This window comes from Actinomadura sp. DC4 (genome assembly GCF_030406325.1).
GTDB lineage: Bacteria > Actinomycetota > Actinomycetes > Streptosporangiales > Streptosporangiaceae > Actinoallomurus.
Map to the genome: position 1 here is coordinate 1 of NZ_JAUEQY010000017.1, position 55,322 is coordinate 55,322.

The window sequence follows — 55,322 nt, forward strand, 5'->3', positions numbered from 1 at the left end:
CCTCACCCAGCCCGACCCCCGCCTCCTCCAACCCCAGCCCGATCGCCTCACCCAACCCCGCCGTCGTACGGTCCGCCACACCCTCCGTACCGGCCATGAACGCCCGCCGCCGCGCCCGGATGTCCACCCCCCCCCCCCCCCCCCCCCCCGCACCCCCCAAAACCCCCGGACAACCCCCCAACCCCCCGGGGCCCCCCCACCCCCCCCCCCCCCCCCCCCCCCCCCCCCCCCCCCCCCCCCACCACCCCCCCCCCCCCCCCCGCCCGACTCATCCCCCCCCTGCCGCCAACCCACACCTAGGGGGGTGTCTGGTGTTCGGACGTGTGCTCTGCCGTGCCCCGGCCGCCGGCCGCGCCGCGCCGCGCGGCGCGGCGCCGCGACCAGCCGGCGCATCCTCGACGCGGCCGCCGAGGAGTTCACCGAGCGCGTCATCGCCGCGGCGCGCACCGACAAGGCCCGGTTCCACGCCTACTTCGGCAGCAAGGAGGGCCTGTTCGACGTGGCGATCGCCGACCGTGTGGGCCTCACCACCGAGGCCGTCCCGTCCGACGTCGAGGGCCTGCCCGGCTGGGCCGTCGGGGTCTACGACCAGAACCTTTGCCGGCCCGACCTGGTCCGGCTGGAGCGGCACCCGACCGGCCTGTGGTCCGACAGCACCGCCCAGCACGAGCCGAAGCTCACGGCCGAGACCCAGGCCGCGGGTCGCCTGCGGGGCGGCGACCCGTTCGACCTGATGGTCCTACTCATCGGCATGGCGTGCGCCTGGTCGCCGGCCGGCGGCCTCTGCACCGCCACCGCCGACGAGCCCCCCGCCGAGCACGACCGCCGCCGGGCCCTGCTGCGCGGCTGCGTCGCGCGCGCCGTGGCCCCATGAGTCACCAGGGGAGGGGGCCCTCGGCGGCGAAGTAGCCTCCGGTCGGGCCGTCCGGTCCCGCCTGCGCCATCCGCGCGATGATCTCAGCGCCCTGCCCGGCGCTCTGGCGGCCGGTGTGCCCGTTCAGGTCGGTTCTGGAGAAACCGGGCTCCACGGCGTTGATCCGCATGCCGGGGAACGCCTTTGCGTACTGCACTGTGATCATGTTGACGGCCGTCTTCGACGCCGGGTACGCGACGCCCCGGTAGGCGTGGGAGGGGGTGCCCGGGGCGGTGACGCGGGTGAGCGAGGCCAGGCCGCTGCTGACGTTGACCACGACCGGGGCGACGGAGCGCCGCAGCAGCGGGAGGAACGCGTGCAGGACCCGTACCGTGCCGAAGACGTTCGTCTCGAACGTCTCCCGCATCACCTCGGCGGTCAGCTCCGCGGCGCCGATCACGGTGCCGCCGCTCAGCTCCGCCTGGACGCCGGCGTTGTTGACGAGGACGTCCAGCCCTCCGCCGGCCTCGACGGCGCGCGCCGCGGCCGCCACGGACGCGTCGTCGGTGACGTCGATCCGCACCGCCCGCGCGCCCAGCTCCGCGGCGGCGCGGCGCCCGCGTCCGGCGTCCCGGCTCCCCACGTAGACGGTGTGTCCCGCGGCGACGAGCCGGCGGGCGGTCTCGAAACCGAGACCCTTGTTCGCTCCGGTGATCAGTGTTGTCGTCATGGCCCCACGGTCGGGCCGGGGACGTCCGGGCCACCAGTCGTCTCCGCTTCCTGGGACCGTCAGTGCCAGGACGATCCGGCCGGGACGGTGCACAGTGGTGTCATGGCGAGGACGGAGTTCGGGCACACGGTACGGCGCTGGCGGGACCGGGTGTCCCCGGAGGCGGCCGGACTGCCCGCCGGCGGGCACCGGCGCGCGGCGGGGCTGCGCCGTGAGGAGCTCGCGCTGCTGGCCGGGATCTCGGTCGACTACGTCACCCGCCTCGAACAAGGCCGGGCCGCCAACCCCTCGGAGCAGGTCGTCGAGGCGCTCGGCCGGGCCCTGCGCGTGTCCGCCGCCGAGCGCGAGCACCTGTTCAAGGTCGCGGGGCTGGTCCCTCCGGGGCGGGGCACGGTCCCCGCCCACATCACGCCGGGCGTCCAGCGGATGCTGGACCGTCTGGCCGGCACGCCCGTCGCGGTCAGCGACGCGACATGGACGCTGCTGGTGGCCAACCCGCTGTACACGGCGCTGATGGGGGAATATCACGGCGACGACCGCAACGCGGTCTGGCGCACCTTCCTGGGCACCGGCGGCCGTGTGCGCCACACGCCGCAGGCCCGGCGGGAGATCGAGGTCGCGCAGGTCTGCGCGCTGCGTACGACGGCGAGCCGCTATCCGGCGGACCGGCGGCTGCGGCGCCTGGTCGCGGAACTGCGGGCCGGCAGCGACCGGTTCGCCGGGCTGTGGGACTCCGGCGCCGTCGGGCGGCACGAGGCGGCGCGCAAGACCGTCGACCACCCGCAGGTGGGCGTCCTGACGCTGGACTGCGACGTGCTCAGCGTCGAGGGCAGCGACCTACGGATCATGGTCTACACGGCCGAGCCCGGCACCCGGGACGCCGAACGCCTCGAGCTCCTGGGCGTCGTCGGCACCCAGACCCTCGCCGGCTAGCCGCGGGTCAGGGCGCGCAGGAGGTCCGGCCGGTCCAGCGTCGCGACCTGCCAGGTGCGGGTCCGGAGCGTGCCCCGGTTCCGGTAGTCGCGCATGATCTCGACGTGCGCGCGCAGCCGGAGGTGCTCCACGCCCTGCGCGGCCAGGATCTGGCCGAGGTCGTTGCCGGCGAAGGCGCTGACGCGGTTCTTGTGGACGACGATCTCCCCGTCCGCCGGGAACACGTCGGGGTGGATGGCGGCGTCGGGATCGCCGGCCGTGTAGCGGTGGTGCGGGAGGGCGCCGAATATCTTGTTGCGGGGGTGGGCGCCGGCGTGGCCGGGGCGCAGCCGGAGCGCCACGTGGATGACCGGGACGCCCGCGGCGCGAGCCGTCTCGATCGCGCCCACGGCGTACGGCAGGTAGTCCGCGGGCGTGCGCGCGAGGTGGCCGGCCTTGAGGTCCATGGCGAGCAGGGCGGTACGGGGCATCGCGTGCCTTTCGTTCAGGTCAGGTGGGGGTCTCCGCCGTACGGCCGAGCGTTCGGTCGAAGACGGTCAGGAGCAGGTAGAGCACGCCCGCGCCGAGCATGATCCAGGCGAGTTCGTGCATGCCGCCGGTGTCCGCGCGCCGCCCGAAGGAGACGGCCGTCGTGGAGGAGGCGACCATCGAGCCGACATAGGCGAAGGTGCGCAGCAGGCCGGCCGAGGAGGCGGTGCGCTCGGGGTCGGACTGGAAGTAGACGGAGTTCTGCAGGGCCAGACTGTTCAGGCCCTGCGGGAGGCCGAAGACCAGGGCGACGAGGACCAGCGCCCACACGGGGCTGTCCTCGGTGAGCGTCAGCATCACCCCGCAGGCGGCGATCTGCCCGAGCGCGCCGGCGAGCAGCTTGCCGCGTACGCCCCTGCGCCGCCCGGAGACGATCGCGACGCCGATGGCAACCAGGAACATCGGGATCTGCGCCAGCCCGGCGTGGAAGGGCGAGAGACCGAAGCCCTCCTCCGTCCACTGGGTGAACCCGTACAGGAAGGAGTAGGAGACGACGTAGGCGACCAGCGCGCGCAGGTAGGTGACCAGCAGCGGCGTGTTGCCGCCGCCCAGCACCCGCAGGTCGATGAACGGGGTGGCGGCCCGCAGCTCCCTCGCCGCGAACGCGGCGCTCGCGGCGACGGCGATCACCAGCAGGTACCAGTCGCGCAGGTGCAGGTTCATCAGGAACAGCAGCAGCGAGAGCAGCATCGCGGCGAACAGTGCCATGCCGGGCAGATCGATCCGGTCGGCGAGGCCTCCGCGCCGCGGGGGCTCGGGCTCCCGGGGCAGCCGCAGCAGCCCCAGCAGCACGGCCGCGGCGGCCAGCGGCACGTTCAGCGCGAAGGTGGCGCGCCAGCCGCCCAGGCCGATCAGCAGGCCGCCCAGCAGCGGGCCGATCACGGCGATGGTCTGGTTGGTGACGGCCAGGGCGGTCAGCACCCCGCCGGGGCTGTCCCGGCCGGTGCGCGCGGCCTCGCTGCGCAGCAGCGCCATCGCGGCCGGGTACCCGGCGCAGGTGCCGAACCCCAGCAGGACCCGCGAGGCGATCAGCACCCCCAGGTCCGGCGCCAGGGTGCCGATGACCCCGGCGACCCCGACCAGGCTCGTGCTGACCAGGAAGAGCCGGCGCGGCCCGAAGACGTCGATGAGCCGGCCCACGACCGGCTGCCCGAGGGCCGTGGCCAGGTAGAGGGCCGAGACCAGCCACGCCGTCCGCGAGGGCGGCGCGCCCAGCGCGTCGCCGATGGGGACGAGCGTGACGGCGATGATCGTCGAGTTGACCGGGTTCAGGACCGAGCCGAGCATCATCGGCGGCAGCAGCCGCCGGTCGAAGCCCCCCGCCGCCGTCGTAGCGCCGGTCGAGGGCCGGGTCGCGGGTTCAGTCACGGGTGAGGCGCTCCAGCACCGCCATCGCGGCGATCACGGCCCGCCGTTCCTCCTCGGTGCACCGGTTCTGCAACCGGCCGGCGAGCCACTCCTGCCGGGCCTGCCGTCCCTCCTCCACCCGCCGGTGCCCCGCCGCGGTCAGCGCGATCAGCAGCCGGCGCCCGTCATCGGGGTCGGGCCGCCGTTCCACCAGCCCCAGGGCGGTCAGTGACGCGACCGTGGCCGTCATCGACTGGTGGCGCACCCCCTCGGCCGAGGCGAGCTCACTGGCCGTGACGCCCTGCTCCCCGGACAGGCGCGTCAGCACCGACTCCTGGCCGAAGGTGATGTCCCCGGCCCCGGCGGCGTTCAGGATGCGACGCCGCAGACGGCCGATGATCATGCGGACCTCGCGTGAGGCCTGGACCGCCGAGGGGGACGGGCGCGGGCTGTCGTTCATGCGCCCCACCCTAGAACCCGCAGCTTGAGTTGTACAGTTTCAGCTGTACAGTTCGGGCTGCGCTGAGTATCGGCGCAGCCTTCCCGGACCGCCGTGTCAGGCGCGCTGACGCTCCTCCCGCCGCCGGGCCAGCTCCTCCACCGCGCTCGGCAGCGTCGTCTCGAAGTCGATCAGCTTCGCCCAGGTCGGGGTCACCACGATCCGGACCATGCCGTCGTGGTAGAGCGAACGCACCTCCGCCTCCCACCCGGTCCGTTGCTCAGGCGTCATCTCATAGGTGCCGGTCGCCTGGAGATACTCGTCCGGGATGCCATCGACGGGGTCCAGCTCGGCCCGGCCCCGGATGAGCAGAATCTTGGGCGGGTGCACCTCGGTGTCGATCGTCAGGGCGACCATCGGGTCGTTGCGCAGGGCCGGGAGCTTCGGGGCGTTCTTCGCGGTGCACATGACGATCTCCGAGCCGTTCCAGGCGAACGCGATCGGAACGTTGCGCGGTGTGCCGTCCCTGGCGACGTAGGCCAGGCGGGCCAGGTCGCGGGCCAGCAGTTCCCGGCTGATCGGCCGGTTCAGAATCTCGGTGATCTCGTTCGGTCGCACGGTGCCTCCCGTTGTCGTTCCCTGGTCCGGCGGATCGTTCCGGTCGGCCCTCAGCCGAGCTGCTCGGCCAGCGCGACGATGATCCCCTCGGGTCCGCGGACGTAGCAGAGCCGGTGGCTGTCCTGGTACTGCGCCACCTCTCCGACGAGTTCCGCGCCGTGGGCCCGCAGTCCGGCGACCGTGGCGTCGATGTCGTCGACGGCGAACATGACGCGATGCATGCCCAGCGTGTTGTGCGGCGGGTTGTGCGGGCCGGCGCCGATCGCCGCGGGGGAGTGGTATTTCGCCAGCTCGAGTCGCCCGTGGCCGTCCGGGGTCCGCATCATCGCGATGTCGCAGCGGACGCCGTCGAGCCCGACGGTGCGGTCCGCCCAGGGGCCCTCGATCCGCGCCGTGCCCTCCAGCTCCATGCCGAGTTCTCCGAAGAACGCGATGGCGGCCTCGAGGTCGTCGACGACGATGCCGACGTTGTCCATCCGCTGAATCGTCACGGTGGTTCTCCTTTCTTCGTCGCGGCCTGCCGTGGCCGCTGGTGTACCTAGGACGGAGCCGGCACCGCGTTCTCGACAACCGGCGACGGCGAGATCGGAGAACCCGCCGGCGTACACAATGGGACGCACCCTGAAGAGGAGAACACGATGGCCAGATATCTGCTGCTCAAGCACTACCGGGGCGCGCCCGCGTCGGCCAACGACGTGCCGATGGACCAGTGGACGCCGGAGGAGGTCTCGGCGCACGTGCAGTACATGCAGGACTTCGCGGACCGGCTGGAGGGCACCGGCGAGTTCGTCGAGAGTCAGGGGCTCTCGCCGGAGGGCACGTTCGTCCGCTCCGGCGGTGAGGGGCGGCCGCCGGTCACCGACGGGCCGTTCGCCGAGACCAAGGACCTGATCGCCGGCTGGATGGTGATCGACGTCGAGACCTACGAGCGGGCACTCGAGCTGGCCGGCGAGCTGTCCGCGGCTCCGGGTGCCGGCGGGAAGCCGATCGACGAGTGGCTCGAAATCCGCCCGTTCCTGGGCGCGCATGCGACATGCATCACGGAGTGACGCATGGTGGATGAGGCCCTGCTGCGAACCCTCACCCCCGAGGTGATCGGGATCCTCGTCCGTCGCGGAGCCGACTTCGCGGCGGCCGAGGACGCCGTGCAGGACGCCCTGGTCGAGGCCGTGCGCCTGTGGCCGGGCGACCCGCCGCGCGACCCCAAGGGGTGGCTGGTCACCGTGGCCTGGCGGAAGTTCCTCGACGCCGCCCGCGCCGACACCTCCCGGCGGCACCGCGAGGTACGCGTCGAGGACGAGCCCGCGCCCGGCCCGGGCGAGGCGGTGGACGACACGCTCCAGCTGTACTTCCTGTGCGCGCACCCGTCGCTCACCCCGGCCTCGGCCGTCGCGCTCACGCTGCGCGCGGTCGGCGGCCTGACCACACGCCAGATCGCACGGGCCTACCTCGTGCCGGAGGCGACCATGGCCCAGCGGATCAGCCGGGCCAAGCGGACCGTCGCCGACGTCCGCTTCGACCGGCCCGGGGACGTCGCCACGGTGCTGCGCGTGCTCTACCTGGTCTTCAACGAGGGCTACTCCGGCGACGTCGACCTCGCCGGCGAGGCGATCCGGCTCACCCGCGAGCTCGCGGCCAGGATCGACCACGAGGAGGTCGCGGGCCTGCTCGCGCTCATGCTGCTCCACCACGCGCGGCGCCCGGCGCGGACCGGCCCCGGCGGCCGGCTCGTGCCTCTCGCCGAGCAGGACCGCGGCCTGTGGGACACCCGGCTGATCGCCGAGGGCGTCGAGGTGCTCCAGGCGGCCCTCGCCCGCGACCGCCTGGGGGAGTTCCAGGCCCAGGCGGCCGTCGCCGCGCTGCACGCCGACGCCCCCACGGTCGAGGAGACCGACTGGGTGCAGATCGTCGAGTGGTACGACGAGCTGGTGGGCCTCACCGGCAGCCCCGTGGCCCGCCTCAACCGGGCCGTCGCGGTCGGCGAGGCGGACGGGCCGCGGGCCGGGCTGGCCGCCCTGGCGGAGCTCGACCCCGCCCTGCCGCGCCACACCGCCGTCGCGGCGTACCTGCACGAGCGTGACGGCGACCCGGTGACCGCGGCGCGGCTGTACGCCGAGGCCGCCCGGTCGGCGGCCAGCATCCCCGAACGCGACCACCTCACGCGGCAGGCCGCACGGCTGAACGCGCGGCCGCGCCGTTGAGGCGAGAGACGCGGTAGGCCGGCCGGCCTACCGCGTCTCTCATCTCACGCCGTGGGCTTGAAGGTGAACGACACTCCGGCGTGATTTCCGCTGCCGCCGACGATATGGGACTGGAATGCCCCGTCGGTCCCCGCGGTGTCGTAACTGTTCGACCCGATGAACGGGTTGTCCCAGTGCAGATGGATTCGTTTGTTGTTGGCGGCCGGATTCCGGCAGGCCTGGGTGAAGTAGTCCGCTTCGCCCTCGGTCCCGGTGCCGACGCCGTTGGACTCGGACTCCCACTTGCCCTCGTCGCCCAGCTGGATGAGCCGGGGCGGCCGGGTCGTCCACTCGCCATGGTCGAGCCGTGCGGTGACCAGCAGCAGGTCGCACCGGGTGAGGTTGGCCAGGAACACCTCCACGCTGCGGGCCGCCCGCTTGGCGTCGGCGTGGGCCGCGGGAGCCGGGACGGACAGGCCGGCGGACAGCAGGGCCGCGCCGGCGGCGGCACCCGCGAGTCCGATGGAATTGCGCATGATTTCCCCCTTGCTACTCAGTGTGAACAGCAGAACACATGGTGCTATGACGCAAGGGGCTTGATCATCAGTGAAAACACTGACATTCAATTCGCGGGACCGGCCTTTATGGGACCAATAGCCACCGGCCCCGCTGCCCGCCGCCGGCGACCTTCTCGTACGCGGCCGCGGCCTCGGTCAGCGGCACCCGGCCGGCCACCCGCGGCTCCAGGACGCCGGAGGCGGCGAGGGCGAGGAGCTCGGCGAGCCTCCCGCCGTCGGGCTCGACGCTCAGGATGGCGACCTCGATGTCCCGCTCGGGCACCGCCACGGACTCCGCGGGCACGCCGGCGAACGTCCCGCCGTCGCGGATCGCGGGAAGGGCGGCCGAGTGCAGGACGGCGCCGTCGACGACCGCGTCGAACGAGGCCCCCGGCACCTCCGTGACGAGCTCACGCGCGCCGGCTCTCAGCACGAAGTCGCGGTCGGAGGCGCGCGCCAGCCCGGTGACGGCCCAGCCGGCGTGGGCGGCCAGCGCGACGGCGTACCCGCCCACCGCCCCGGCGGCGCCGGTGACCAGCAGGGTCCGCCCGCCGGCCGGGCCGAGCCGGTCCACCAGCCGTGCCGCGGTCAGGGCGTTGACCGGGACGGAGGCCGCGTCGACCGGGTCGAGGCCCTCCGGCAGCAGCGCGGCGCTCGCCGCCGGCACGACCGTCTCCTCGGCATGCGCGCGGGCCGGGGCCGAGACGTCGCCGTGCACCGCGGCGACCGGGTCACCGGCCGCGAAGCCGGTGACCTCCGCGCCGGTCGCGGTGACGACGCCGGTGAGGGAGAAGCCGATGCCGGCCGTGCCGGTGATCCCGAAGATCGCCCGCGCCGGCCCGCCGGCGTAGAGGGTGTCCACCGGGTCGACCGACGCCGCCGTGACCCGGACCCGCAGGTCGCCCGGGCCCAGCGGGGGCAGCGTGACCTCCTCGCGGGTGATCGCGGAGGTGTCGGGCTTGGAAACGAGTGCGAATGTCATCGCCCCACCATCGGTGCTCTACTCTCTTTTAGGAAGTAGGCACTTTGAGGTGGTGTAGGAACCCAGAGGTGAGCCATGGACATGACCACGACGGATGAGCCGGTCGTGCGGTTCGACGCGTTCGCCGCCTCCTGCCCCAGCCGGCGGCTGCTCGACACGATCAGCAACAAGTGGGCGAGCCTGACGATCGTGGCGCTCGGCCTGGGCGGCCGGATGCGCTACTCCGAGCTGTCCGCGCGGATCGAGGGGGTGAGCCAGAAGATGCTGACCCAGACCCTGCGCAACCTCGAACGCGACGGCCTGCTGACCCGTACGGTGACGCCGTCGGTGCCCGTACGCGTCGACTACGAGCTCACGCCGCTGGGCATGTCCCTGCTCGAGCCGATGCACCACCTCAAGGAGTGGGCCGAGGCTCACATGCCCGAGGTCGACGCGGCACGCACCGCCTACGACGACGGCCGGGCCTGACCGGTCAGGCGAGCAGGGCGGCCCGGAGCGCGGTGGCGTCTTCGGCGGTCCAGCCGTGGCGTTCGAGCCAGCCGTCCGGGCCGTCGTGGCGTTCGTCGAGGATGGTGAGGAACTTCTCCATCGTGTAGGCGTGCGGGCGGTGAGTGTCGGCGGGCCGCGAGTCCAGGTCCTGGGCGTAGGCGGGGCTGGAGCGCAGGCGCGCGAGGATGGCCTCGAGGCGGTCGCCGGTGGCGGTGTAGTCGGCGACGATCTCCTCGCGGGGGACGCCGAGCACGTGCAGGACGAAGGCGATGACGACGCCCGTGCGGTCCTTGCCCGCGGCGCAGTGCACGATCGAGGTGCCCTCGCTCATGACCCGCAGCGCCGAGACGACGGAGTCGGGCCGGTCGGCGAGGTACCCGAGATAGTGGCCGACGCTGCGCTCGCTCTCGTGGCCGCCCTCCTCCTGCCGGTCCTGCCAGGGAAGGATCTTGTCGGTGTCGACCCTCGGGGTGTCGGCGTCCACGTCGGTGAGGCCACCGCCCTCGGCGAACAGCGACAGGTGGTGGATCGTGACGGCGGGCTCGCGGGTGAGCGGGCCGGGGCCCTCGATCTCGACCTCGATGTCGCTGCGCAGGTCGATGACGTGCCGCAGTCCGATGACGGTGACGAGACGATCGACGTCGCCGGGCGTGAGCCCCTGCAGGTTGTCCGAGCGGAGCAACAGGCCGGTACGGACGGTACGGCCGCCGGCCGTGACGAGGCCGCCCATGTCACGGACGTTGACGGCGCCGTCGAGTTCGATCCATCGAGTCATGCTGATGACCCTATCCGGGCGAGATGTCGCCTCTCAGGCCGGTTCAGGCCGTCTGCGTGACCACCGGGAGGTGCCCCGGTGTCCGAATCCGCCGCTGGTCAGCCGTCGATGGCGTAGCGCATGACGCGCAGCTTCGTCTGGGTCTCGGCCAGCTCGGCGGCCGGGTCGGAGCCGGCGACGATGCCGCCGCCCGCGTAGAGGCGGGCGCGGGCGCCCTCGACCTGGGCGCAGCGCAGCGCGATGCCCCATTCGCCGTCGCCGCGGGCGTCGATCCAGCCCACCGGGCCCGCGTAGCGGCCGCGCTCCATCGTCTCCAGTTCGCGGATCACGTCGACCGCGGTCTCGGTGGGGGTGCCGCCGACCGCCGGCGTCGGGTGCAGGGCCGCGACGACGTCCAGCACGGAACGCTCCTCGCCGAGCCGGCCGCGTACGGGGGTGGCCAGGTGGATGAGGTTGGACAGGCGCAGCAGCTCGGGGACCTCGGGCATGGTCAGCTCGCTGCACAGCGGGGCGAGGGCGCCGCGGACCATGTCGGCGGCGTAGGCGTGCTCCTCGCGGTCCTTGGCCGAGGCGAACAGCGTCTCGGCGGCGCCGTCGTCGGCGTCGCGGGCGATCGTGCCGGCCAGGACCAGGGACTCCACGTCGCCGCCCATGCGGCTGACGAGGAGCTCGGGGGTGGCGCCGACCAGCCCGGCGCAGGCGAAGGTGTAGCAGGAGGGGAAGCGGTCGGCGAGGCGGCGCAGCAGCACGCGGGTGTCGATAGGGGAGTCGGCGACCGCGAGCAGGTCACGGGCCAGGACGACCTTGGACAGGTGCCCGGCGCGGATGCGCTCGACCGCGGCGGCGACGGCGCGCATGTGGCGCGGCGCGTTGACCTCGCCGTCGGACCAGCGGACGCCGGAGGGCGCGGCCGGCGGGCGCATCAGGGCGAGCGGCTCGGGGTGGTCGCCGATCGTGGTGTACCAGGCGTGGCCGCCGCGGCGGCCCAGGACGACGCGCGGAACGATGAGGACCGAGTCGCCGGACTTGTCGTCGAAGGAGAAGCTGCCGAAGGCGACCGGGCCCGAGCCGGGGACGCCGAGCGGGTCCTCCACGGCGGCGGTGCCGAACACCGAGGCGAGCCATTCGCGGGCGCGGGTGAAGCGGTCCTCCCCGCCGGGCAGGACGAGCCGCGCGGCCTCGCCCCAGCCGACGAGGCCCTCGCCGTGCCGTACCCAGGCGAGCGCGTGGGTGTGCGGCAGGCGCGCCACGAGGTCGTCGGGCGCCGAGACGGCGGCGGTCCGTACGACGAGGCGCTCGGGGACTCCCACTGCGACGTTCACAACGCACCACTGTACGGGAGATTTGAACCTGTTCAAACAGTGGGGACCGCCGCAGCGGGTGTGATGCGTGAGACATCCCCGGCCTGTGTCCATCTCACTCTTTCCGCAGCTTAGCCGGGCTTATGTACGAACGAGCCGTACGAGTCGAGACATATCACCTTGTTCAAAGACTGAGTCCGATATATCGTTAAGGTATCTAGATGGTCGGGAAAGGAACAGGCGATGGAACACTGGCCGCACGGACCCCATGACCCCGCCGCGCACGCCGCCATGGGCGGTCCCGGAGCACCGCCCGGACCCCCGGGCCCGCCGCCGGGACCGCCCGGCTTCCCGCCCCCGTTGCCGGGCGCGCCCCCGATCCCCGGGCTCTTCGGCCCGGGCCCGATGCCCCACGGCGCGGCGCCGAAGGTGCGCAAGGGCGACGTGCGCGCGGCGGCGCTCGCGCTGCTCGCCGAGGGCCCGCGCAACGGTTACCAGATCATTCAGGAGATCACCGAGCGCAGCCACGGCATCTGGCGGCCCAGCCCCGGCTCGGTCTACCCGGCGCTGCAGCAGCTGGAGGACGAAGGGCTCGTACGGGCCGAGGAGGAGGGCGGGCGCCGCACGTACCGGCTCACCGGCGAGGGCCGGACCCACGTCGCCGACAACCGCGAGGAGCTCACCGAGCCGTGGGCGGCGGTGGCGGAGTCGGTCAGCGAGGAGATGGTCGACCTGCGGGCGCTGTTCATGCAGCTCGGCATGGCCATGCGGCAGGTCATGGAGGCCGGCACCCCGGCGCAGCACGCCCGCACCCGCCAGATCCTCACCGAGACGCGGCGCTCGCTGTACCGGCTGCTGGCCGAGGAGGAGGACGAATGAACACGGTCACCGCGGGCCCGGCCGTCGCGGTCGAGGGCCTGGCGAAACGGTACGGCGACATCGAGGCGGTCAAGGGCATCGGCTTCGAGGTGGCGCCGGGGGAGGTCTTCGGCTTCCTCGGGCCCAACGGCGCCGGCAAGACCACCACGATCGGCATGCTGTGCACCCTGGTCGGCCCGAGCGGCGGCGCCGCGCGGGTGGCCGGCCACGACATCGTCGCCGAGCGCGACGAGGTGCGGCGCAACATCGGCCTGGTGTTCCAGGACCCGACGCTGGACGCCTACCTGACCGCCGAGCAGAACCTCCGCTTCCACGGCGAGCTGTACGGCCTGGCGCGGGAGGCGATGAACGAGCGCATCGCCCAGGTCCTGGAGCTGGTCGACCTGAGCGACCGCAAGGACAGCAAGGTCGAGACGTTCTCCGGCGGGATGAAACGGCGGCTGGAGATCGCCCGGGGCCTGCTGCACTCCCCGCGGGTGCTGTTCCTGGACGAGCCGACCGTCGGGCTGGACCCGCAGACGCGCGCCGCGATCTGGGGCTACATCAAGCAGCTCAAGGACACCGAGGACATCACGATCTTCCTCACCACCCACTACATGGAGGAGGCCGAGTACTGCGACCGCATCGCGATCATCGATCACGGTGAGATCGTCGTCCTCGACACCCCCGAGAACCTCAAGGCGAGCATCGGCAAGGACCGCGTCCAGATCACCACCGGCGACGACGAGGCGGCGATCGCGGCGCTGAAGGGCCGCTTCGGCATCGACGCCGGCGTACGCGACGGGACGGTCACCTTCGCGGTCGCCTCCGGCGAGGCGTTCGTGCCGCGCCTGTTCGCCGAGCTCGGCGTGGCGATCCGGTCGGTGCACGTCGCCCGGCCCTCCCTCGACGACGTGTTCATGAACTACACCGGCACCACGATCCGCGACGCCGAGGCGAGCGCGACGGACTGGGCGCGCCGGATGATGAGGAGATGAGCGATGGCAACCGACCTGCAGCCCGCCGTCGAGGTCGCCAAGGTCCACGTGGCGCGGCGCAGCGTGGCCCACGACCTTCGGGCCGTCAAGATCGTCCTGCATCGTGAGCTGCTGCGTTTCTTCTACGACCGCACCCGGATGGTCTCCCAGCTGATCCAGCCGGTGCTGTACCTGCTGGTCCTGGGCACCGGCCTGGGGGCGCTGGTGTCCGGCGGCGGGAACGTGGACCTGAAGACGTTCATCTTCCCGGGCGTCATCGCGATGTCGGTGATGTTCACCGGGATGTTCTCGGCGGCCTCGATCGTGTGGGACCGGGAGTTCGGGTTCCTGCGCGAGATGCTCGTCGCCCCGGTCGGCCGTGCCGCGATCGTCATCGGCAAGGTCCTGGGCGGCGCGGTCGTGGCCACCTCCCAGGGCGTGGTGATCCTCGCCCTGGCGGGGCTGGCCGGCGTGCCGTACGACCCGGTCATGATCGCCGCGCTCGTGGTGCTGATGTTCGCCGGAGCGTTCACGATCACGGCGTTCGGGGTGGTGCTGGCCGCGCGGATCAAGAAGATGCAGTCCTTCTTTGGAATCATGCAGATGGCGATGATGCCGATGATGTTCCTGTCCGGGGCGCTGTTCCCGCTGTCGGGCCTGCCGGGCTGGCTGAGCTTCCTGACCCGCGTCAACCCGCTGACGTACGCGGTGGACCCGCTGCGCCACGAGGTGTTCGCGCACCTCAAGGCGAACGCGCAGCTGAAGGCCCGGTTCGACCCGGGCGTCACCTGGTTCGGCTGGCACGTGCCGCCGCTGGTGGAGATCGGCATGGTCCTGGTGCTGGGCGCGGCGCTGCTCGGCATCGCGATCGCCCAGTTCCGCCGTACCGACTGAGTCAGGGTTCGATGATCGTCACGCCGGCGGGCGGCGCGGTTCCCATGGCCGTCAGCGCCGCCGGCGTCTCGGCGAGGCCGATCGTGGCGGTGACCAGGCGGTCGGGACGCAGGGTGCCGGCGGCGACCAGGTCCAGCATCGGCCCGTACGCGCGGGCGGGCATCCCGTGGCTGCCCAGCACCGCCAGCTCGTAGGCGATGACGCGGTCCATCGCCACCTCGGGGGCCTCCGGCAGCAGGCCGACCTGGATGTGACGTCCGCGCCTGCGCAGGCACGCGATCGAGTCCGCGCAGGTCGCCGCGTTGCCGAGCGCGTCGAGGGACACGTGCGCGCCGCCCGAGGTCAGTTCCCGTATCGCCTCGGGGACGCCGCCGGGGCCCTGGACACAGGCCGCGGCGCCGAACGTGGTCGCCAGGTCCAGCGCGGCGGGGGAGACGTCGACGGCGACGACGCGCGCCCCGGCCGCCGCGGCGATCATCACCGCGGACAGGCCGACGCCGCCGCAGCCGTGCACCGCCACCCACGCGCCCGGCGCGACGCGCCCGTGGACCGTCAGGGCGCGGAAGGCGGTGGCGAACCGGCAGCCGAGCGCGGCCGCCGCGCGTACGTCCATGGACCCGGGCAGCGGCACCAGGTTGACGTCGGCGTGGTCGATGGCGACGTACTCGGCGAACGAGCCCCAGTGCGTGAACCCGGGCTGGGTCTGGTGCTCACAGACCTGCTGCTCGCCGGCGGAGCAGGCGGCGCAACGCCCGCACGCGCAGACGAACGGGACCGTGACGCGCTCCCCGGCGCGGTGGCCGGTCACCTCCGGGCCGGCGGCCTCGACGACGCCGGCCAGCTCGTGCCCGGGGACGTGCGGCAGCGCGATGCCGGGCTCGTGGCCCATCCAGCCGTGCCAATCGCTACGGCACAGGCCGGTCGCCTCGACCCGGATCACCACGCCGTGCGGCGGCGGCACCGGGTCGGGCAGGCCGGCCACCCGCGGCACGCCGCCGAACTCCTCGTACATCACCGCGCGCATCGCGATCACCGTACCGGCACGGCGGTCAGTAGTAGCCCTCGACCGCGGCGCGGGCCTCCTCGTGCAGGGCCGGGCCCTCCTGCGGGACGACCGGCCAGCCGCCGCCCGGCTTGAGGGCGGAGAGCTGGTCGTTGGACAGCGCGAACACGACCCGGCCCAGGCCGGAGCGTTCGATGGCGCCCGCGCACATGCCGCACGGCTGGCAGCTCGTGTACATCGTGGTGGCCGCCGCGGTGACGGGGTCGAGCTCGCGCGCCGCCCAGACGGCGAGCTTCAGCTCGGGGTGGGCGCTGATGTCGGCGCCGGTGACGGTTGTGTTGCGCTCTTCGGCGAGCACGGCGCCGTCCGGGGCGGCCAGCAGCGACCCGAACGGCGGATCGCCGTTCGCGCGCGCCTCGGCGGCCAGCGCGACGGCGCGGCGGAGCAGTTCCTCTTCTGCGGCGTTCATGATGATCCTTTGAGGTCGAGGGCGGCGGCCACGGTCGCTAGGTCGCGCCAGGCCCGCCGCGGGTGACGGGTCTCTTCGGGGTCGCCGTCGAACGGGTCGAGGACGACGGTGCCGGCGCCGAGCCCGCGGAGCCGTTCCAGGTCGTCGGTGACCTGCTCCAGCGTTCCTTCGCCGGCGAGGCGGTCCGGGCCGGTGAGCGGCGCGGCGGTCAGGCGCAGCACGACGCGCGGCACGACGGGGGGTACGGGGCGCCCTTCCTCCTCGGCGATGGCGGCGAGACGGCCGAGCGCCGCGCGGGTCCACGGGAGGCTGCGGCGCAGCGGGTGCCAGGCGTCGCCGAGGCGTACGGCGCGGCGCATGCCGGCGTCGCTGTTGCCGCCGACCCAGATCGGGATCGGCGAGCCGAGGTCGTAGTCCGCCTCGTCCGCCCACGCGGCGCGCATCGTCTGGAGGTGTTCGTCGGTGAGCCGGCCGCGCCGCTCGAACGGGACGCCGAGCGCCGCGAACTCCTGGCGGGCCCAGCCGACGCCCACGCCGAGGACCAGCCGCCCGCCGCTGAGCCGGTGGAGGTTGGCGGCCATGCGGGCGACGAGCAGCGGATGCCGGTACGGGACGATGAGGACCGTGGTCCCGAGGCGTACCCGTTCGGTGACGCCGGCCAGCCACGACAGCGTCGTGAACGGCTCGTAGAACGGCGCGGGGTACTGCTCGGCGACGTCGGGGGTCACCGCGACGTGGTCGGAGACCATCAGCAGGTCAAAGCCCAGGCCCTCCACGGTGCGCGCCCAGTCGCGCAGCACGCCGGGGTCGGTGCCGGGGCCGAAGTTGGGGACGTTCACGCCGATCTTCACGCCACCAGGCTATCCAGGAGCTCGACGCCGCCGGAAGAGGCTTCTCCCGGCTTGCGGGCTGTTCGGCCGTGGATCTGCCGGTATATTCGAGGAATGGCCGAGATTCTTGATGCGACGGACTGGGCGATCCTCGTCGAGGTCCAGCGGGACGGCCGGATCCCGCTGACCGAGCTGGGCCGGCGGGTCAGCCTCAGCGCGTCGGCGACCACCGAACGCGTCAAGCGCCTGGAGGCGACGGGCGTCATCACCGGCTACCGCGCCGACGTCGACCTTGAGAAGGTCGGCTTCGCGGTGCTGGCCGTCGTACGCCTGAAGTACCCCGGCAACCGGCACGGGCCGCTGCACGAGCTGCTGGAGGAGCGCCTGGAGATCCTGGAGTGCCTGCGCACGACGGGCGATGACTGTTACACGCTCAAGGTCGCGGCGGCGTCGATGGGGCACCTCGAGGCGCTCATGGGGGAGCTGGCGGAGTTCGGCAGCACGACGACCAACATCGTCTACAGCCAGACCCTGCCCTACCGCGGGCCCCGGCGCCCCGCCGCCGGCTTTGAGGGTTCTGAGTAGCAGACCTGCCGTTCTTGCGGGAAAGTGCCAACCGAGGGTTCAACGATACGGTCGAATCCATGGCATTTCACATCGATGAGTCCGCCCATGCCCTCACGGCCACCGCCGTCATGGGACTGCTCCCGGCCCGGCCGCGGCTGCTCGCGCTGGGCGAGCCCACACACGGCGAGGACACGCTCCTGGACCTGCGCAACGCGCTCTTCCGGCAGCTCGTCGAGCAGGAGGGCTACCAGACGATCGCGATCGAGAGCGACTGCCTCATGGGCCTGGCCGTGGACGACCACGTCACCTCGGGCATGGGCACCCTCGACGAGGCGATGGAGCACGGCTTCAGCCACGGGTTCGGCGCGTCCGCCGCCAACCGCGAGCTGGTCCGCTGGATGCGCGCGTGCAACGACGGACGGGCCCCGTCCGAACGGCTCCGCTTCGCCGGCTTCGACGGCCCGCTGGAGATCACCGGCGCCGCCGGCCCCCGGCAGGCCCTCACCGCGCTCCACGCCTACCTCGCGACCTGGGTGGACGCGGACCTGCTCCCGTGCGGCGAGCAGACGCTCGACCGCCTGCTCGGCGCCGACGCCCGGTGGACCGAGCCCGCCGCGATGATGGACCCCTCCCGGTCCGCGGGCCGGTCGGCCGAGGCCGCGGAGCTGCGGCCGCTCGCCGACGATCTGGTGGCCCTGCTCGACGCGCAGACGCCGCACCTGATCGCGGCGTCCTCGCGGGAGGCCTGGGACCGGGCACGCCTGTACGGGCGCACCGCGGTCGGCCTGCTGCGCTACCACTACTGGATGGCCGACACCTCGCCGGGCCGCATGGCACGGCTGGTCGGCCAGCGGGACGCGATGATGGCCGGCAACCTCCTCGCCCTCGCCGAACGGGGCCCGGCGCTGGTGTTCGCCCACAACGCCCATCTGCAACGGGAGAAGAGCGCGATGCGGCTCGGCGACCTGCCGGTGGAATGGTGGAGCGCCGGCGCGCTCGTGAGCGCCCACCTGGGCGAGAAGTACGCCTTCCTCGCCACCGCCCTCGGCACGATCCGCCACCGGGGAGTCGACGCTCCACCCGCCGACACCCTCGAAGGCCTCTTGTACGCGCTCCCGGAGGACCGCTACGTCGTCGACGCCCCCAGGCTGGCCATCGCCTTCGGCGCCGCGCCGCCCGCCCCCCGCGTCTCGCCCTGGTTCGGCTACGCCCCGCTCGACCCGGCCCACCTGGCCGGAACCGACGGAGTCGTCTTCGTCAAGGACGCCCTGCCCCCTGCATCCGGGTCGGCGGCTCCATCGGCTGACGGCCCTCGGCCGCGCTGATACGTGGCGGCGTGTCAGGACGGTCTCGCTTCGGGGGCGAAGGCGGGCAGCTTCTCGAGACTGCCGCGCACGGCCTCGGCGCCGTACTCGAACATCTGCCGCTCGTAGTCGCCGACCGCGCTGAGCAGATCCTGGCGGCCTTCGCCGGCCCCGATCAGGCGGCGGCGCAGCAGGTCGGCGTCGCGCAGCGCGGTGTTCGCGCCGTTGCCGCCGGTCGGGGAGGTGGCGTGGATCGCGTCGCCGAGCAGCGTGACCGGGCCGGACGCCCAGCGCTCGCCGGGCTCGACCACCCGGATGGACAGCAGCGTGCTGTTGTCCGGGTCGGCCTGATCGATCAGCGCGCGCAGCTCCGGGTGCCAGCCCTCCATCCTGGACAGCACGGCGTCCTGCGCGCTCAGGCCCCCCAGCGAGCCGTCCGGCGGCAGGATCATGGCCCAGCGCACGTAGTCGCCGATGTCGGGCAGCGTGACTTCGGGGGCCAGCCGCTCGGCGGCCTGCTTCGGCGGGGTGCGGAAGCGCATCGCGCCGAGCAGCAGGCTGACGCCGCCGCCCGTGATCTTCGAGCCGTAGGCCGTGGACAGGCCGGCGAACTCCTCGGTCAGCGGGGTGCGGCCGATGACGAACCGGACGCCGGTGTCGGTCGGCGTGGTCCGCGGCGACAACACCCCGCGGACCGCGGAGGTGACCCCGTCCGCGCCGACGAGCAGGTCGGCGGTGGCCGGGCCGCGGCGGGCGAACCGGGCTTCGACGTTCCCGCCGGCCCGCACGTCGTAGCCGGTCAGCATGGCATCGGTGTGCACGGTGAGGCCGGTCAGCAACAGGTGCCGCAGCACCTGCCGGTCGACCACGATGCCGGTCCGGCCCGCGCCGAGCCTGCCGATCTCGTTCAGCCGCGGGTCCAGGATCAGCTGCTCGGCGGAGGCGTCCATGACGATCTCGTCCAGCAGCGGGTGCCAGCGCGCCGGCAGGCAGTCGCGTACCGCCTGGAAACCGATCAGGTTCAGCACGAGCCGGTACCCCTGGAACCGCGCGCCGATCCCCGGGTCGCGCTCGAACACCTCGGCCTCGATCCCGGCACCACGCAGACCCTGCGCGAGAGCCAGGCCTCCCAGACCGGCTCCGACAACGGAAACTCGCACCACGCACCCCCGGAAATGATACGAACTTAGTTCGTTCGGACGATCTAAGTCCTACTCAACGAACTTAGATCGTGTCAAGTTATAGTGGCCGGCATGTCCGCCGATCCCCGCCGACGCCGCGCGGCTCGCCACGCCCAGCCCACGGCGAAGACCGCCGCGCCGGTACCACGCAAGAAGCCGATCACCGTCGAACGGATCACCGACGCCGCCCTGGAGGTCGTCGCCACCGAGGGGTATGACGCGCTGACCATCCGCCGGGTCGCCGCCGTTCTCGGCACCGGCCCGTCGTCGCTGTACGCCCACATCGTCAACAAGGACGACATCGACGACCTGCTGATCGGGCGGCTGTGCTCGGAGCTGGCACTGCCCGAGCCCGATCCGGCGCGCTGGCGTGAGCAGATCCGAGACGTGTGCGCCCGGATCCGCGACCAGTACCTGAGGTATCCGGGCATCTCCCGGGCCGCGCTCGCGATGGCCCCGACCAACCTGGAGACCCTGCGGGTGAACGAGGGGATGCTCGCGATCCTGCTCGCCGGGGGCATCCAGCCGCGGACCGCGGCCTGGGCCATCGACGCCCTCTCGCTCTACGTCGCCGGCTACGCGCTGGAGACCTCCATGGTCCGGCAGCGGCGGAAGGACCCGGACGCGACCTGGGTCCTGACCCAGGACCAGCTGGTCGACCGCTTCAACGCCCTGCCCCAGGCCGCCTTCCCCAACACCAGGCGGTACGCGACCGAACTCACCTCCGGCACCGGACACCAGCGCTTCGACTTCGCCCTCGCGCTGCTCATCGACAACCTCGGCAAGGTCCCCTGAGCGGGGCGTACGGTCGGAGGGTGCGATTCGCGATCTCCATTCCCCAGTTCGTCGCCGACGGCGCGTTCGACCCGGCCGCGTTCCGCGCGTACCTCACGCGCGCCGAGGCGCTCGGCTTCGACGGCGCCTGGACGCAGGAGCAGATCCTCGGCGCGGCCCCGGTGCTGGGCCCGGTCGAGACGCTCACGTACGCGGCCGCGTGCACCGAACGGCTGCGCCTGGGCTGCGCGGTCTTCGTCACCCCGCTGCACGGCCCGCTGCACCTCGCCAAGAGCCTCGCCACCCTCGACCAGCTCAGCCGCGGGCGCCTGGAGGTCGGTGTGGGGACCGGCGGGCGCGGCCGGATGTTCCCGGCGTTCGGCGTCGACCCCGACCATCTGGTCGGGCGGTTCACCGAGGGGCTGCGGCTGATGAAGGCCTGCTGGACCGAGCCCCGCATCACCTTCGAGGGCCGATTCTGGCAGCTGCGGGACGCGGCGATGGAGCCCAAGCCGTTCCAGAAGCCGCACCCGCCGGTCTGGTTCGGCGCCAACCATCCCGACGCGCTGCGCCGCGCGGTCCGCCACGGCGACGGATTCATCGGCGCCGGGTCCACGACCACCGGCCGGTTCGCCGAGCAGGTCCAGGTCGTACGCGAGGCGCTCGGCGAGCAGGGGCGGGACCCGGCCGGGTTCGGCATCGCCAAACGCGTCTACGTCGCGGTCGACGACGACACGGCGCGCGGCGCCCGCGAGATCGGCGCGGCGCTCGACCGGCTCTACGGCCGGAGCGGACTGGCGCCGGTCGCGGTCTCCGGCCCGCCGGAGGCGTGCGCCGAAGGACTGCGGGAGGTCGCCGCGGCCGGGGCGGAGACGATCCTGCTCACCCCGCTGTTCGCCGAGGCCGCGCAGATGGAGCGCCTGGCCGCCGAGGTGGTCCCGGCACTGTCCTGACGAGCCAATATGCCTTGACAGGTATATTCCCGCGTGGCTATGTTCGCTGCGTGGCAACCTTTGACGTGCTCGCCGAGCCGACGCGGCGGCGGATCCTCGATCTGCTGCTGGAGCGGCCCCGCCCCGTCGCCGAGCTGACCGAGGCCCTCGGGCTCACCCAGCCCGGCACCTCCAAGCACCTGCGCGTGCTGCGCGAGGCCGGGCTGGTCCGGGTCCGCGCCGAGGCGCAGCGCCGCTGGTACGAGCTGCGGCCCGAGCCGCTGGCCGAGATCGACGCGTGGCTGCGGCCGTACCGGCGCCTGTGGGCCGGCTCCCTCGACGCCCTCGAACGGCACCTGGACACGATGCCCGACACCCCCACGGAGGACCACGCGTGAACGGATCCCTGCACACCGCCGGCGGGCGCAACGTCCTGCGGTTCGAGCGGCGGCTCGCCCACCCGGTCGAGAAGGTCTGGCGGGCGGTCACCGAACCGGCCGAGCTCGCGCACTGGTTCCCGGCCATGGTCGCGATGGAGCCGCGGGTCGGCGGGGCGATGCGGTTCACCTTCCCGGGCGGGGAGATGGACCCCACCGACGGGACCGTCACCGAGCTGGACCCGCCGCGCGTGTTCGCCTTCGTCTGGGCCGGCGACCCGCTGCGCATCGAGCTGGCCCCCGACGGCGAGGGCACCCTGCTGACCTTCACCTACACCTTCCAGGATCGCCCGATGGCCGGCAGCTACGCCACCGGCTGGCACACCTGCCTCGACGCCCTCGCGCACGCCCTAGCCGGGACCGCCCCGCAGGAGCCCGCGCCCTACCCCGAACGGCACGACGCCTTCGTCGAGGAGTTCGGGCTGGGGGAGGGCACCGCGGGCGAGGACGGCACGGTCCGGTTCGAACGCCTGCTGCCCCATCCGGCCGAGAAGGTCTGGGCCGCCCTCACCGGCCCGGACGCTCCCGCCACCGGCGGGGAGCCGCCCCTGCCCGTCACCAACGGCTACGTCCCGGCCGGCCCGCTCACCGAGGTCGAGACCGGCACGGTGCTGGAGTACGCCTGGCTGTCGGACGGCGTGCCCGCCGGGCGGGTCCGCTGGGAGCTGACCGGCGGCCACCCCGCGGGCACCCGCGTCGTACTGACCCAGACGCGGCCCGGCGACCGCACCACCGCACTCGCCGCCTGGCACACCCAACTGGAGATCCTCGCCGACCACCTGCGCGGCGTCACCCGCTGCCCGTGGCCGAAGGAACGCACCGAGGAGCTGCGGCGACACTACGAGCGGGTGGCCAGGTAGACGACGTCGGGCTCGCCGCGCGCGACCGGTACGGCGAGCGCGGACACGTCGGTGAACCGCTCCCGCAGCCGTTCCTCGAACGCGGGCGCGGCACCGGCGCTCCATACCGCCAGCACCCCGCCCGGGCGCAGCCGCCCCGCCAGCAGGGCCGGGTCGTACAGCGCGGCGTTGCCCTCGGTGACGGTCCAGTCCGGGCCGTTGTCGATGTCCAGGCACAGCACGTCGTAGCCGCCCTCGCCCGTGCGCAGCCAGCCGACCAGGTCGGCGCGCTCGACCCGTACGCGCGGGTCCTCCAGCGCTCCGCCGGAGTAGGGGCGCAGGTGCGTGGCGTGCCAGCCGATGACCGCCGGCTCACGCTCGACGACGGTGACGGTGCGGGTGCGGGGAGAGCGCAGGGCCTCGGCGAGGGAGAACCCAACGCCGAGCCCGCCGATGAGGACGTCGGCCGGGCGCGCGAGGCGGTCGAGGGCGGCGCGGACCAGCAGCCGCTCGGACTCACCGGCACGGGTGTCCATCAGGAACATCCCGTTGCTGATGATCTCCAAGTGCCGCCCGTCGCCGCGCAGGACCAGCTCACCGTTCTCGCCGGCCCGCCGCTCATAGACCTCCACGTGGCCTCAGCCTAGACCGCGCCGAAGCCCCCGCGCCGCCGGAACCGATCAGACCTCGTCGATCAGTCGAGGGGCGTGAGCAGCACGACCGGGATCTCGCGGGAGGTCTTCCGCGCGTACTCGTCATAGAGCGGGAAGATGTCCACCATCTGGGCCCAGAGGGCCGTGCGCTCGGCCGGGGACGCGACGCGGGCACGCGCGGTGAACCGGCGCGTGCCGGCCTGCACCCCGACGCTGGGGTCCGCCACGAGGTTCATGAACCACGCCGGGTCCTCCTCGGCACCGCCCTTGGAGGCGACGACGACGTACTCGCCGCCGGCGGTGCCGTAGATCAGGCAGGTGCGGCGAGGCGTGCCGGTCCGGCGTCCGGTCGTGACGAGCACGAGGGTGTGCACGCCGTTGTTCTCATGGCCCTCGGTACCGCCCGAGGCCAGATACGTGCGGGTGTGCTCGGCGACCCAGTCCCACTGTGAGTCGGTGGCGCGGTCCAGATCCTCGGCGATGGCCATGGCGGCTGTCCTTCCGGTACGGGGGATGGCGGCCACACGGGCCGCGTGCGAACAGAGCTTTCCGCTTATCTCTTGATCTCATAGCGCAGGAGTGCCACGCCGTTTCCGAACCCGGTGGCCTCGGCCAGCCTCAGGTCCCGCCCGTCCTCGAAAACGCGCGTCCCCCTGCCGCGTGACGCCGGGCAGACCAGCATCCGGACCTCGTCGACGACGCCGGCGTCCAGCAGGGAGTGCATGAGCCTCAGGCTTCCCCACAGCCAGATGTCCTTGCCGCTCCGCTCCTTGAGCTCCCCGATGGTGGCGACCGGGTCGCGCGTCACGGTCGCGGCGGGAAAGCCGCCCCAGGGGGCGTCGTCCAGCTTCGAGGAGACGACGAACTTGGTGAGGCCGTTGAGCTTCTCGCCGTACTCGCCCTGCTCGTCGGCGTACGGCCAGTAGTCCTTGGACTGGGCGTAGGTGTTCGCGCCGAGGATCATCGTGTCGACCGAGTCGATGAACCCCATCACGCTCGCCTTGAACGCCGGGTCGGTCCGGTCGGAGAAGGGCTCCCCGGACACGAAGCCGAGCCCGCCGTCCTCCTCCGCGGCGATGTTGTCGACGGTGACCCACTGCTGGACTATGAGCTTTCGCATGACTGTCCCTTCCGGTACGCGCGGCCACGCGGGCCGCATCCGCACCGGGGACGGAGCCGTCACGCCGATCTCGACATCCCGGCCCCGTCCTTTCGGCGGGCCGGCCGGATCACAGCAGCGGCAGCTGCTCGGCCACCGGCGCCGGGGGAACCTTCGGCGCCGGGGCGGGCGCGCGGAGCGGCCGCCCGCCCCGGCCGACGCCGTACTCGGCGGCCAGCTCCGCGACCTTGGCGGAGATGCGCCGCTGGTAGTCCTTCGGCGCGTACGCCCCGCGCCCGTACAGCCGCTCGTACGGGGCGACGAGCTCGGGGTGGCACTCGCGCAGCCAGCTCATGAACCACTCGCGGGCGCCCGGCCGCAGGTGCAGCACGATCGCCGACACCGACGTCGCGCCGGCCTCGGCGATGCCGCGGACCGCGGCCTCCAGCTGACGCGGCGTGTCGGACAGGTAGGGCACGATCGGGCCCATGAGCACGCCGCAGGCGATGCCGTGCTCGCCGAGGGTCGCGCACACCTCCAGCCGCTTGTGCGGGCTCGGCGTGCCCGGCTCGACCAGCCGCCACAGCTCCTTGTCGACCGAGCCGACCGACACGGCCGTGCCGACCTCGGTGCGCTCGGCCGCCTCCTCCAGCAGCGGCAGGTCCCGCAGGATCAACGAGCCCTTGGTGAGGATGGAGAAGGGGTTCGCCGCGTCGCGCAGCGCCTCGATGATGCCGGGCATCAGGCGGTAGCGGCCCTCGGCGCGCTGGTAGCAGTCGACGTTGGTGCCCATCGCGATGTGCTCGCCCGCCCACTTGGGCGCGGCGAGCTCGCGGCGGACCAGCTCGGGCGCGTTGACCTTCACCACGATCTGGGAGTCGAAGTCGTGTCCCGCGTCGAAGTCGAGATAGGTGTGGGTGTTGCGGGCGAAGCAGTAGCGGCAGGCATGGCTGCAGCCGCGGTACGGATTGATCGTCCAGGCGAACGGCACACGTGAGGCGCCCGGCACCTTGTTGATGATCGACTTGGCCCGGATCTCGTGGAAGGTGATCCCGCGGAACTCCGGGGTGTCGACCGTGACCGGGGTCCCGAACAGGCCCGGCTCCTGGCCATCGAGTGACAACGCGTCCCAACGCATCCCCTCATGCTAGAACATGTGTTCGAGGTGAACCGTTCGCGGGGGCGTCCCCGTGTGCCTGATAAGGACCGCACGCCGACCGAAGGGCCGACCGATGACCACACCGCAGACCGCGCTGCCCAAGACGCAGAACACCCCGGTGCTGCGCACCGACTACTCCGACCAGCCGCGCTGGGAGGCCGTGCGCGAGGCGATCGAGACGCCCAACGAGGACGAGTTCAAGGCGTACGTGGACTACCTCGACGACCCGATCTACCGCGACCTGACGCCGGAGCAGATCCTCACGCTGGTCCCCGACGAGGCCTTCGGGCACCGCATCGTGATCGTGGCCGACGCCGTCGCGCTGGCCTCGGAGGAGATGCCGATGCTGGTCATCGACGTGTCCGACGAGCGCGGGCGGGCGATCCGCGTCGTCGTCGAGGAGCTGTGGGGCATCGAGAACAACCTGTCGATCGCCAACATGGACTACGTCGAGTTCGCCGACTCGGTCGACGAGGACGGGGTCTTCCGCGGCTTCTGAGCGGCGGTCAGGGCAGGTGTTCGAGGGTACGGGCCAGGTCGCGCGGGGTGACGATGCCGACCAGGCGCTCGCCCTCGAAGACCAGCATCCGCCCGCGGGCCAGCCGGGGCAGCAGGTCGGCCAGGGACGCCTGCGCGCTGGTGCGCTCGGCGTCCTCGACGACGGCCGAGACCGGCTCGCCGGCCTCCTGCGCGCGGATCCTGGCCGCCGTCACGACGCCGCGTACGACGCCGTCGTCGACCAGCGGATAGGCGGTGTGGCGGTGGCGGGGGAGCATCTCGCGCAGAAACTCCGCCGCCGTCATCGAGGCGGGCACCGTGAACGGGTCGGGCGTCATGATCCGGCCGATCGTGATGCCGTCCAGGCGGGCCGCCGCCCGCGCCTGGCCCGCCTCCAGGCCGGCCGCCGCGATCAGGAACCAGCCGATGAGGATCAGCCACAGCCCGCTGAAGTTCCACAGCGACACGTAGAAGCCGGCGACCATGGCGATCCAGCCGAAGCCCCGCCCGGCCGCCGAGGCGCGCAGCGTCGCCTTCGTACGGTCGCCGGACAGCCGCCACAGCAGCGCGTGCACGAGCCGCCCGCCGTCCAGCGGCGCCGCCGGGATCACGTTGAAAAGCGCGAGCACGACGTTGATCGCCGCCAGCCAGGCCAGGCAGCCGGCGACCATTCCGTTCATGCCGGCGATCAGCAGGACCGCCGAGGCGCCCGCGAGCACCACGCCCAGCAGTAGACTCACGAGCGGCCCGGACCCGGCGATCCGCAGCTCGGCACCCGGGCTCTCCGGCTCGCCCTCGAACCGCGCGACCCCGCCCAGCAGCCACAGCGTGATGCCTTCGACGGTCAGGCCGTTGCGGCGCGCGACGATGGCGTGCGCCAGCTCGTGCGCGAGCAGCGACGCGAGAAACGCCGCGGCGGTGACCAGCCCGCCGAGGACGTACACCACCGGGTGCAGGCCTTTGTAGGACTGCGGCAGGCGCTCGGCGGCCAGCCCGTACGCGAGGAGGGTGAAGACCACGAGGACGGTCCAGTTGACGCCGACGCGGACGCCGACGATCCGGCCGAGCCGGAAGGTGTCGTTCATGCGCCGCCGCCTTCAGAGAGTGCCACTTCTGAACCGATACCCGGTTGCGCGCCGGGACTCTCCGGCAGAATGCCATCTCATGAGCCGGTCTCGGGGGCGAAGCAAAGCAGCGGCTCTGGTCCTCATCGCGGCCATCGCCGGGGTGAGCGCGGGATGTGCGGACCGGCACGACCCGCCGGCGGCGTCCGCGGCCGGGGTCCCGGCGGCCGAATGCGGCCAGACCGCCGCACGCGCGGACCCGGCGCGGCGCACCCGCGCGATGTGGATCACGACGGTCAACAACGGCGACTGGCCGAACAAGCGGGGGCTGTCGGCCGCCAAGCAGCAGGCGCAGTACCGCCATCTGCTCGACGTGGCCAAGAAGCTCAACCTCAACACCGTCTACGTGCAGATCCGCCCGGCCGCCGACGCGTTCTACGCCTCCAAGTACGAGCCGTGGTCGCAGTACCTCACCGGCCACCAGGGCGGCGACCCGGGCTATGACCCGCTGAAGTTCCTGGTCGCCGAGGCGCACGCGCGGGGCCTGGAGTTCCACGCCTGGTTCAACCCCTACCGCGCGAGCGCGCAGGCCGACCGGAACAAGCTCGCGCCGAACAGCCAGGCGCGGCTGCACCCGGACTGGGTGCACCGCTACGGCGGCGCGCTGTGGTTCGACCCGGGCCTGCCGCAGGTGCGCGACCTGGTCGGCAAGGTCGTCATGGACGTGGTGAACCGCTACGACGTCGACGGCGTGCACCTGGACGACTACTTCTACCCCTATCCGCTGCCCGGCCAGTCCTTCCCCGACAGCGCCACGTTCAAGAAGTACGGCTCCGGCTACAAGAACCTCGGCGACTGGCGGCGGCACAACGTCGACGCCCTCATCCAGAGCCTGCACACCCAGATCCACAAGGCCAAGCCGTCGGTGCGCTTCGGCATCAGCCCGTTCGGGGTCTGGCGCAACAAGTCCCGCGACCCCGCCGGGTCGGCCACCACCGCGCTGCAGAGCTATGACGACATCTTCGCCGACAGCCGCAAGTGGGTGCGCAGCGGCTGGGTCGACTACATCGCGCCGCAGCTCTACTGGCCGATCGGCTTCAAGGCCGCCGACTACCGCACGCTCGTCGCCTGGTGGGCCAAGCAGGTCGCCGGCACCCACGTGCAGCTCGTCATCGGGCAGGCCGCCTACCAGGTCGGGCAGGCCGGGCCCTGGAAGGACCCGGCCGAGCTGTCGCGGCACGTCGCCCTCGACGCCCGCTACCCCCAGGTCGGCGGCGAGGCCTACTTCAGCGCCCGCGACCTCGACCAGGACCGCCACGGCTTCGCCTCACGCCTGCTGCGCGACCACTACTCCCGCCCGGCCCTGCCGCCGGCCGCCGGCACCGGCGCCGCGCCCTCGGCGCCGGGCGGCCTGAAGGTCAAGGACGGGAAGCTGACCTGGAAGGGCTCGGGCGCCGCGGAGTACGCCGTCTACCGCGGCCCGGCCAAGGGCCCGGCCTGCATCGCGCCGGACGGCCGGCTCCTGGTGAAGGTCGTCGACGGCGGCACGCACTCGGCCACCGACACCACCGCCAAGCCCGGCCACGCCTACACCTACTACGTCACCGCGCTCGACCGCCGGCACCGCGAGAGCCCGACCACCCACGGCGCGGCCGTGACCGCCGCCCGCAAATAGCGGCCTTCGGCCCGCGCAGGAACCGCGATGATGAGCGGGAGCGCGGGGGAGACCTGGCCGGCGTCGCGAAGCGACCCGAACGCCGTCGCGATCCCGCCGCCGGCAAGGTCGGCGGCCGGATCGCGACGGGAGAGAACACGACGAGGAGGAGCACGCGTCCGGCGCGGCGGCCCGGCCGGGCGCCTCACCCCCGCCGCAGGCCTCGCCCTCCGCACAACCGGGCACGACGGCCTGGCCGGAGACCTCTCCCCGCCCGGGACGACGTCATGGCCGGACACCCGGCCCGTACCGCGCCGGGGTGGGACCCCTCAGCCCCGGGGCTTGGCCACCAGCTCGAGGATCTCGGCGGTGGTGCCGGTCTCCCCGAGGCGCGGGAAGATCCGCTCGACGCTGTTGTGGTGCGCGTCCGCGTCCAGGTCGGTCATCGCGTCCGTCGCGAGCGTGACGTGGTAGCCGTGCTCGTGCGCGGCGCGCGCGGTGGACTCCACACCGATGCTCGTCGCGACGCCGGCCAGCACGATCTGGGTGACGCCCCGGCGGCGCAGCTGCAGGTCCAGGTCGGTGCCGTGGAAGGCGCCCCAGTTGCGCTTGGTCACCACGATGTCCTCCGGGTGGCCGGCGAGGGCGTCGACGATGGCGTCCCAGCCCTCCGGCGGGGTGCCGGTCCGCCGCGGAGCCTGCGTACGGCCCGGCACGGCGTCCGCCCCGTCCGGGCTGAAGGTGACGCGTACGAGCACGACCGGCGCGCCGTCCGCGCGGAACGCCTCGGCCAGCTCGACGGTGCGCGCGACCACCTCGCCGACGGGATGCGGCGTACCCGGCGCGGTGACGACGCCGTTCTGCAGGTCGATGACGACCAGCGCGGTATGCGGGTCGAGCGTGGTGACGGACATGGGGGACCCTTCTTCCGGTCGCCGCCGGCCTGGGCCGGCCGGCGGCGAGGGCCCACGCTAAAGCCTTCAGTCTGGACTGTCCAGTTGGAGCTTGTCAGCCTGAGCTGAAGAACTCAGGCTACGGTCCAGCCGGGCGACTCTCCCCAGTTCCAGGGCCGTCCAGAGCGCGCCGTCCGGGCCCACGGCGATGCCGTGCGGTTCCGAGGACGGCGTGGGCAGGTCGTACTCGGTGATCACGCCGGCGGGCGTGATGCTCCCGAGGCGGCCCGCGCCCCACTCGGTGAACCAGCACTCACCGGAGGGCGCGGCGACGATCGCATGGGGTCTCGCGGCCCGGTCGGGCAGCGGGAACTCACCGATCGCGCCGTCCGCGCCGAGCCTGCCGATCTGCCCCGCGCCGATCTCCACGAACCACACCGCGCCGTCCACCCCGCACGCGATGCCCACCGGCGCCGCGCCGGGAGTGGGCAGCCGGTGCAGCGTCACCTCGCCGTCGAGGCCGATACGGCCGACGGCGTCGGCCTGGTTGAGGGTGAACCACAGCGCCCCGTCGGGGCCGGAAGCGATCGCGGAGGGGAACGCCCCCGGCGCGGGGACGGAGAAGTGGGAGATCAGGCCGTCGGTGGTGACGCGGCCGATCCGGTCGGTCCGCATCTCGGTGAACCACAGCGCCCCGTCCGCGCCCGGGCAGATCCCGAACGGCCCGCCTGGCTCGGGCAGCTCGAACGCCGTGAGGGTCCCGTCGGTGGTGATCCGGCCGATGTGGTGGTCGGCGGAGCGGGTGTACCACAGCGCGCCGTCCGGGCCCGGGGTGATGACGGCCGGCCCGCACCCCGCGGGGCCGGCGGGATACCGGGTGAGGCCGCCGTCGACGGTCAGGCGGGCGATCTCTCCGCTGTGGATCAGGGTGAGCCACAGCGCGCCGTCGGGACCGGCCGTGATGCCGTACGGGCCCGCCTCCGCGCCTGAGACCGGGAACTCCCGGATCGAGGTGTGCTCGGTGTGCTGCATGAACGTCCTTTCCCATGCCGTGCCCAGCCTCGCCACCCTGCCCACCGTCACTCCGGTGCCGCAAACGCATTAACGACCTGGACGGCCCTACCGCCATCCGCACTCCGGGGTCATCGGAATGTGGGTCTCGGGCCGGAGCCGGAGGCGGGCGTCTGGATCCGGGTCGGGCATTTGCTGCACACTGATGGCAAACAATCGCCCCGCCGATGAGGACAGACATGGAGCCCGCGCCACCCCTTCCGGCGTACTACCGGCTCAAGCGGCGCCTGCTCGGCGACATCGAGGCCGGTCACTACGGCCCGGCCGGGAGGCTGCCCACCGAGCACGAGCTGTGCGCCGCCTACGGCCTCAGCCGTACGCCGGTGGCGCGGGCGCTGTCGGAGCTGGCCGCCGAGGGCGTCGTGGTCCGGCACCGTCGCCGCGGCACCTTCGTCAACCCCGGCTGGGTCGCCGCGCTCCAGGCCGCGCCGAAGGTGTCGGTGATGGCCAGCGAGGGCGGCTGGGCCGGGCAGTTGAGAGAGGCGGCGGGCAACGACCTGCGGCTGGAGATCACCACGGCGCCCTTCGGCGACCTGCGGGTCATGTTCCGCCGGGCCATCGCCGAAGGCCGCGGGCCCGACCTCGCCATCGTCGACTCGGTGTGGGTGGCGGAGTTCGCCGAGTCGCACATGCTCACCCCGATCGCCGAGCTGGACCCGGACTGGACCGCCGAGCACGACGCCGACTTCCTGCCGCCGTTCGTCGGCGCCTACCGCCTCGACGGCGACGGCGGACGCAGCGTCGCCGTGCAGGCCCCGGCCGACGTCGCCGGCCTGTGGTACGACCGCGAGGCACTGGCCGCGGCCGGCGCCGAGCCGCCGCGGACCTGGCGTGACCTGCGCGCCCTCGGCCGCCGGCTCGCCGAGGGCGCCCCGCGCGGCCGGCACGCCCTGGTCCTGCCCGGCGGGCCGGCGGCGGGGGAGACCGCCACGTACGCGCTGGTGGCGCTGCTGGTCGCCAACGGCGCGACCGTCCTCACGCCCGAGACGGTGACGCTGGACGGCCCGGCCGCGGTCGAGACGCTGCGGTTCCTGCGCCGGCTCGTCGACGACGGGGTGCTGCCGTCGGAGGTGGTGACCTACGACCGGGACCGCGCCGCGCGGCTGCTCGCCGCGGGCCGCGCCGGCATGTTCCTCGGCGGCAGCTACCAGGCCGAGACGCTCGCCGAGGAGACCGGGACGCCGCTGGCCGAGGTCGCTGGCCGGTTCGGGTTCGTGCCCGTCCCGGCCGGGCCGTACGGGCCGCCGCGGATCCTGTGCGGCGGCATGGTCTACTGCGTGCCGCGCCAGGCGCGCCACCCGGAGCTGGCGATGCGGCTGCTGCGCGCGGCGACCGCGCCCAAGTGGCTGGAGGAGGTGTGCCGCGAGACGGGGCAGCTCCCGCCCCGGCGCAGCGTCCTGGACGCGCTGGCCCCGGTCTCGGCCTTCCACGCCGGGACCGCGGCCCTGCTCGAGCACGCCGTCATGCGCCCGCCGGTGCCCGCGTACGCGCTGGTGTCCGCGCAGCTTCAGGCGATGGTCGAAGGCGTGCTGACCCGCCGCTGGAGCCCCGCGGCCGCCGTGGCGCTCGCCGCCGACCGGATCAGTGCGATCACCGGCCGTCCCGTCGTCCGTCCCTGATGACCCGCAACAGCGACGTAACTCCGGAGTAAGGGATTCGTCACCACTCTTGACGTCACGCGCCCGTCCTTCCACATTTGCCACAACGTTATGCCAATTCGCGGAGGTGCTGCGCATGAGGCGGCAATGGGCTCTGGTGATGACAGCGGTGACGGTCGCGGCGGGGTTGAGCGCCTGCGGTGACAGCGGATCCTCGGACAGCAAGACGATCAAGGTGGCGTACCAGAAGTTCGGGAACTTCATCGGCGCCGACGAGCTGTTCAAGAAGGTCAAGCCGGTCTTCGAGCAGCAGAACCCCGGCGTGAAGCTCAAGCTGATCCCCGTCGAGGCCGACGAGAACTCCTACTACACCAAGCTCGGCCTGATGCGCCGGTCCAAGGCCACCGCGCCCGACGTCGCCTACGAGGACACGTTCTTCGTCAACTCCGACGCCGAGGCCAAGTTCCTCATGCCGCTGGACTCCAAGCTCGGCGCGTGGCCGGACTGGGGCCAGTTCATCGGCGCGGCCAAGGCGGCCGGCAGGGCCGGCGACGGCCGCACGTACGGCATCCCGATGGGCACCGACACCCGCGGCCTCTGGTACAACCGGAAGATCTTCGCCAAGGCGGGCCTGCCCGACAAGTGGGAGCCCAAGAGCTGGAACGACGTGCTCACCGCCGCCCGCCAGATCAAGGCCAAGGTCCCCGGCGTCATCCCGCTCAACGTCTACGCCGGCAAGGGCGTCGGCGAGGCCGCCTCCATGCAGGGCTTCGAGATGCTGCTGTACGGCACGGGCAACAAGCTCTACGACGACCAGACCAAGAAGTGGATCGCCCCGAGCCGCGGCATGACCGACTCGATGAACCTCCTCAAGACGATCTCCTCGGAAAAGCTCGGCCCGACGCCGCAGCAGGCGCTCGACCCGCACTGGAGCGACAACGTCGGCGGCCAGGAGCTCCCGCAGGGCAAGCTCGCCATCGACCTGGACGGCTCGTGGCTGCCCCAGGCGTGGATCCCCGGCGGCGCCTCGGCCTGGCCCGAATGGTCCTCGACGCTCGGCACCGCGCCGATGCCCACCCAGAACGGCCAGGCGCCCGGCAAGGTGTCGCTGTCCGGAGGCTGGCTGCTGTCCGTCGGCGCCAACACCAACAACCCCGACGCCGCGTGGAAGCTCGTCCAGCTCGCCATGAACAAGGAGAACTCCCTGTTCTTCTACGTCAAGGCCACCCAGGTCTCGGTGCGCGGTGACGTCACCAGCGACCCGGCGTACGTGAAGGGCAACCCCACCCAGAAGTTCTGGACCGACCTGGTCTCGGTCACCCAGTACCGGCCCGCGTACAGCGTCTATCCGCAGATCTCCAACCAGCTCCAGGCCGCGACCGAGTCCGTCGTGACCGGCCAGGCGAGCCCGGACAAGGCGACGAACGACCTGGCCGGCCAGATCAAGCAGCTCGCCGGACCGGACAAGGTCGAAGGAGCCCCCTGATGGTGGCGGTGGGACTCCCCGAGCCCACCCGGACCGCCTCCCGCCGTCCGCGCAACGTGCGCGGGCGGCGGGCCGCCGGCCGGATCCTGCCGATGATCCCCGCCTTCGCCCTGCTGGCCCTGTTCTTCCTCGGCCCGATCCTGTGGTGCGTCTACGCCTCCTTCACCGACGTCGCCCTCACCGGCGCGACCGCGAGCACCCCGCACCTGATCGGGCTGCGCAACTACCGGCGGATGTTCGACGATCCGGCGTTCCGCCAGTCGCTGTGGCTCACCGTGGTGTTCGTCCTCGGCTCGGCCGTGATCGGGCAGAACGTCGGCGGCATGGTCCTGGCGCTGCTGATGAAGTCGCGCAGCCGCCTCGCCCGCGCCGTGGTCGGCGCCATCGTCGTCGGCGCGTGGGTGATGCCCGAGCTGGTCGCCGGGTTCGTCTGGTACGCGTTTCTGTCCGACGACGGCACCCTCAACGCGATCCTGCGCGGCGTCGGGCTGGGCGGCAAGAGCTGGCTGTACGCGACGCCGCTGCTGGCCGTCACCCTGGCCAACATCTGGCGGGGCACCGCGTTCTCCATGCTCGTCTACTCCGCGGCGCTGTCGAACGTGCCCGATGACCTGCTGGAGGCCGCGGCGGTCGACGGCGCCTCGGCGTACCGGCGGCTGCGGCACATCACGCTGCCGCTGATGCGCCGCGCGGTGATGACCAACCTGATGACGATCACGCTGCAGACCCTGGCGGTGTTCACCCTGATCTTCGTGATGACCGGCGGCGGGCCCGGCACCAAGACCCAGACCCTGCCGATCTACATGTACCAGTCGGCGTTCAAGTTCTACCAGCTCGGCTACGGCGCGGCGCTGGCCATCGTGCTGCTCGCCGTCGGCGCCGTCTTCTCCGTCGTCTACCTGCGGATGATGCGGGAGGAGGTGTGACGACGGCCGCCCGTACGCTCCCGCGCCCGGCCACGACGTCCCCGCGCCGGCGCAACGCCGCGGCCGCCGCCTACCTCGTGCTCGCACTGATCGCGCTCGCCTACCTCGTCCCGTTCGGCTGGCTGTTCCTGTCCTCGGTCTCGGACGACGCGACGCTCGGCACCTCGGTCCCGGAGCATTTCACGCTGAGGAACTTCGCCGACGTGCTGACCGGCGACAACCTGCACGCGCTGGTCAACAGCCTCGTGCTGTCGCTGGGATCGGCACTGCTGACCCTCGTGCTCGCCGCGCCGGCCGCCTACCCGCTCTCGCGCTACACCCACAGGTTCGGCCGGCCGATCCTGCTCATCCTGCTGTTCGCCACCGGCCTGCCCATCACCGCGATCCTCGTCCCGGTGTACGGGTTGTTCGTCCAGCTCGACCTGCTCGACTCCATCCCGGCGACCGTGCTGTTCCTCACCGCGACCGGCCTGCCGATGGCGATCTGGCTGATGAAGAACTTCATGGACGAGGTGCCGATCTCGCTGGAGGAGGCGGCGTGGGTGGACGGCGCGTCGGGGTTCCGCGCCCTGCTGCGGATCGTCCTGCCGCTGATGCTGCCGGGCACCGCGGTGGTGTTCACCTTCACGTTCGCGCTGACGTGGGGCAACTTCTTCGTGCCGTTCATCCTGCTGGTCGACCCGGCCAAGCAGCCCGCCTCGGTCGTGATCTTCCAGTACTTCGGGCTGCACGGGACCGCCTCGTACGGCCTGCTCGCCGCCTTCTCGGTCCTGTACTCGACACCCGTCGTCGTGCTGTACACCGTGGTCCAGCGCGTCCTGGGCAACGCCTTCGCCCTGTCCGGCGCCGTCAAGGGCTGAGCGCCCTACGGCCGCTTGTTCTGTCAGCTCCGCCGCGCACCGCCGTGACGCGCGGCGGGCACCGTCCGGAGGCGAATACGAGAACGATCGGTATCGGAGTCGTTCCTGAAGGTTTCCCTCAGGAGTCAAAGGGGGGATGATTCGAGGAAATGTGTGACCCCCTGGAGGTGCGGTATGGCGCTCTCGATGGAAGAGGAGCGAATCCTCACAGAGATCGCATCTCAACTCGGCCAGGAGGACCCGGCCCTGGCCGGCCGCCTGGCGAACTTCGGCCGCCTGCGCAGGCGCCGGCGCATCCGCGCCATCGCGGCGGTCGTCGTCGCGATCCTCGTGATCGCCTCACTGGTGGGAGCGGCGTTCGTCACGATCCCCACCTGACAGACGTGAACGTCCCCGCCGGACGAGTCCGGCGGGGACGGCACGCCTGTGCCGGTGTGGTGGTCGCCTCGCGGCGAAGGCACAACGCGGCTCCTGCTCCGGCCGATGGCCGGCGGTATTCCACGAAGGCGATAGGTGCGGCCCGGGGACACATGCCACACCGGCACCCCCAGCGTAACTTGTTCCCCACCGTGGATATTCCAACGCCGCCCGTGTCGGCCTCTCACGTGCGCACCGGCCCCGCAACCGTACGGGGCCCCGCGGGGTTCTCATCTCCGTGACCGACACCGACATCCGTACCTCCGTCACCGCCAGGCTCGCCGAGGACCTCGACGCCGGGTTCGCCGAGCTGTTCGACGGCTACCGCAACGTGGTGTTCTCCACCGCGCTGCGGCTGTGCGGGCGGTGGGCCGACGCGGAGGACCTCACCGCCGAGGCGTTCCTGCGCGCCTACCGGGCGCTGGCCGGCTACGACGCCGAACGGATCGCCGCGCTCAGTGTCCGGGCCTGGCTGCTGACGATCCTGACGAACCTGTGGCGCAACAGCGCGCGCTCGGCCGCCCGGCACCCGCCTCCGGCACCACTGGAGAACTCACCCGACCCCGTCGACCCCCGCGAGGGAGCCGAACAGGTCGCCGAACGGCACGAGACCGGCCGTGAGCTGGCCGCGCTGCTCGGCGAGCTCACCGACGAACAACGGCTCGCGGTCGTGCTCCGGCACGTCGCGGACCTGCCGATCGCCGACATCGCCACCGTGCTCGGCAGCCCGCAGGGCACGGTCAAATCCCACATCTCGCGGGGCCTCGGACGGCTCCGCCGGCTCTACGAGGGGGAGCGCCCATGAACGGTCTCGAACAGGACCCGCTGGCCGAGGGCCTGGCGGCACTGTCCGTCGACGCCCCGCCGGGCCTGCTGGACCGGGTCGCCGCACGCTGGGTACGTGTCGAGGCCCCGATCGGCGACGTCTACGTCGCCTCCACCGACCACGGCATCGCCTACCTGCGGACCGGACCCGGCGAAGAGGACTTCACCGCCTCCTTCCGCCGCCGATTCGGCCGCCCGCTGCTGCCCGCCGACCGCCCGCCCGCCGGGCTCGTCCCGGCGCTGCGCACCGGCCGCACCGGCGACCTGCGGCTGGACCTGCGCGGGCTGAGCCCGTTCGAGGCCGACGTGCTGCAGGCGGCGCGGACCATCCCGCGCGGTGAGATGCGGCCCTACTCCTGGATCGCCCGGGAGATCGGCCGGCCCCGCGCGGTCCGCGCGGTCGGCACCGCGCTCGGCCACAACCCGGTGCCGCTGCTGATCCCCTGCCACCGGGTCATCCGCGCCGACGGCGGCATCGGCCAGTACGTCTTCGGCACCCCGGCCAAGGAGACGCTGCTGCGCGCCGAGAACGTCAACGTCGACGAGGTGGGCGCGCTCGCCGCCGGCAACGTCCACCTGATCGGCAGCGACACGACCGGCATCGTGTGCCTGCCGAGCTGCCACAACGCCCGGCGGATCGCCCCGGCCCACCGCCGCGGCTTCCGCTCCATGGCGCTCGCCGCCGCGGCCGGCTACCGCCCGTGCCGGCACTGCCGTCCGGCCGCCGCGAACCGACCATGACCACCCTCCGTTTGTAGTTGACTTCTCAGGGTGACAGTCGCTGAGCGTTTCACGGTACCGGCGTCGATCCTCATCGCCCTGACGGGCTGCCCGGGAGCGGCAGCGAGCGGGACGGAAGGCCCGCGCGCTCCCGTGGCGGTCCGGGCTCCGCTCAGCGCCGAGGTGCTCCGGGCGATGACCCGGGACCGGCTCTCGCCCGACGCCGCGGTCGCGGCCTACTGGACCGCCGGCCGGATGCGCGTGGCCGGCCGGCCGCCCGGCGGCGCGCCACCGGTGTCACGGCGGGCCGGGGCGCCGCTCGGGATCGCCGGCCGCACGGTGGGGAAGGTGTTCTTCCGCGACGCCGCCCACGGCCGGGACTTCTCCTGCTCCGCCGCGGTGGTCGCCGGCCCGTCCATGAGCCTGCTCGCCACCGCGGGACACTGCGTGTACGACGCCGGCGGCACCTGGCACCAGAACTGGATCTTCGTGCCGGCCTACGACCGGGGCCGGCGGCCGTACGGCGTCTGGCGAGCGACCTGGCTGGCCACCTTCACCGGCTGGACGGCGCGCAAGGAGCCCGACCTCGACGTGGCGTTCGTGAAGGTGGCGGCCATGGACGGCAGGCCACTGGCCGGGGTCGTCGGCGGCAACGGGATCCGCGGCGGGTTCTCGTCGCGGACCCGCCCGGTGACGGTCGTCGGCTATCCGTTCCTGCCGCCCTATCCCGGCGACCGGCAGTACCAGTGCCGGCGGGTCGCCGAGCCGGCGGGCCACCGGCTGCGGATGGCGTGCCCGCTCACCACCGGCGCCAGCGGGGGCCCGTGGCTGGACGGCTATGACCCGGCGACCGGCCGCGGCGACCTCGTCGGGGTGACCACGAACACCGATCTGGCCAACACCACGCTGTGGAGCCCGCCGTTCGACGACGGGGTGCTGGCCCTCTCCCGCTGGGCCGACCGGCTCCCGTGACGTCAGAACGCCACGGGGTCCAGCCACAGGCGCGGCGCGCCCGGGTCGCCGAGCCGGCGCAGGAAGGACAGCATGCCCGCCGTGCCGGTCGACCAGCCCCCGCTGCTGTCGTGAAGCGAGGTGTCGGGGAAGATCGGGGCGTCGGCCGGGCCCCCGGCCCTGGCGAGGAGCAGGTCGGCGACCCGGCGCGCCTGCAGCAGGTGCGCCTCGTCTCCCGTGGCGCGGGCGAGATCGAGGAAGAACTCCCCGATGCCCGCCAGCCCGCAGCACTGCGTCAGGGCGTACATCCGCGGCGCGAGGCCCCGGCAGGCCGTGGCGGCGTCGAGCGCCAGGTCCAGATGGCCGTCGTCGCCGAGTTCACGCGCGGCCCGTACGAGTGATGCCCCGATGCCCGCGAGCCCCTGGCAGAAGGAGGCGTGCATCGGCTTCGCCGAGGGGCACCGGGCGGCGTCGATCAACGGCGGCAGGTGCTGGGCGAGCAGGTCGCACCGCTTGCGCAGGGCGGGCTCGACATCCTCCCCCTCCGCGGCGGCGTGGTAGGCGGCCAGGAAGTGCACGACGCCGGCGAGGCCGTGCGAGAAGCCCAGAGTGCGCGACACCTGCGTGCAGTCGGCGTAGTCGAGCGGCTCCTCGGTCAGGCCGGCGGGGGAGTCGTCGGTGAGGAGCCGTCGCGCGCACTCCGCGGCGAGGTCCATGCGGCCGGCGTCACCGGTGAGCCGCCACAGGAGCAACTGCCCGGTGCCGATGCCCGCCAGGCCGTTGTGCTGGTCGTCGGCGGTCACGCGGGAGAGCACCGGGCGGGCCATCGGCCCGGCGAGAGACGTCAGGACCTCGTCGTCCAGCGCGGCGCCGGCCGCGGCGACGAACACCGCGATGCCGGTGTCGCCGGTGTAGAACGCGGGGCGGCCGCGGCGCAGGGTCCGCAGCCCGTTGGTCCAGTAGGCCAGGGCCCGCGCCAGGTCGCGTGCCGGTCCGTCGCCCTCGTGGTGGAGCAGTTCCATGCCCATGCCGGCGCTGCCGCGGTAAAGGTTGACGGGGCTGGCGACGATGCCGCCGGTGAGGTCCGCGCCGGCCATGAGCCGTGTGGCGTGCCGAGACACCTCGGCGACGCTGTGGCCGACCGCGGCGCGGTGCGTTCGCCCGCCGGGGGCGGCCGGCGCGGGTACGGAGGAGCCACGGCCGGAGCGGATGGCGTCGGCCGCCCCGCGCCGCTCCGCGGGGTCGGCGGCCAGCAGTCCGAGGATCGCGCCGGTGATACCGCCGCGCCCGTCCAGCACGGCGGCCGCGCGTCCGGTGTCGTGGTTGTGCGGGTCTCCGGTGAGCCAGGTCGGCGGCACGCCCGTGGCGGCGTAGAACAGCGTGGCGCCCAGGGAGAAGTAGTCGGCCTCGACGGTGCCCGGCTCGTCGCGCTCCTGCTCGGGCGGGCTGTAGCCGGGGGTCCAGCCGAACAGCTGGGCGTCCCCGGCGTGGCTGATCTCGAAGTCGACCAGGCAGGGACGGCCCGTGGCGTCGTCGAGGACGACGTTGGTCGGGTTGACGTCGCGCACCAGCACGCCCCGCTCGTGCACCCGGTCGAGGAGCTCCAGCAACGTGCCGGCCAGCCGGGGAAGGCTCCGCGACGCCGGGTCGGCGGTGTAGAGCCCGTTCTCGGCGACGTCGCGGCCGAGCGCCAGCGCGCCCATGTCGGTGATGGCGAGGTATTCGCGGTCCTCGTGCCGGAAGTGGTCGACCATCGCCGGAACCCCGTCGAGGCCGGACAGCCTCTCCAGGACGTATCGCTCGTTGCGCAGCCGTGCCCGTGAGTCGCGCCCTCGTGAGTCCTCGTTGACGAAGGCCCGCGCCTCCTTGACGATCACCTGGCGCTGCTCGGCGGTGTCGAGCGCCCGGTACACGACGCCCTTGCCGTTGCGGGTCAGGGCCCGCTCCACCTGGTAGCGCCCGCCGAGCATGACCGCCGCGGCGCCGGGCTCCGCCCGTACGGGCCGGCGCTCGGCGGCGAAGGGGTCGGGCAGCCACGGAGGCTGCCAGTACGACTCGTTCGCGGCGCCCGGCAGCGTCCTGCCCTCCGGGTCGGTGACCACGAGCTCGAAGTCGCCGTCGTCGTTGTCGTCGTACACCGGCCGAAAGGGCCCGTACCGGTAGTAGACGGGTGCGTCCGGGTGGACGCGCCGGTCGCTGTACACGCGGGGCGCCTCCAATCCGGCGAGGTCGGCGGCGAGCCTGCGGGCGAGCTCCACGACGTCCCCGTGTCCGGCGTAGACCGTCATCGCCTTACCGATCGCGCCGGGATGGTTGTTGGAGGAGTTGAGGTCGCGCAGCAGTCGGCCGGACCGGACGACCTTGAAATGACAGGGGATGGACAGCAGCGTGGGCAGACTCCGCCGCATCGTCTCCATCAGCGTCGCGGGACGCGCGGCCAGATGGATCTTCCAGCCTTGTACGGGGAACGGGAACGCCGGATCCTCCACGACCAGCCACGTGCCGTTCGGGTAGTGCACCCGGGTGTTCCCGGCGAGCTGTTCGGCCAGTGCGGCACGGACAGCCTTCTCCTCGGGCCCGAGGGTGGTTTGGTTAGCCATTTCGCCGGCCTTCCGCTCGATCTACTCACCGGCCCGTACGGCCGCCGGCCTCGTTGAATGCCCGAGGGGCCATCAACGGTCGATGGCCCCTCGGCCGCCCGGCGGTCAGCGCATGCTCACCATGGGCGTTGGTGCGGTTGTCAGGTCAGGCCTGGGTGCTGAAGTCGTCACACAGCAGGGTCCGACCCCAGTGACACACCGTGCAGCTGCCGGCCTGGATCTGGGGGACATCCGACGGGACGCCGGCCAGGGACTCCGGCTGGATCGCGCCCGCGTCGCGCGGTTCGGTCAGAGTGAGCACATCTCCTCCTAGTGCGATTACCGTACGTTACACTACAACTACAGATAGTAAGCAGGATGGCATCGGATGTCTACCCTGCGTCATCTTCAGCGGAAGAAAGCACCCGTGAGGCGATCACAGAGAGTGACGGAGACCGAATGGCCGTACGTTCCCGGCACAGCGACGGCCGGTCCGCCACCGGCACCGATGAGCCCCTCGCCTCGGTGCCGGTCATCCAGGCGCGCGACCTTGCCAAGTCCTATCCGGAAGGCCCCGCCGTACGCGGGGTCGACCTGACCGTCCCGGCCGGTCAGACCTTCGGTTTCCTCGGCCCCAACGGAGCCGGGAAGACCACGACCATCGCGATGCTGTGCACGCTGACGGCGCCGTCCGCCGGGCGGGCCTGGGTCGCCGGTCACGACGTGGTCGCCGACGCGCACCGGGTGCGGCGCCAGATCGGCCTGGTCTTCCAGGACACCACCCTCGACCAGGGGCTCACCGCCTGGGAGAATCTCCGTTTCCACGCCCGCCTCCACGGCGTTCCGGCGGCCGACGCCCGGACCCGCGCGCGCGACCTGCTGGACCTGGCCGGGCTGAGCCGGCGGCGCGACTCTTTGGTCGGCACCTTCTCCGGCGGCATGAAACGGCGCCTGGAGATCGTGCGCGGGCTGATGCACCGGCCCCGGGTGCTGTTCCTGGACGAGCCGACCATCGGCCTCGACCCGCAGACGCGCGCCCAGATCTGGCACCACCTGCACGAGCTACGGCGCCGGGAGCGGGTCACCCTCTTCCTGACGACGCACTACCTCGACGAGGCCGAGCACTGCGACCGCATCGCCATCATCGACGACGGCCGGATCATCGCCGAGGGCACCCCCGCCGAGCTCAAGACCGTCATCGGCGCGGACCGCGTCGAGCTCCGGTCGAGCGACGACCGGGCCGCCGCCGCGCAGTTGCGCGACCGGTTCGGCCTGCACGCCACCGAGGGCGAGGGCTCGCTGCGGGTACGCGTCGAGGACGGCGCCGCCTTCGTGCCGCGCATGTGCGCGGCCCTCACCGTCGCGATCCGGTCGGTCACCGTCGTACGGCCGAGCCTCGACGACGTGTTCTTCCACTACACCGGCCGCACCATCCGCGAGACCGACCAGGGAGCCAGGCGATGAGCACATCGGCACCCGCCGCCCGGCGGCTCACCGGCGAACTGTCGGCCCTGCTCGTCATCTGGCAGCGCGACATGCTGCACTACCGCCGTGACCGCCTGAAGATCCTGGTCACGGTGCTCCAGCCGGTCATGATGCTCACGGTCCTGGGCGCGGGCCTGGCCTCGCTGCTGCCCGCCACCGGAGGCGCCGACTACCGCACCTTCCTGTTCCCCGGCATGCTGATGATGACGATCCAGGCGCCGGCCATCTCGGCCGGCGTCTCGCTGGTGACCGACCGGCAGTCGGGCTTCCTGCGGGAGATCACCCTGGCGCCCGTACGGCGGGAGACCGTGCTGGTCGGCCGGTGCCTGGGCGGCGCGAGCATCGCCACCTGCCAGGGCGCCCTGCTCCTGCCGCTGGCAGGCATCGCCGAACTGCCCTACGACCCGGTCACGCTCGCCCTGCTGCTCGGCGAAACGGTGATCATCGCCTTCATGATGACGGCGCTGGGCGTGCTGCTCGCCATCGCGATCAGCCGCACCGAGTCCTTCTACGCCGTGCTCAGCATCATCACGATGCCGCTGATCTTCTTGTCCGGGGCGATGTTCCCGGTCAAGGACCTGCCGGGCTGGCTGTTCTCGGCGGTCCTGCTCAACCCCGTGAGCTACGCCGTCGACGCGCTCCGCCGGACGATCACCGCCCGCCTGCCGGGCCCGGTGCCCGCGGCGCTGTTCGACGGGCCGCACTGGGGCGGCTGGCATCCGCCCGTTCTCCTCGAACTGGCCGGCATCGCCCTGACCGGTGCCACGATGCTCGCCTGGGCGGGGCGCCGCTTCGGGCGTGCCTCGTGACCTGCTGATTTGCCGACCTGCCGGATCGCGTTGAGCCGGTGTTCAGGATCATCGTGTTGACTGTATCGGTCACCCGCCGTCGAAACCCAAGGTCCTCCGCCTTGACCACCACCGCCTCGGCCATCACGACAACGACCGTTACGGGCCCGGCCGCCACCGCGCCCGCACCGCCACCCGCCGGGTCCCGCGACCCCTACTTCGACAACGCGAAATTCCTCGCGGTCGTCCTCGTCGTCATCGGCCACGCCTGGGAGCCGCTGCGCGCCCAGAACGTCGGCGGCCGGGTGCTGGAGGCCGCGCAGACCTTCGTCTACGCCTTCCATCTGCCGGTCTTCATCGTCATGTGCGGCTACTTCTCCCGCGGCTTCACGGCCGGCCGCGACCGTACGCGCAAGCTCGTCGCGGCGATCATCGTCCCGTACGTCATCTTCAGCGTGGCCTACCCGCTGTGGGCCGGGCTGCTCGCGGGGAACCACGTCGGCTGGGACCCTCTCGAGCCGTACTACCTGACCTGGTTCATGCCCGCCCTGCTGCTGTGGCGGCTGTCCACGCCGCTGTGGCAGCAACTGCGCTACCCGATCACGGCGGCTCTGGTGATCTCGATGATCGCGGGGTTCGTCACCCTGCCGAGCATGCTGAACGCCGCGCAGGTGCTGTCGTTCCTGCCGTTCTTCGTCATCGGGCTCACCCTGCGCCCCCACCACTTCGCGTTCCTGCGGCGCCGCGCGATGCGAGCCGCCGGCGCGGCGCTGCTGGTGGCCGGCGGCGGTGCCGCGTACGCGGCCGCGCTCACCGTCGACCCCGAGTGGGTGCACTGGCGGCGCAGCTTCGTCCAGCTCGGCGTCGGCGAACCGGCCGGCGTGGGCTTCCGGCTGATCGCACTCGGCGCGGCGGTGGCGCTGACCGTGGGGTTCCTGGCGGTCGTGCCCGGCCGCCGCACGTGGTTCACGCGGTTCGGCTCGGCGAGCATGTACGTCTACCTGCTGCACGGTTTCGTGACGCTCTTCCTGTCCTACCAGGGCTGGTACTACCGGGTCAGCGGCCCGGAGGTCGTGCTGGTCACCGTGGGCTGCGGGGCGCTGGCGGTCGTGCTGTCCAGCGGCGCCGTACGAGGGGCGTTCCGCTGGGCGGTCGAGCCGCGCATGGACTGGCTGTTCCAGCCCAGGACGCCGGCCGTCGTCTCAACGCGCGTTGTGAAAAATGACGCCGAGCACGTGCCGGCTGCCGGACCGGACCTCGCTCACGCCGTGCCGCATCGCGACCCGCCGGAACCCCCGCGCGCCGGGCACCGGACGGTGCCGCACCGGGAAGACCAGCCCCTGGCCGACCCCCGGCCGGGCGACGACCGGCCGTGACTGCTGCCGGGGCCGCTGCTCCACGAAAACGCTCTCGCCGCCGGTGAAGTCGGCGTCGGGCACGCTGAGCATGAACGCCACCTGCAGCGGGAACGTCACCTCGCCGTAGACGTCCTGGTGCAGGCAGTTGTGACCACCGGGCCCGTACCTCAGCAGCAGGGGCGTCGGCCGGTGCTGACCCGCTGCGGCGCAGCGTTCCCGCAGGTCATCGAGGCGCTCGGGGAACGCCGGCTCGCCCAGCCGGGCGGCCCAGCGGTTCGCGATGCGCGCCAGCGGCGGGTACAGGGCCTCCCGCAGCTCTCCTACGGGGTCCGGGAGCGGGTCGGCGAAATAGCGGTAGGAGCCCTCGCCGAACGCGTGCCGGGCCATCACGATCGTGCTGCGGAACAGCTCGTCCCGGTCGTAGAGCGCGATGAGCTCGGCGCAGCGCTCGGGCGTCAGGAGCGGCTGGGTCACCGCGATCCCGGTGCGGTCGAGCTCGGCCTCCAGCCTCGCCCAGTCCGGGCCGGTCTCGGCGATCTCGCCGGTCTCGTCGGTGAGGATCATCTGCTCGGTCATGCGTCTCCCCCTGTCGGCTGAAGTCGTCCTCCTGGGGAACACCGGCCGGGCTCAGAGGGTTGCGCGGTCGGCTGGACCCGGCGACCCGGCCCAGGCCACGGCGACATTGACACAGAACTCACCGTCGCTGCGGCGAGGGTATCTCCAGCGCAGGCCGGCGGAATCGGTCACTGCGTTCGCCTGATCCCTGTGGGCGACGCGGAGTCCCACGCCGGCCTGCGCGCCCCCTAGCGCACCGACCGCCCGGTCGCCGGCCGGCCGCACCTGCTCGGAGACGAGCCGGAAACCGCGTCCCACGCCTGTAATGAAGGCTTCGGCGACGATCGATGCTCTTCCGCCGAGTGCGAGCCTGAGCTCATAGGAGCTCAGCCGGTCGTGGACGTAGCGGACGAGGCTCTCATCCGCGACCGGTCGGCGACCGCGGTCACGAAGCGCCTGGTTCACCCGATCCACCGTGAACGCCAGTTTCTCGCGGTCGAGCGGTATCGGTGCGGGGAGACTCTCCTCCCTGCGCGGGTATCGCTGTTGCGGGCCTCCGAGATCGTCATAAAGCTCTCGCAAATATGCGCTCTCGTGAGGAAGTTCCTGGTCGTAGGGCCTCCCGAACACCAGCCCCGAAAAATACTCGGCCACGAACTCGTGCGGGCTTTTCCCGTTTCCTGCATAGTGACTGATTCGTTCTATCCAGGAGCTCTTCGCCGGGTCGATCAGTGCGGTACGACTCAGGTCGACGATGGAGAACTCGTCGGCGAGATGGTGACCGAGCTCGTGCACGATGAGCGCCACTTCCACCTCTTCGAAGTGGCCGGCCAGCTGCCGTGCCGCTCCGGGGCGATGCCGCAGAGACTCTATCTCTCCGATTATCAGGCTGTTGACGCCTTCGTAGTAGGCCGCACCGACCGACGGAAAGCCGTAGATTGCGATCTCGGTGATGTCCAGCGTGGGAGGACGTCCCGGCCGGACCGGGGGCGTGCTGCCGATGGTCAGCCATCGTGTGTACTTGGGCAGCCACACCTCAAGATCCGGCACCTCGAACCCCGCGGCCTGGACATGGTCGACCGCTCGCCGCACCCACCCGATCCGTCTGTCCACCACGGGCTGAGGGGTGGTCGGATCGTAATGTACGGCGATTTGTGTTCCGCCGGCGGTAAGGGTGCGCGTCGCGAAGGCGGGCGTTCCTTCCTCACCTCGATGATTAAGGTCCCGGTCGGTGCTCCGATCCTGGCGATTCAGATAAATGTTTTCTATCTCGGGATATCTGTGCCTTACCGAATCCGTCATGAGTTCGCGCACGACGTCATCGGGCAGGTCGGATGCCACACCGGCCCGCGTTTTGATGGCCGTGACCTGCCTGTCCCTGTCCTCCCGTGCGATGACGGCATTCCTACTCAGCATTTGCTGGACGTCGCGAGCGGCGAAATTCTGCTGATGAGCGGTCAGGGACCCGGAGGCGGTGAGCCGGTAGAGATGTTTGGCCAGGGACGGCGCGAGGTCGTAGTAGCGCCCACGTCGTGCGCGCTCGGCCGCGTCGGGCGGGAGGGTGTCGACTCCCCACCAACCGGGGCCTCGCCCCGGACGGGGATCACGGGCAGGCCTGCCGAGAACGCCCGGGCCCGGCTCCGGGGTGGCGCCGATGTGGGAGGTGGCCTTGTCGGTGAGCGCCTCGACGATCGACCCGCCGGCCAGCGTCCGGAGGGGTTCGCTGGTCACCGGTTGTGCGGTGGTCAGATCGATGTGCAGGGCACGGGCGTCGGCGACGGGACCGAGGGGGCTGTTCAGCGGGTCGGTCATGGCGGGGGTGAGGTCTTTGAGCACGGCGGTGTGGCCGTCGTAGTCGAGGACCTTGACGCCCTGGGTCGTGTTGATGAGCACGAGGGCGTGGCCGACCGTGGAGCGGCCGACGATGACGGTCGTGGCGGTGTTCTCGCGCTCGACCGTCTCGACCACGGCTCTCCAGGACCGGACTCGTTCCCAGCTTCCGGGCTGGTTCAGCCGGCGCCGCGCGCTCGGATCCGCCGAGGCCGCCGCGTCATCGACCCATCGCACCCCCGCCGGCGGTTTGACGCCTTGGCGGAAGACCCCGGCCAGGACCGCTTCGGCGAACTCCAGGCAACGCCCGGCGACGTCGGGGACACGATTGCGCTCGACCTGACCGGTCGCATACGACAGCACCTGGAGCAGCTGGTCGTCCGCGTCGGCCGCCGGACCGCCCATCTGGGCCGGCGGCTGATAGGGAAGGCCGTTTTCCCGGCCGGTGGCCCGGCCCCGGGGCCCGACCGCGCGCAACGCCTTGGCCTTGACGCTCAGGCCGGCGTCGGGGTTTCGCGGCAACGGCACGTACCGCACCCGGCCATCGTCACCGACGGCCGGCATGTACACGGCGGCTTCCACACACGCGGCGACGCTGTGGCCGGAGGCCCGCCAATCAACCACCGGGACCGCCACCGGCCCGGCGCCCACGCCTGATCCCGACACCAACCCGCCCCTCAATACCGTGTCCCGGACGCCCCCAGTCTGCCTAACTCAGGGAGAAATCGGTGCCCCCTTTCGAGGCGAACCGGGAGCCGTTCGTACTCGCGTACGGAACGGCGGGGTCGTGGACGGACGGCGGGCCGGAGCCGGCGTTCGTGAGGGGACCGTCCTGCAGGACCTCACCGGCCAACCCGAGATCCTCACCTCGCTCGGCGTCGCCGAGGACCGGATCTACCTCGACAAGCGACCGGCCGGTACCAGCGATACCAGCCTGCGCTCGGCCGGCCCTGGCCGCCGTACGCGCCGGCGACACCCTCGTGGTCGCGAGGCTCGACCGCTCGAACCCGTGCGCGTACGGGCGAGACCGAGGTCGCCGCGGGCGGGACCAGCAGGTACGCGTACAGGCTCGGTATCGCGATGGGCCGATCACGTCGTCGTCCCAGCGGCCCAGCGCGATCACCGCGCGTACCGGCGGTCGGTGGTGGCCCTCGACCGCGGCGCGGGCCTCCTCGTGCAGGGCCGGGCCGTTCTGCGGGACGACCGGCCGGCCGCCGGGTCGGCGACACCCGGGGCGCCGGGCGGAAGCATCTACGGCCTCCCTGCCCACACCCGATGACCTTTGGGCCAGGGCCGCCGGGAAGCCTCTGTCGGCCGGTGTTCCCCCGAGGAACACCGGCCGGGCTCAGAGGGTTGCGCGGGTCAGCGGACGATGAGGGCCTGGCGGCTGATGGGCAGGGAGTGCGCGGCCTCGTAGATGGCCGCGATCTCTTCGGGCGTGTAGCGGATCCGCCGGTTGCGGATCCAGTGGGGGAGACGGTGGGCCCGCAGCATCGTGATGCCCTCGGCGCTCACCCTGCCGCGCCGGAGGTCGCCGCCGTACACGACGAGCACCGGTTCGACGGGTACCTCGCCGTCGAGCCGCTTGCCCAGCATTTCGGCGGCCAGACGGGCGGTCTCGCGAAATTCGGCGGCCATCTTCTTACCCGGCCGTTCATCGACATATAGTGTGCCGCCGTATTCGGCTATTTCGGTCTCCGGCGGTACGGCCCGATTCTCGATGAGGAGCACGCCGGTACTCCCGATCACCAAATGGTCGAGCTGACCGCGCCCGGGGATGTTCCGGCCGTGCAGCACGCGGAATCCGCGCGGCTCGACGAACGCCCGCAGGATGCGTGCCGTACGGCGCTCGCCCCGCTGTCCCTTGCGCCACACGCTCTCGGCCGCGCGCTTGCGCCAGTGCCACAGAGCGTCGGCGCCCGCGGCCACCAGCGCCAGCAGCAGTCCCCACCACAACGACAGCACCCAGGTGCCGATGACCAGGGCCGCGGCGGCGATCGCGCCTCGGACCTGCAGCCGCCGGCGCAGGCCCTGCGCCCACAGCTGCTCGTGGATGGACTGCGGGGACCCGCCGACGAACGCGGGGTTGTCGGCAACGTAGATCGACTTACCTATCATTTTTCGAAGCCTTTCCGCGATACCGCCTTCATTGTTACCGGCAACGCGGAAAACTGCACTAGCAGGTAAGGAAGTTAGCTCCGGAATGTCAATCTTGCAGAATGTGTAATGCATCCGTTGATAAAACTTTCACTGCAAGGTACCGGACGGTACGAACGAGTCGCCCGAGGCTCCCGTGCAGCGGTGGCCGACCATGTCGGCAGCCGGTTGAACGGCCGACGATGTGTCACGCCCGGGCCGGATGGGCGGTCACGGGCCCGGGGCGACGGCGAGCACACAGGCGACCGGCGGGTCGAGGTCGAGGGTCCTGACGCTGAGCTGGGCGAAGCCGACCTGAGTGAGCAGGTCCTGGAGCTCTCGGGCGGCCCGGGCGGTGGTGTCCTCGGTGGCTCCGGGGCAGCGGGGCTGGCTGACGAGCGCGATGCGTCCTCCGGGGCGAAGCAGGCGGCGCAGCTCGCGAAGCCGCTCCACCGGGTCCGGCCAGAATCCCAGGGAGTTGACGGCGAGGATGACGTCGAGCGGGTCGCCGAAGTCCGGCAACCGTTCCACGGAGGACTGCGTGAGGTGTACGCGGCGGGCACGCACGGCGGCGGCGTTGCGCCGGGCGGCATGCCGGACCATGGCCTGGGAGTGGTCGACGCCGAAGACGTGGCCCCGGGTGGCGCGGCCGGCGAACGCGGCGATGGCGACGCCGGGACCGAAGCCGATCTCGAGCACCCGGTCGGTGGGCCGCACGTCCAGCAACGACACCGCCCAGATGTTCCGCTGCCGGTTGGAGGGGCGGAGGGCGAACATCCAGCCGTTCGCCCACCCGACGACGCCCTGAGGGTGATGGGCCTGGCGCACCAGATATCCGATCACGCGTTGCTTGAGGGCCGTACCCGCTGTCTGCATGATCGTCAGTGAACGGCTTCAAGTACGCTTGAAGTCAAATGGATGATCAGTTGACGATCGGTGAGCTGGCGAGCCGCACCGGTGTCGCCACCTCCGCGCTGCGCTATTGGGAGGAGATCGGCCTGCTCCCCGCGCCCGCGCGGGTCTCCGGCCACCGGCGTTATCCGCCGTCGGCGATCCGGCTGGTCGGGGTGGTGCTGTTGCTGCGCGACGTCGGCTTCACGCTGCGCGAGGTCACGACCTTCATCGGACCGCGGTCGCCGGCCGGGGACGGCCGGCGGGAGCTGTACCAGCGAAAACTCACCGAGCTGGACCAGCGGATCGCGCAGGCGCAGGTGGCGCGCACGGCCATCGCCCACGGCCTGGCCTGCCCGCACGAGGACATCTTCGAATGTTCCAACTTCGCCGGCGGGGTCGCGGCGTTCCTGGCGGGAGCTTCTCTCGAAGAGGCGCACGATCAGATCCACGCGAGCTGAGCCGCCAGAGAGCCCGCTGCGGGCCCAGGCCTATGTTGTCGCGCTGCACGGCCGCACCCGCGGGTGCTGCGAAGCCGCCAGCCAATCGGGCGAGAGGTTGCGCCCGCAGCGGGATGCTCTTTGGTGTGCCGAGCGGCCCCCCGGGGCCGCAAGGCACATTTCTCTCTTTACCCGCTGATACCGCAAGCTATACGGCTGAACTTCCGTCAAGAAGGACCTTGGCCACCAGCTTCGGGTCGTCGGCCATCGGCACGTGCCCGCAGTCGGGCAGCCACACGAACTTCACGTGCGGCAGGTTCTGCTGCGCCCGTACGGCCTGGCCGGTGCGCAGGAGCCGGTCCCGGGTGCCCCAGGCGATGGTCGCCGGTACGTCGCGCAGCGCGCCGTTGAAGGTGATGCCACGCCCGGCCCGCAGGGTCGGGGAGAATCCAACGGCGCCGCGCAGCGCGGCCGCGTCGGCGAGCAGCGTCTCGACGTCGATCAGATCCGGATGGCCGTAGATCATGCCGAACATGAGGTTCCGGCGGCGCGGTGAGCGCGCGAGCCGCCGCACCATCGGGGCGGGCAGTGCCGCGCCCAGCCTGCTGGCGCGCAGGACCGCCGCGGCGTACCGCAGCTCCATCGGCGTGAAGAACCCGGCCGGGGACAGCGCGGTCACCGAGCGGGCCAGTCCGCGGTCGGCCGCCTCCAGCGCGAACAGGCCGCCGAGGGAGTTGCCGGCCACGTGCGGGCGGTCCAGGCCGAGCTTGTCGGTGAACTCGCCCAGCACCGTGACGACCGAGTCCAGGTCGTACGGCATGCCGGGCGACAGGGGCGGGGAGGCGCCGAAGCCGGGAAGGTCGACGGCGATGACGTCGCGTTCTTCGGCGAGGAGGTCGATGACCGGCTCCCAGGCCTGCCAGCGGTGGCCGATCCCGTGCATGAGGAGCAGCGGCGGGCCATCACCCCGCCGCTCGAAAACGATGTCCACGCATCGACATTAAACCTAAGTTACTGGCCAGTCACCGTGATGGCGGTCACCCTGGACCGCCCGGAAGGAAGGTCGTAGATGATTCTGGTAACCGGAGCGACCGGCACGGTCGGGCGCCCTCTCGTCGAGCTCCTGCGCGCCGAGGGCGTCGCGGTCCGCGCCGTGACCCGCAACCCGCGCGCGGGCCTGCCGGAGGGCGTCGAGACGGTCGTGGGAGACCCCGCGGAGACGTTCGCGTCGGCCCTGGAGGGCGTCACCACCCTGTTCTTCAACCCCGCCGCGTTCGGCGCCGCCGCGGCCGAGGCCGTCGCGCGCGCCGGCGACCACGGGGTCCGCCGCGTCGTGCTGCTGTCGGCCCTGGCCGCGGGCAACGAGACGGGCCGGTACCTGACCGACGTCGCCGTCAGGAACCGGGCGATCGAGGACGCCCTCACCGCGACCGGCGCGGAGTGGACGATCCTGCGGCCCGGCGCGTTCGCCGCCAACAGCCTGGCCCCGTGGTCGGGGCAGATCCGCTCGGGCGACGTCGTACGGGGCGCCCACCCCGGGGCCGCGTCCGCGCCCATCCACGAACGCGACATCGCCGCGGTCGCCGTACGCGCCCTGCGCACCGGCGACCTGGCGGGCGGGCGGCACGAGCTGACCGGCCCGCGCTCGCTCACCCAGGAGGAGATGGTCGCCGCCATCGGCGCCGTGCTCGGCCGGAAGCTGCGCTATGAGGAGATCACGGCCGAGCGGGCCCGCGAGGTCCTGGTAGGGCACGGACTGCCCGAGGAGCACGCCGGGGCGCTCATCGCCCTGCAGGGCGCCTCCGTCGGGCGGCCCGCCTACGTCACGGAGGAGGTCGAGCGCATTCTCGGCCGTCCCGCGCTCACCTACGAGCGGTGGGCCGCCGACCACGCCGGGGCGTTCCGGGCCGGCTGACCGCTCAGCCTTCGAGCTCGGCCGCGACGCCCTCGAAGTCGCCCGGCTCCAGCGGCATCGCGCCCTCGCCGCGGAACACCTGCGTCTCGCCGGCCTGGCTGAGGTGCCGGCTGCACGCCCGGTCGAGGTAGGCCTCGACCAGCCGGGCGTTGGTGAGACGCCCGCGCCCGCGCAGCCGGCCCAGGTCGCGCCGTACCACCGCCCACGCCTCCCGGGTCGGCTGCAGGTGCCGTTCGGCGGCGAGCAGGGCGGCCAGCTCCACGCGGGTGTCGGCGTCGGACAGGTCCGGCAGGCGGATGATCCGGAAGTCGGTGACGAGCTCGGGGCCGACCTCGCTGAGGGCGCTCAGCCGCTCCGGCGCGCAGGTGGCGGTGATCGTGGTGTCGCTGACGCCCTCGACCCGTGCCCGGTAGAGCGCCGCGGCGTACGCGGCGCCGCGGTCGTCGTCGAGCAGGAGGGCGTCCAGGCCCTCGATCAGCAGCGTGTGCCCGGCGTACTCGGCGAAACGTTCGCGCAACTGCCGGGGGTCGGTCTCGGCCAGGTCGTCGGCGTCGAGCGTGTGCACGTCGCCGCTGCTCACACCGCCCTCGGCGAGCGCGCGGGCGATCATGCGGGTGAGGCGGCGCTGCCCGCAGGAGATGTCGCCGACGAGGAGCACGGCCGGGGCCGAGGCACTGGAGACCTCCTGGCCGCGCAGGCTCTGCACCCACTTGCCGCGCCGGCGCAGCTCGGTGAGCAGCCGCTCGACGTCGTCGTCGCCGGGCAGGAACCTGATGCCGTGCGCCTCCACGGGGTTGGAGGCCACGGGGTCGGGCGTGACCGCGGTGGGCGGTACGGGCTGGGTGCCCGGCCACGATGTCGTCCCGGGCATGGCCTCGGGCGGGGGAGAGGTCTCCGGCCAGGCCGTCGTGCCCGGTTGTGAGGGGGCGGATGCCTGGGGCGGAGGTGAGGCGCCCGGCCAGGCCGTCGTGGCGCCCTGCGCGGGCGGGGCCTCCTCGGCGTCGGCCTTGCGCTGTTCGGCCAGGTGCGCCCGCGCCGCCTCGATGATCTCCCAGGGGCTCATCGACTCGCCGGCCACCGGGTCGGGCGCCGCGACGAGGCTGTTCATCAGGGCCGACGGCACGGTGAAGCCCGGCCTCGGCGGGGCCAGGCCGGCGAGGCGGCACCAGGACAGGTCGGTGGAGTAGGACGCGGCCAGCAGCGTCCGCAGGATCTGCGGGTCGGCGCCGGCGACCGCGTCGGGCAGCGCCCCGCCGACCGGCCACAGGCGCCGCAGCGGATGGCCGGGCTGGGAGAAGGACTGCAGCGTGCGTACGGCTTCGGGGTCCAGCCAGGCCATCGCGGTGCTCGCGGCGCCGGGCGCGCCCTCAAGGTCCGCGGCGAGCAGGGCCAGCGCGACGCGGCGCGCCTCGGCCGGTCCGCTCGCCGCCGAGGGCAGCGCGGCGGCCGCGGCGGCCAGGTCATAGCAGGCGAGCCGGAAGTGGTCGCCCGGGGCGGCCTCGCGCAGCAGCGCGACGCGCAGTTGCGGCGGGCAGCGGCGCAGCCACTCCTGGATGACCGCAGCGTCGCCGAAGCGGATGCCGCCGTGGTCGCGCTGGACCATCTGCAGGGTCGCGCCGGACATCGCCGACAGGGCGTCGGCGCGCGGCTGGAAGACGGCGCCGCCGCGCAGCGTCTCGGCCGTCTCCCACACGGTGCGGGCGACGTGCGCGGCGCCCATCGGGTCGTTGTTCCGCAGGCGCTCGGCGTACGCGCCGGCGATCAGCGACAGGTCCGGCTGCAGGAACCAGCGCGGCCCGCCGTCGGCGCCGCTGAGGTAGCGGGAGAACAGGCCGAGGATGGGATGGTCGGCGTCGGCGACCGGTGCGCCCGCGCACCACAGCACCGAGAACAGGCAGACCGCGATCGGGCTCGGCGTGCCGGGCACGAACTGCGGGTCGTGGATCGGGAACTGCGCCGGGTTGACGTTGCCGGCGGTGGCGAGCACCTGCTGGAGCCGGGCGAGCAGCTGCGGAGGGGGCGGCGCGCCGAACAGCCCGTCGCCGGCCAGCGCGCCGGGGGTCAGGTCCGGGCCGGCCGGCATGATCGAGGGGGGTACGGGCGGGCTGCCCGCACCCGGTGGCGCGGGCATCATCGACTGGCGTACGGCCGGGTCGAACGGCGGCGGGCACAGGTGCCAGTTGCCCTCCAGCCCGCAGCGGTACCAGCGGCCCCACACCCCGAACAGCCACCACTCGCCGGCGCCGGCGAGCATCCGCGAGGTGATCGCCTGGGCGCGCTGCGGCGGAACGGCGCTCATCCACCATGGCGAGGCGGTCATGGCGCGGACGTCCGTTTCGATCGCTGCGAACGGGTCTGCGGTGGGCGCGCCGGGTGCCTGCCAAGTCACCCTGGGCATGGTAGTGCTTCGCGACAATCCGATTGTCGTAGGTAAGGACCATGATGTAGTTATGCTCCTTAACTGCGACGAAAGAGGTGCTTGATGAATGCCGTACGGCTGAAGGCGTGGGGCCTGGGATTCGGGGTCTTCTCCTCGGTCGCCTTCGGGACGTCGGGTTCGTTCGGCAAGGCGCTGATCGGCGCCGGCCTGTCGCCGTTGCAGGCGTCATGGGTCCGCGTGGCGGCGGCCGCGCTGGTCCTGCTCCCGGTCGCGCTGGTGCTGCGCCCGCGCGCC

General features: G+C 72.5%; 58 protein-coding genes and 1 pseudogene (1 of these 59 running past the window's edge). 30 read left to right on the plus strand and 29 right to left on the minus strand.

Annotation, left to right across the window (positions count from 1 at the left end; translation table 11 throughout):
* Positions 1-304: 304 nt before the first annotated feature.
* Positions 305-874, plus strand: coding sequence for a TetR/AcrR family transcriptional regulator (locus QWU11_RS26375; RefSeq protein WP_290117102.1), 570 nt, complete (start codon positions 305-307; stop codon positions 872-874).
* Position 875: 1 nt separating this feature from the next.
* Here the strand turns inward: QWU11_RS26375 and QWU11_RS26380 are convergent, their stop codons facing one another.
* On the minus strand, positions 876-1,583 hold the full coding sequence (locus QWU11_RS26380) for an SDR family NAD(P)-dependent oxidoreductase (protein ID WP_290117103.1): 708 nt from the start codon (positions 1,581-1,583) through the stop codon (positions 876-878).
* A 102-nt stretch (positions 1,584-1,685) separates the two neighbouring features.
* On the opposite strand from QWU11_RS26380, the gene QWU11_RS26385 reads away from it, so the two are divergent.
* Entirely contained in the window at positions 1,686-2,516 is an 831-nt protein-coding gene (locus tag QWU11_RS26385; RefSeq protein ID WP_290117104.1) for a helix-turn-helix transcriptional regulator, read from the plus strand.
* On the opposite strand, the gene QWU11_RS26390 is transcribed toward QWU11_RS26385, so the two are convergent.
* The 5 genes from QWU11_RS26390 to QWU11_RS26410 all read right to left on the minus strand — a co-directional run bounded on the left by QWU11_RS26390 (position 2,513) and on the right by QWU11_RS26410 (position 5,924).
* Entirely contained in the window at positions 2,513-2,986 is a 474-nt protein-coding gene (locus tag QWU11_RS26390) for an isochorismatase family protein (protein WP_290117105.1), read from the minus strand. The genes QWU11_RS26385 and QWU11_RS26390 overlap by 4 nt on opposite strands.
* Positions 2,987-3,005: 19 nt before the next feature.
* Positions 3,006-4,412, minus strand: a complete 1,407-nt coding sequence (locus QWU11_RS26395) for an MFS transporter (protein ID WP_290117106.1) — start codon at positions 4,410-4,412, stop codon at positions 3,006-3,008.
* A complete protein-coding gene (locus QWU11_RS26400; protein WP_290117107.1) occupies positions 4,405-4,851 on the minus strand; it encodes a MarR family transcriptional regulator in 447 nt (148 codons plus the stop codon). Before QWU11_RS26400 ends, QWU11_RS26395 begins: the two co-directional genes overlap by 8 nt.
* A 96-nt stretch (positions 4,852-4,947) precedes the next feature.
* Positions 4,948-5,448: a pyridoxamine 5'-phosphate oxidase family protein gene (locus QWU11_RS26405; RefSeq protein ID WP_290117108.1), complete on the minus strand. Its 501-nt coding sequence runs from the start codon at positions 5,446-5,448 to the stop codon at positions 4,948-4,950.
* A 50-nt stretch (positions 5,449-5,498) separates the two neighbouring features.
* Positions 5,499-5,924, minus strand: a complete 426-nt coding sequence (locus tag QWU11_RS26410) for a VOC family protein (protein ID WP_290117300.1) — start codon at positions 5,922-5,924, stop codon at positions 5,499-5,501.
* Positions 5,925-6,086: 162 nt separating this feature from the next.
* Between QWU11_RS26410 and QWU11_RS26415 the strand changes: the two genes are divergently transcribed.
* Complete coding sequence (locus QWU11_RS26415) at positions 6,087-6,497, plus strand: YciI family protein (RefSeq protein WP_290117109.1); 411 nt, start codon at positions 6,087-6,089, stop codon at positions 6,495-6,497.
* 6 nt (positions 6,498-6,503) lie between these two features.
* Positions 6,504-7,649 carry a DUF6596 domain-containing protein gene (locus QWU11_RS26420; RefSeq protein ID WP_290117301.1) on the plus strand — a complete coding sequence of 382 codons (1,146 nt, stop codon included), beginning with the start codon at positions 6,504-6,506 and terminating at the stop codon, positions 7,647-7,649.
* A gap of 44 nt (positions 7,650-7,693) precedes the next feature.
* Here the strand turns inward: QWU11_RS26420 and QWU11_RS26425 are convergent, their stop codons facing one another.
* Positions 7,694-8,164 carry an aegerolysin family protein gene (locus QWU11_RS26425; protein WP_290117110.1) on the minus strand — a complete coding sequence of 157 codons (471 nt, stop codon included), beginning with the start codon at positions 8,162-8,164 and terminating at the stop codon, positions 7,694-7,696.
* A 106-nt stretch (positions 8,165-8,270) separates the two neighbouring features.
* Positions 8,271-9,167, minus strand: a complete 897-nt coding sequence (locus QWU11_RS26430; RefSeq protein ID WP_290117111.1) for a zinc-binding dehydrogenase — start codon at positions 9,165-9,167, stop codon at positions 8,271-8,273.
* An 81-nt stretch (positions 9,168-9,248) separates the two neighbouring features.
* On the opposite strand from QWU11_RS26430, the gene QWU11_RS26435 reads away from it, so the two are divergent.
* Positions 9,249-9,635, plus strand: coding sequence for a helix-turn-helix domain-containing protein (locus QWU11_RS26435; protein ID WP_290117112.1), 387 nt, complete (start codon positions 9,249-9,251; stop codon positions 9,633-9,635).
* Between the two features lie 4 nt (positions 9,636-9,639).
* Here QWU11_RS26435 and QWU11_RS26440 read toward each other — a convergent pair whose 3' ends face one another.
* Together QWU11_RS26440 and QWU11_RS26445 are read right to left on the minus strand one after the other, a co-directional pair.
* The gene (locus QWU11_RS26440) at positions 9,640-10,431 is read right to left on the minus strand and encodes a tyrosine-protein phosphatase (RefSeq protein ID WP_290117113.1); all 792 of its coding nucleotides are present in this window, start codon (positions 10,429-10,431) and stop codon (positions 9,640-9,642) included.
* Positions 10,432-10,529: 98 nt separating this feature from the next.
* Positions 10,530-11,753 carry an isochorismate synthase gene (locus QWU11_RS26445; protein WP_290117114.1) on the minus strand — a complete coding sequence of 408 codons (1,224 nt, stop codon included), beginning with the start codon at positions 11,751-11,753 and terminating at the stop codon, positions 10,530-10,532.
* A gap of 222 nt (positions 11,754-11,975) precedes the next feature.
* Here QWU11_RS26445 and QWU11_RS26450 point away from each other — a divergent pair, with 222 nt between their 5' ends.
* The 3 genes from QWU11_RS26450 to QWU11_RS26460 are packed head-to-tail and all read left to right on the plus strand — an operon-like array spanning position 11,976 to position 14,461.
* Complete coding sequence (locus tag QWU11_RS26450) at positions 11,976-12,611, plus strand: PadR family transcriptional regulator (protein ID WP_290117115.1); 636 nt, start codon at positions 11,976-11,978, stop codon at positions 12,609-12,611.
* Positions 12,608-13,588, plus strand: a complete 981-nt coding sequence (locus QWU11_RS26455; protein WP_290117116.1) for an ATP-binding cassette domain-containing protein — start codon at positions 12,608-12,610, stop codon at positions 13,586-13,588. Before QWU11_RS26450 ends, QWU11_RS26455 begins: the two co-directional genes overlap by 4 nt.
* Positions 13,589-13,591: 3 nt before the next feature.
* Entirely contained in the window at positions 13,592-14,461 is an 870-nt protein-coding gene (locus QWU11_RS26460; protein ID WP_290117117.1) for an ABC transporter permease, read from the plus strand.
* 1 nt (position 14,462) lies between these two features.
* Here QWU11_RS26460 and QWU11_RS26465 read toward each other — a convergent pair whose 3' ends face one another.
* Genes QWU11_RS26465 through QWU11_RS26475 form a run of 3 tightly spaced genes read right to left on the minus strand, consistent with a single transcriptional unit; the run spans position 14,463 to position 16,784 of the window.
* The gene (locus QWU11_RS26465; RefSeq protein WP_290117118.1) at positions 14,463-15,485 is read right to left on the minus strand and encodes a zinc-dependent alcohol dehydrogenase family protein; all 1,023 of its coding nucleotides are present in this window, start codon (positions 15,483-15,485) and stop codon (positions 14,463-14,465) included.
* Between the two features lie 25 nt (positions 15,486-15,510).
* Positions 15,511-15,933 (minus strand): nucleoside deaminase, encoded by a 423-nt coding sequence (locus tag QWU11_RS26470; protein WP_290117119.1) that lies wholly within the window; start codon positions 15,931-15,933, stop codon positions 15,511-15,513.
* Positions 15,930-16,784 (minus strand): LLM class flavin-dependent oxidoreductase, encoded by an 855-nt coding sequence (locus QWU11_RS26475; RefSeq protein ID WP_290117120.1) that lies wholly within the window; start codon positions 16,782-16,784, stop codon positions 15,930-15,932. Before QWU11_RS26475 ends, QWU11_RS26470 begins: the two co-directional genes overlap by 4 nt.
* Positions 16,785-16,877: 93 nt before the next feature.
* On the opposite strand from QWU11_RS26475, the gene QWU11_RS26480 reads away from it, so the two are divergent.
* Both QWU11_RS26480 and QWU11_RS26485 read left to right on the plus strand, forming a co-directional pair.
* Positions 16,878-17,348, plus strand: a complete 471-nt coding sequence (locus tag QWU11_RS26480) for an Lrp/AsnC family transcriptional regulator (RefSeq protein WP_290117121.1) — start codon at positions 16,878-16,880, stop codon at positions 17,346-17,348.
* A gap of 59 nt (positions 17,349-17,407) precedes the next feature.
* A complete protein-coding gene (locus QWU11_RS26485; protein WP_290117122.1) occupies positions 17,408-18,655 on the plus strand; it encodes an erythromycin esterase family protein in 1,248 nt (415 codons plus the stop codon).
* Positions 18,656-18,669: 14 nt separating this feature from the next.
* Here QWU11_RS26485 and QWU11_RS26490 read toward each other — a convergent pair whose 3' ends face one another.
* Complete coding sequence (locus QWU11_RS26490) at positions 18,670-19,794, minus strand: FAD-dependent monooxygenase (RefSeq protein ID WP_290117123.1); 1,125 nt, start codon at positions 19,792-19,794, stop codon at positions 18,670-18,672.
* 93 nt (positions 19,795-19,887) lie between these two features.
* Here QWU11_RS26490 and QWU11_RS26495 point away from each other — a divergent pair, with 93 nt between their 5' ends.
* The 4 genes from QWU11_RS26495 to QWU11_RS26510 are packed head-to-tail and all read left to right on the plus strand — an operon-like array spanning position 19,888 to position 22,818.
* Complete coding sequence (locus QWU11_RS26495) at positions 19,888-20,610, plus strand: TetR/AcrR family transcriptional regulator (protein ID WP_290117124.1); 723 nt, start codon at positions 19,888-19,890, stop codon at positions 20,608-20,610.
* A 20-nt stretch (positions 20,611-20,630) separates the two neighbouring features.
* Positions 20,631-21,542 (plus strand): LLM class flavin-dependent oxidoreductase, encoded by a 912-nt coding sequence (locus QWU11_RS26500; protein WP_290117125.1) that lies wholly within the window; start codon positions 20,631-20,633, stop codon positions 21,540-21,542.
* Between the two features lie 50 nt (positions 21,543-21,592).
* Entirely contained in the window at positions 21,593-21,919 is a 327-nt protein-coding gene (locus QWU11_RS26505; protein WP_290117126.1) for a metalloregulator ArsR/SmtB family transcription factor, read from the plus strand.
* Positions 21,916-22,818: an SRPBCC family protein gene (locus tag QWU11_RS26510; RefSeq protein WP_290117127.1), complete on the plus strand. Its 903-nt coding sequence runs from the start codon at positions 21,916-21,918 to the stop codon at positions 22,816-22,818. The genes QWU11_RS26505 and QWU11_RS26510 overlap by 4 nt, the downstream gene beginning before the upstream one ends.
* Here QWU11_RS26510 and QWU11_RS26515 read toward each other — a convergent pair.
* The 4 genes from QWU11_RS26515 to QWU11_RS26530 form a co-directional block, all read right to left on the minus strand.
* Positions 22,797-23,429, minus strand: coding sequence for a spermidine synthase (locus QWU11_RS26515; protein ID WP_290117128.1), 633 nt, complete (start codon positions 23,427-23,429; stop codon positions 22,797-22,799). The two genes, QWU11_RS26510 and QWU11_RS26515, sit on opposite strands and share 22 nt — an antisense overlap.
* Positions 23,430-23,491: 62 nt before the next feature.
* Complete coding sequence (locus QWU11_RS26520) at positions 23,492-23,938, minus strand: nitroreductase family deazaflavin-dependent oxidoreductase (protein ID WP_290117129.1); 447 nt, start codon at positions 23,936-23,938, stop codon at positions 23,492-23,494.
* 65 nt (positions 23,939-24,003) lie between these two features.
* Positions 24,004-24,570 (minus strand): dihydrofolate reductase family protein, encoded by a 567-nt coding sequence (locus tag QWU11_RS26525; RefSeq protein ID WP_290117130.1) that lies wholly within the window; start codon positions 24,568-24,570, stop codon positions 24,004-24,006.
* 109 nt (positions 24,571-24,679) lie between these two features.
* Entirely contained in the window at positions 24,680-25,687 is a 1,008-nt protein-coding gene (locus QWU11_RS26530; RefSeq protein ID WP_290117131.1) for an Rv2578c family radical SAM protein, read from the minus strand.
* Between the two features lie 94 nt (positions 25,688-25,781).
* On the opposite strand from QWU11_RS26530, the gene QWU11_RS26535 reads away from it, so the two are divergent.
* The gene (locus tag QWU11_RS26535; protein WP_290117132.1) at positions 25,782-26,207 is read left to right on the plus strand and encodes a hypothetical protein; all 426 of its coding nucleotides are present in this window, start codon (positions 25,782-25,784) and stop codon (positions 26,205-26,207) included.
* A gap of 7 nt (positions 26,208-26,214) precedes the next feature.
* Here the strand turns inward: QWU11_RS26535 and QWU11_RS26540 are convergent, their stop codons facing one another.
* Positions 26,215-27,291: a site-2 protease family protein gene (locus tag QWU11_RS26540; protein WP_290117133.1), complete on the minus strand. Its 1,077-nt coding sequence runs from the start codon at positions 27,289-27,291 to the stop codon at positions 26,215-26,217.
* Positions 27,292-27,370: 79 nt separating this feature from the next.
* On the opposite strand from QWU11_RS26540, the gene QWU11_RS26545 reads away from it, so the two are divergent.
* Positions 27,371-28,945: a family 10 glycosylhydrolase gene (locus tag QWU11_RS26545; RefSeq protein ID WP_290117134.1), complete on the plus strand. Its 1,575-nt coding sequence runs from the start codon at positions 27,371-27,373 to the stop codon at positions 28,943-28,945.
* A gap of 308 nt (positions 28,946-29,253) precedes the next feature.
* Here the strand turns inward: QWU11_RS26545 and QWU11_RS26550 are convergent, their stop codons facing one another.
* Entirely contained in the window at positions 29,254-29,838 is a 585-nt protein-coding gene (locus QWU11_RS26550; RefSeq protein WP_290117135.1) for a hydrolase, read from the minus strand.
* A gap of 66 nt (positions 29,839-29,904) precedes the next feature.
* The gene (locus QWU11_RS26555; RefSeq protein WP_290117136.1) at positions 29,905-30,849 is read right to left on the minus strand and encodes a virginiamycin B lyase; all 945 of its coding nucleotides are present in this window, start codon (positions 30,847-30,849) and stop codon (positions 29,905-29,907) included.
* A 206-nt stretch (positions 30,850-31,055) separates the two neighbouring features.
* Between QWU11_RS26555 and QWU11_RS26560 the strand changes: the two genes are divergently transcribed.
* The 8 genes from QWU11_RS26560 (at position 31,056) to QWU11_RS26595 (ending at position 38,692) form a co-directional block, all read left to right on the plus strand.
* Positions 31,056-32,507 carry an extracellular solute-binding protein gene (locus QWU11_RS26560; protein WP_290117137.1) on the plus strand — a complete coding sequence of 484 codons (1,452 nt, stop codon included), beginning with the start codon at positions 31,056-31,058 and terminating at the stop codon, positions 32,505-32,507.
* A gap of 115 nt (positions 32,508-32,622) precedes the next feature.
* On the plus strand, positions 32,623-33,972 hold the full coding sequence (locus QWU11_RS26565; protein WP_290117138.1) for an extracellular solute-binding protein: 1,350 nt from the start codon (positions 32,623-32,625) through the stop codon (positions 33,970-33,972).
* Positions 33,972-34,898 (plus strand): sugar ABC transporter permease, encoded by a 927-nt coding sequence (locus QWU11_RS26570; RefSeq protein WP_290117139.1) that lies wholly within the window; start codon positions 33,972-33,974, stop codon positions 34,896-34,898. Before QWU11_RS26565 ends, QWU11_RS26570 begins: the two co-directional genes overlap by 1 nt.
* Positions 34,895-35,758 (plus strand): carbohydrate ABC transporter permease, encoded by an 864-nt coding sequence (locus QWU11_RS26575; RefSeq protein WP_290117140.1) that lies wholly within the window; start codon positions 34,895-34,897, stop codon positions 35,756-35,758. The genes QWU11_RS26570 and QWU11_RS26575 overlap by 4 nt, the downstream gene beginning before the upstream one ends.
* A gap of 174 nt (positions 35,759-35,932) precedes the next feature.
* Positions 35,933-36,136 (plus strand): DUF3040 domain-containing protein, encoded by a 204-nt coding sequence (locus QWU11_RS26580; protein WP_290117141.1) that lies wholly within the window; start codon positions 35,933-35,935, stop codon positions 36,134-36,136.
* Positions 36,137-36,413: 277 nt separating this feature from the next.
* Complete coding sequence (locus tag QWU11_RS26585; RefSeq protein WP_290117142.1) at positions 36,414-36,980, plus strand: RNA polymerase sigma factor; 567 nt, start codon at positions 36,414-36,416, stop codon at positions 36,978-36,980.
* Positions 36,977-37,741, plus strand: a complete 765-nt coding sequence (locus tag QWU11_RS26590; protein ID WP_290117143.1) for a methylated-DNA--[protein]-cysteine S-methyltransferase — start codon at positions 36,977-36,979, stop codon at positions 37,739-37,741. The genes QWU11_RS26585 and QWU11_RS26590 overlap by 4 nt, the downstream gene beginning before the upstream one ends.
* Before the next feature lie 30 nt (positions 37,742-37,771).
* Complete coding sequence (locus QWU11_RS26595; protein WP_290117144.1) at positions 37,772-38,692, plus strand: trypsin-like peptidase domain-containing protein; 921 nt, start codon at positions 37,772-37,774, stop codon at positions 38,690-38,692.
* A 2-nt stretch (positions 38,693-38,694) separates the two neighbouring features.
* Here the strand turns inward: QWU11_RS26595 and lanL are convergent, their stop codons facing one another.
* Together lanL and QWU11_RS26605 are read right to left on the minus strand one after the other, a co-directional pair.
* Entirely contained in the window at positions 38,695-41,271 is a 2,577-nt protein-coding gene (lanL, locus tag QWU11_RS26600; protein ID WP_290117145.1) for a class IV lanthionine synthetase LanL, read from the minus strand.
* A gap of 145 nt (positions 41,272-41,416) precedes the next feature.
* Positions 41,417-41,572, minus strand: a complete 156-nt coding sequence (locus QWU11_RS26605) for a hypothetical protein (RefSeq protein WP_290117146.1) — start codon at positions 41,570-41,572, stop codon at positions 41,417-41,419.
* Between the two features lie 137 nt (positions 41,573-41,709).
* On the opposite strand from QWU11_RS26605, the gene QWU11_RS26610 reads away from it, so the two are divergent.
* The 3 genes from QWU11_RS26610 (at position 41,710) to QWU11_RS26620 (ending at position 44,899) form a co-directional block, all read left to right on the plus strand.
* On the plus strand, positions 41,710-42,714 hold the full coding sequence (locus QWU11_RS26610) for an ATP-binding cassette domain-containing protein (RefSeq protein WP_290117147.1): 1,005 nt from the start codon (positions 41,710-41,712) through the stop codon (positions 42,712-42,714).
* Positions 42,711-43,544: an ABC transporter permease gene (locus QWU11_RS26615; RefSeq protein ID WP_290117148.1), complete on the plus strand. Its 834-nt coding sequence runs from the start codon at positions 42,711-42,713 to the stop codon at positions 43,542-43,544. Before QWU11_RS26610 ends, QWU11_RS26615 begins: the two co-directional genes overlap by 4 nt.
* A gap of 101 nt (positions 43,545-43,645) precedes the next feature.
* Entirely contained in the window at positions 43,646-44,899 is a 1,254-nt protein-coding gene (locus QWU11_RS26620) for an acyltransferase family protein (protein WP_290117149.1), read from the plus strand.
* Here QWU11_RS26620 and QWU11_RS26625 read toward each other — a convergent pair.
* The 4 genes and pseudogenes from QWU11_RS26625 to QWU11_RS26640 all read right to left on the minus strand — a co-directional run.
* Positions 44,792-45,457: pseudogene (locus QWU11_RS26625) on the minus strand (2OG-Fe(II) oxygenase); the annotation flags it as partial. The gene QWU11_RS26620 and the pseudogene QWU11_RS26625 overlap by 108 nt on opposite strands.
* 51 nt (positions 45,458-45,508) lie before the next feature.
* On the minus strand, positions 45,509-47,917 hold the full coding sequence (locus tag QWU11_RS26630; RefSeq protein ID WP_290117150.1) for a hypothetical protein: 2,409 nt from the start codon (positions 47,915-47,917) through the stop codon (positions 45,509-45,511).
* 711 nt (positions 47,918-48,628) lie between these two features.
* Positions 48,629-49,384 (minus strand): nuclease-related domain-containing protein, encoded by a 756-nt coding sequence (locus QWU11_RS26635; RefSeq protein ID WP_290117151.1) that lies wholly within the window; start codon positions 49,382-49,384, stop codon positions 48,629-48,631.
* A 249-nt stretch (positions 49,385-49,633) separates the two neighbouring features.
* Positions 49,634-50,278: a class I SAM-dependent methyltransferase gene (locus QWU11_RS26640; RefSeq protein WP_290117152.1), complete on the minus strand. Its 645-nt coding sequence runs from the start codon at positions 50,276-50,278 to the stop codon at positions 49,634-49,636.
* 38 nt (positions 50,279-50,316) lie between these two features.
* Between QWU11_RS26640 and QWU11_RS26645 the strand changes: the two genes are divergently transcribed.
* Positions 50,317-50,754, plus strand: coding sequence for a MerR family transcriptional regulator (locus tag QWU11_RS26645; RefSeq protein WP_290117153.1), 438 nt, complete (start codon positions 50,317-50,319; stop codon positions 50,752-50,754).
* A gap of 187 nt (positions 50,755-50,941) precedes the next feature.
* Here QWU11_RS26645 and QWU11_RS26650 read toward each other — a convergent pair whose 3' ends face one another.
* Entirely contained in the window at positions 50,942-51,724 is a 783-nt protein-coding gene (locus QWU11_RS26650; RefSeq protein WP_290117154.1) for an alpha/beta fold hydrolase, read from the minus strand.
* Positions 51,725-51,802: 78 nt separating this feature from the next.
* Here QWU11_RS26650 and QWU11_RS26655 point away from each other — a divergent pair, with 78 nt between their 5' ends.
* Complete coding sequence (locus tag QWU11_RS26655) at positions 51,803-52,648, plus strand: NAD(P)H-binding protein (RefSeq protein ID WP_290117155.1); 846 nt, start codon at positions 51,803-51,805, stop codon at positions 52,646-52,648.
* Between the two features lie 4 nt (positions 52,649-52,652).
* On the opposite strand, the gene QWU11_RS26660 is transcribed toward QWU11_RS26655, so the two are convergent.
* A complete protein-coding gene (locus QWU11_RS26660) occupies positions 52,653-55,037 on the minus strand; it encodes a hypothetical protein (protein WP_290117156.1) in 2,385 nt (794 codons plus the stop codon).
* A 93-nt stretch (positions 55,038-55,130) separates the two neighbouring features.
* On the opposite strand from QWU11_RS26660, the gene QWU11_RS26665 reads away from it, so the two are divergent.
* On the plus strand, positions 55,131-55,322 hold the beginning of the coding sequence (locus QWU11_RS26665) for a DMT family transporter (protein WP_290117157.1). Its footprint extends 786 nt past the window's final position; only the first 192 of its 978 coding nucleotides appear in the window; its start codon is at positions 55,131-55,133; its stop codon lies beyond the right edge, outside the window.

Coding starts and splice junctions, on each gene's coding strand:
- QWU11_RS26380 (WP_290117103.1), bottom strand. CDS start 1,583: ATGACGACAACACTGATCACCGGAGCGAACAAGGGTCTCGGTTTCGAG.
- QWU11_RS26385 (WP_290117104.1), top strand. CDS start 1,686: ATGGCGAGGACGGAGTTCGGGCACACGGTACGGCGCTGGCGGGACCGG.
- QWU11_RS26390 (WP_290117105.1), bottom strand. CDS start 2,986: ATGCCCCGTACCGCCCTGCTCGCCATGGACCTCAAGGCCGGCCACCTC.
- QWU11_RS26400 (WP_290117107.1), bottom strand. CDS start 4,851: ATGAACGACAGCCCGCGCCCGTCCCCCTCGGCGGTCCAGGCCTCACGC.
- QWU11_RS26410 (WP_290117300.1), bottom strand. CDS start 5,924: ATGGACAACGTCGGCATCGTCGTCGACGACCTCGAGGCCGCCATCGCG.
- QWU11_RS26415 (WP_290117109.1), top strand. CDS start 6,087: ATGGCCAGATATCTGCTGCTCAAGCACTACCGGGGCGCGCCCGCGTCG.
- QWU11_RS26425 (WP_290117110.1), bottom strand. CDS start 8,164: ATGCGCAATTCCATCGGACTCGCGGGTGCCGCCGCCGGCGCGGCCCTG.
- QWU11_RS26430 (WP_290117111.1), bottom strand. CDS start 9,167: ATGACATTCGCACTCGTTTCCAAGCCCGACACCTCCGCGATCACCCGC.
- QWU11_RS26435 (WP_290117112.1), top strand. CDS start 9,249: ATGACCACGACGGATGAGCCGGTCGTGCGGTTCGACGCGTTCGCCGCC.
- QWU11_RS26440 (WP_290117113.1), bottom strand. CDS start 10,431: ATGACTCGATGGATCGAACTCGACGGCGCCGTCAACGTCCGTGACATG.
- QWU11_RS26450 (WP_290117115.1), top strand. CDS start 11,976: ATGGAACACTGGCCGCACGGACCCCATGACCCCGCCGCGCACGCCGCC.
- QWU11_RS26455 (WP_290117116.1), top strand. CDS start 12,608: ATGAACACGGTCACCGCGGGCCCGGCCGTCGCGGTCGAGGGCCTGGCG.
- QWU11_RS26460 (WP_290117117.1), top strand. CDS start 13,592: ATGGCAACCGACCTGCAGCCCGCCGTCGAGGTCGCCAAGGTCCACGTG.
- QWU11_RS26465 (WP_290117118.1), bottom strand. CDS start 15,485: ATGCGCGCGGTGATGTACGAGGAGTTCGGCGGCGTGCCGCGGGTGGCC.
- QWU11_RS26470 (WP_290117119.1), bottom strand. CDS start 15,933: ATGAACGCCGCAGAAGAGGAACTGCTCCGCCGCGCCGTCGCGCTGGCC.
- QWU11_RS26480 (WP_290117121.1), top strand. CDS start 16,878: ATGGCCGAGATTCTTGATGCGACGGACTGGGCGATCCTCGTCGAGGTC.
- QWU11_RS26485 (WP_290117122.1), top strand. CDS start 17,408: ATGGCATTTCACATCGATGAGTCCGCCCATGCCCTCACGGCCACCGCC.
- QWU11_RS26495 (WP_290117124.1), top strand. CDS start 19,888: ATGTCCGCCGATCCCCGCCGACGCCGCGCGGCTCGCCACGCCCAGCCC.
- QWU11_RS26520 (WP_290117129.1), bottom strand. CDS start 23,938: ATGGCCATCGCCGAGGATCTGGACCGCGCCACCGACTCACAGTGGGAC.
- QWU11_RS26525 (WP_290117130.1), bottom strand. CDS start 24,570: ATGCGAAAGCTCATAGTCCAGCAGTGGGTCACCGTCGACAACATCGCC.
- QWU11_RS26530 (WP_290117131.1), bottom strand. CDS start 25,687: ATGCGTTGGGACGCGTTGTCACTCGATGGCCAGGAGCCGGGCCTGTTC.
- QWU11_RS26535 (WP_290117132.1), top strand. CDS start 25,782: ATGACCACACCGCAGACCGCGCTGCCCAAGACGCAGAACACCCCGGTG.
- QWU11_RS26540 (WP_290117133.1), bottom strand. CDS start 27,291: ATGAACGACACCTTCCGGCTCGGCCGGATCGTCGGCGTCCGCGTCGGC.
- QWU11_RS26545 (WP_290117134.1), top strand. CDS start 27,371: ATGAGCCGGTCTCGGGGGCGAAGCAAAGCAGCGGCTCTGGTCCTCATC.
- QWU11_RS26550 (WP_290117135.1), bottom strand. CDS start 29,838: ATGTCCGTCACCACGCTCGACCCGCATACCGCGCTGGTCGTCATCGAC.
- QWU11_RS26555 (WP_290117136.1), bottom strand. CDS start 30,849: ATGCAGCACACCGAGCACACCTCGATCCGGGAGTTCCCGGTCTCAGGC.
- QWU11_RS26560 (WP_290117137.1), top strand. CDS start 31,056: ATGAGGACAGACATGGAGCCCGCGCCACCCCTTCCGGCGTACTACCGG.
- QWU11_RS26565 (WP_290117138.1), top strand. CDS start 32,623: ATGAGGCGGCAATGGGCTCTGGTGATGACAGCGGTGACGGTCGCGGCG.
- QWU11_RS26570 (WP_290117139.1), top strand. CDS start 33,972: ATGGTGGCGGTGGGACTCCCCGAGCCCACCCGGACCGCCTCCCGCCGT.
- QWU11_RS26580 (WP_290117141.1), top strand. CDS start 35,933: ATGGCGCTCTCGATGGAAGAGGAGCGAATCCTCACAGAGATCGCATCT.
- QWU11_RS26590 (WP_290117143.1), top strand. CDS start 36,977: ATGAACGGTCTCGAACAGGACCCGCTGGCCGAGGGCCTGGCGGCACTG.
- lanL (WP_290117145.1), bottom strand. CDS start 41,271: ATGGCTAACCAAACCACCCTCGGGCCCGAGGAGAAGGCTGTCCGTGCC.
- QWU11_RS26610 (WP_290117147.1), top strand. CDS start 41,710: ATGGCCGTACGTTCCCGGCACAGCGACGGCCGGTCCGCCACCGGCACC.
- QWU11_RS26615 (WP_290117148.1), top strand. CDS start 42,711: ATGAGCACATCGGCACCCGCCGCCCGGCGGCTCACCGGCGAACTGTCG.
- QWU11_RS26635 (WP_290117151.1), bottom strand. CDS start 49,384: ATGATAGGTAAGTCGATCTACGTTGCCGACAACCCCGCGTTCGTCGGC.
- QWU11_RS26640 (WP_290117152.1), bottom strand. CDS start 50,278: ATGCAGACAGCGGGTACGGCCCTCAAGCAACGCGTGATCGGATATCTG.
- QWU11_RS26645 (WP_290117153.1), top strand. CDS start 50,317: ATGGATGATCAGTTGACGATCGGTGAGCTGGCGAGCCGCACCGGTGTC.
- QWU11_RS26655 (WP_290117155.1), top strand. CDS start 51,803: ATGATTCTGGTAACCGGAGCGACCGGCACGGTCGGGCGCCCTCTCGTC.